Raw genomic sequence first — 56100 nt, 5'->3', positions numbered from 1 at the left:
CCCGGTTCCGTCGACGCGTTGGCGCTTGCCATTCATGAAACCGCTGCACTGGCCACCCGATATCGCAGCAAGGATTTCTCGCACTCGACCGCTTTAACGAGCGCCCTGCAAAACCTGTCCATGCCCCTCCTGATGCTTTGGGGTGAGCACGATGTAACCGCGCATCCTGTGGAGGCAGCGCAACGGCTGTCTGATGAGCGCCCTGAGCGTGGGTGGTGCATCATGCCGGGGGCGGGCCATTGGGTCCAATATGAGCGCCATCAGGACGTCAACCAGTTGTTGGGGCGATGGTTGTCACCGGCTTGATCGGCTTACGTTAATTTGCGTGGCGCTCCGTACTGGTGCGCCGCAGCATGGCGCGCATCGGCTTCCACCTGGTTTGATGCGAACCGGCCGCACGCATATCGTATTCAAAAGATATTTTTCCGCTATAAAACAAGCATCTATAGCGCTGCATGCTGCGTTTTCGTCGCTATCGAGAGACTTGGCACGGCCCTTGCGTCAAGCAATAGGGTCCATTTTGTCAGTCACGTTTCACGATCAAGGAAGAAGTCGCTATGAAAGCAATATATGCCTACGCAAAATCGGTCGCCCTGGCCGGAGGCCTGGCCATGGCATTCACCGCAAATGCCGCCTATCCCGAAAAACCGATAGAAGTCATTATTTCGTTCCCGCCGGCGGGTGCGACCGATGCCTTGGCGCGCGCTGTAGGACAGCGCCTATCAGACAATCTGGGACAAACGGTGGTGGTCCAGAATCGTCCGGGCGCTGGCGGCGCCATCGGCTTGGCGGCTGCCGCGCGCGCACAAACCGATGGCTATAACCTATATCTGGCCGCCACCACCAATCAGGCGATCGCCGCCGCGATTTATCCCAAACAGGAAGTGAGCCTGCTCAAGGATTTTGTACCTATAGGGCAGGTAGGTTTCGCGCCGCATGCGCTTGTCGTGCCTGCGTCTTTGCCGATCAAGAGTGTGGGCGAGTTGCTCGCTTATCTGAAGGAAAAGCCCGGCACCTACAACTTTGCGTCCCAGGGGACGGGCACGTTATCGCACCTGGAGTCCGAACTGTTCGTCGCCGGCAACCAGCTCGATATGATGCACATCCCGTATAAGGGTAGCGCGCAGGCCTTGCCTGATGTGGCCAACGGCTCGTCGGCGATGATGTTCGATAGCGTGACGGGTTCCATGCCCATGGTGCAGGCGGGCAAGATCAGGTACCTGGCGGTGGCATCGACGTCGCGCGTCAGCTTGTTGCCCGATGTGCCGACGCTGGCAGAGGCGGGCGTAAAGAATGTCGTCGCCGACAATGTCTTCGGTCTCTTCGCTCCAAAGGGCGTCCCCACCGAAGTGGTCGCCACGCTGTCGACGGCGCTTGAAGCGGTACTGGCGGACCCCGGATTGAAGGCCAGCCTGGCCAAGCAGGGGTCCGAAGTCAGCTATGCCGCGCCTCAGGCCCTGGGTGCAACCATCGCCGAAGAACACCGTTACTGGGCCGGTGTGGTGAAAACGGCAGACATCAAGCCGCAATAGAATCTTGGGCATATTGCGGAATAGGCGGCGGTGCGGAAGGTATCAGCGAACACTTCCTATTTCGCAAATGCGGCCATGATGTACAGCTTGCGCCTCAGTCTTGCATCGGCATAGGCGTAGGCATTGACTCTCCATCGTTCAGGCACACCACCAGGATCTCGACCGCCGTGGGCGAAGCGCACAGATAGTGATGGCCCAATGCGCTGTTGAAGTAAATACTATCGTGTCTGTCGAGCGTTTGCGACGTACCGTTTTCAAACTCCATCGTCAGGCTGCCTTCCAGTACAAATATGAACTCTTCCCCCGCATGCTTGCTGAAGTCGGAAGCATCGATGGGTGCACCGGGCTCTACCCGGCCGTACATGGGCGTCATTTTCTTTTGCGGCCATTTGGTTGCCAACATTCCGTAGAGATACCGGTTGGCCCTGTAAATGACGGCGTCGTTGGCGCGATCAACGACTACGCCGCCTTTTTCCTGTGCCGCGGTCTTCCTGAAGAGGTCAGACAAGTCCATGCCCAGCGCCTGGCTCACCGCCAGGAATTTTTCATAGCTGAGCGCAATCAATCCCCGCTCTGCCTTGGACAGTGAGGCCAGCGAGACTTTGGACCGTCGCGACAGGTCCATCAGCGTGAGCCCTTGGTCCTTACGGGCAACGCGGATCTTGTTGCCCATCTCATGCTTGGTAAGAACACGGTCTTCTTCGCGATGCGAGGTCTCCCTTGCTTTGACAGTTACCATAGTTAATTGCTATTAAATACTGAATAGAAATTTAAATTATATATTTTCATAAGTGAAAATTTACGCCTATTGTTATGCCTTCTATTCGCTTACCCCATGAGCTTCCGATGAGTATTATGCCGCAACCCAATGAGTCATCCACCACATTTCCCAGCACGTCAGTCGATTGGACCCGGAAGCTGATCTCATACGATACGACGAGCCGCGATTCGAATCTGGACCTCATTGCCTACATCAAGGATTACCTTTCCGGCCAAGGCATTGAATCCACGCTGACGTTCGACAAGACGGGCAAAAAGGCCAACTTGTTTGCCACCATCCCGAGCGCCACAGGCGAAACCACGGGAGGCATCGTGTTATCCGGTCACACAGACGTGGTGCCGGTGGATGGCCAGCACTGGACCAGTGATCCTTTCAAGCCGGAGTTGCGCGATGGCAACTTGTACGGCCGGGGCGCATGCGATATGAAGGGGTTCATTGGCGTGACGCTTCAGCTCGTCCCCCGCATGCTGCAAACCAGGCTGGCACATCCTGTACACCTGGCCTATTCGTACGATGAGGAGATCGGCTGCGTTGGGGCGCCTTCCATGATTCAGGATTTGATTGATCGAGGGGTCAACCCGAGTGGCTGCGTTGTTGGCGAACCCACCAGCATGCGCGCCATTGTTGCGCATAAGGGCATCAATGTGTACCGCTGCCGTGTGCATGGCCATGCCGCTCACTCTTCGCTGACGCCCAAGGGCTTGAATGCCATCGAGTATGCAGCGCGTATCATTTGCACTATTCGCGATATCGCTGACGGAATCAAGGCCAACGGCCCTTACGATGATGCGTTCGACGTTCCCTACACGACCGTGCAAACCAGCATGATACGAGGCGGTATTGCATTGAATACTGTGCCTGACCTGTGCGAATTCGAGTTCGAATACAGGAATTTACCCGGGTCGTCGCCGGAAACCATTTTGCAGCAGGTGCGCGACTATATCGACAGCACCATCATGCCCAGCATGACGCGGGAAAACGCCGCCGCCAAAATCGATATCGAGAAATTGGCCCGATCCCCCGGATTGGACGCCGCCGAGGACGCGGCCATCACGCAATTGGTGCGCGCCCTGACCCGCGACACTGAGATCCGTAAAGTGGCCTATGGAACGGAAGCTGGCCTTTTTCAGGCGGCCGGCGTGCCCTCGATAATTTGCGGACCGGGCAATATCGAACAGGCCCACCGTCCTGACGAATACGTGAGCCTTGAGCAGTTGGATCAATGCGAGAAATTTCTTATCGCGCTTATCAATAGCCAGGCCGCCTAGCCACGGTTGACGCCTTGGCGCCACAGACAAGCATTACTCAATTATTACCGGAGCAATTTCATGACCGTTGGACAAACGCCGCCACTGACAATAGACGCCATCGCGCAAGCGCACAGCAAACTTGCGCCGTATGTGCGTGAAACTCCCGCGCTGGATTACGTATTGCCGGGGTTCGCCGAGGGTACCGTGATCAATTTTAAGTTTGAGCTGTTCCAGGTGGCCGGCACATTCAAGGCACGGGGCGCGTTCACGAATGTCTTGGGTTTGTCGGATGAACAGAAGGCCAAGGGAGTGACCTGCGTTTCCGCGGGGAATCACGCCGTTGCGGTGGCGTATGTCGCGCACAAATTGGGGCTTAAGGCGAAGACCGTCATGATCAAGACCGCCAGCCCGGCGCGCGTCAGTTTGTGCAAGCGATACGGCGCCGAAATCATCTTTGCCGATGACGGCCAAAAGGCTTTCGATATCGTGCGTGAGATCGAAGCCACCGAGAATATGACGTTCATCCATCCTTTCAGCACACACCCGACCGTGCTCGGTACCGCCACGCTGGGCTATGAGTGGATGCAACAATCGCCGGGCCTTGACGCGGTGCTGGTCCCGATAGGCGGGGGCGGTCTGGCGGCCGGCGTGGCTAGCGCCATTAAGCTTATGGCACCGGGATGCAAGGTTTATGGCGTGGAGCCGGAGGGCGCCAACGTCATGGCACTCAGCTTTAACGCCAACGCGCCCCAGAAGATTGGCGCCATGAGCAGTATTGCGGACAGTCTGATGGCGCCGCACACCGATGCGTACAGCTACCAAATCTGCCGAGATAACATCGATACGCTTACAACCGTATCGGAAGACCAGATCCGCGAAGCGATGCTTGTACTGTTTTCGGAGCTGAAATTGGCTATCGAACCCGCATGCGCGGTGGCGACAGCGGCGTTGCTGCACCCCTTGCGTGACGAGCTGCGGGGCAAACGCGTAGGTGTCCTGCTGTGCGGTACGAACACCGATTCGGCCACCTACATGAAACACCTGGGCGCAGCCGCGGCCAACGGGGGCGTGTGATGTCGGCAGATGTACTGGTGGCATCGGCCGCGGACGTCTATGCGGCGATATCCATGCAGGACGGCATCGGCCTGATGAGAAAGGGCTTTGTTGCGCTCGCCAACGGGCGAATTGACCAACCTTTGCGCACCATTATCAAGTCACCGTTAAGTAGCGGATTCCTGGGCCTGATGCCTGCCTGCGTGGATGATCCCGACATTTATTCCATCCCGGTCTATGGTGCGAAGATAGGTACGCTGTTTCCCGAGAACACACGAATAGGCAAGGATCCCCACCAGGGAAGTGTCATGCTCATGAGCGGCCTTACGGGCGAGACACTGGCCATCTTCGATGCATGCAGTGTAACGGCGCTGCGGACCGCCGCTGTGACGGGACTGGCCACGTCTTTGCTCGCCAATCCCGAGGCCTCCACGCTTACGTTGTTCGGTACGGGACATCAAGCCTTCTGGCAACTGCAGGCCATTGCCGCGGTTCGCACGCTGACCAAGGTGTTTGTCGTATCGCGCGACATCGGCAACGCGCAGAAGTTTGCGCGTGACGCAGGAAACAGAAGCACCTTCGCCGTCGAGGCGACCGACAATGTGCAATCCGCCCTAGCCGCGTCAGACATTGTGGTGACTGCAACGAATTCCGCTGTGCCGGTATTACGCAATGAATGGATAAAGCCGGGCACTCACATTACGGCCATGGGGGCAAGCACTCCCTCGTATTGCGAAATCGACGGCGCGACCATGGCCGCCGCCACGCTGTTTGTCGATCTTGCGGCATCTACCAAGCGTGAATCGGGTGAATACCTGAACGCAATGCGGGATGGATATTTGAATAAGGACAGCCCGCTTACCGAACTTAGCGAAGTCATCGTCCACCCGGAAAAAGGGCGCACATCAAAAGATCAGGTCACCTTGTTCAAGTCACTGGGGCTCGCCTTCGAGGATGTCATCGTAGCGGCCGAGCTGCATCGTCGCCATGTGTCCGCAAAGGCCGGCATACGCGTCAAACCATAAAAAATTCGTTAATCAGAGGGGAATAACCATGAAAGCAACAAATGTTCTGTTTAGCTTGGCGTGCGCCAGTGTCGTGGCATTGAGTTCAGTTCAAGGCGCGCTTGCAATAACACTGCCGGATCCCATAAAGCTGGTGGTCGGCTATCCGGCGGGCGGGACCGCTGACGCCGTGGCACGGATATATGCCGAGAAACTTCGCGCTGAATTAGGTGTTTCGGTCGTCGTCGATAATCGGGCCGGCGCGGGGGGGCAGGTTGCGGCACAGGGTTTCCTGCAGTCGCCCAAAGATGGGTCGGTTCTGCTCGTCGCCAACAACCACATGATGTCGACGCTTCCACTTACCATAAAGTCAGTGGCATACGACCCGGTAAAAGACTTTGCACCGGTAGCGGTTATTGCAAAATTCGAGCATATCCTTTCAGTGGGCAAAGGCACGCCGGCAAAGACATTGGATGAATACGTTGAATTGGTTCGCGAGAATCCCAGCAAGTATGGAATGTTCGGCATTCCGGCCGCGGGCAGTGCGCCGCATTTTATCGGCTATACGGTAGGCAAGGAGAAGGGGATAACGATGACGCCAGTGCCTTATCGCGGCGGCGCCCCGTTGCTCAACGATTTGCTGGGGCAACACATTCCAGCGGCGGTCGATGCCATTGGCATCATCACGGAATACGTCGCTACGGGCGACGTAAAAGTGCTGGCCGTCACCGGAACCAAGCGACTGGACATCCTCAAAGACGTGCCGACCTTCAGTGAGCTGGGTTACGGGAATTTGGAAGCATCGGGATGGATGGGGATCTTCGCGCCCCTCGGCGCTGACCCCGCATTGATTGAGCGCCTGGAAACGGCGTTCAACAATGTGGGTAGAACTGCTGAGGTCGCTAAGGCCATTGTTCCAATTGGCTTTATTCCACAAAGCGGGTCGCATCAGCAGTTAGCCGACATCCTGCAAAACGACCTGGACACGTGGAAACCAATTATCAAAGAGTCGGGCTACGTCGCAGAGTAGGATGGAGCTACTGCGTTCGCTTCACGCACAACGTCCGCTTCGATCAAGGCGTCGATTTCATCGGCGCTATAACCGAATTCGCCCAGTATCTGCACCGTGTCTTCGCCCAGGCGCGGCGCGGCGCGGTGATACTGTGCCGGTGTGGCCGAAAATTTCACGGGCATGCCTATGGTGTGCGTCGGTCCGGCTTGCGGATGTTCCTGTTCGACGATCATGCCGCGCGCCAGGGTCTGCGGATGCGAAAGAGCCTCTCCGATAGAATGCACCGGGCCGGCAGGCACGCCCGCTTCGTCGAATGCCGCCAGCCATTCTTCGGCGGAGCGCGTCTTTAGAATTTCACTCATTTCCTGCACCAGTGCAGGGCGATTCTGCATGCGGTCGGTATTGCGCGTGAAGCGCGGATCTTCGCACCATTCTGGATGACCCAGCACCTCGGCAATCCGGACCCAGTTCTTTTCGTTGGCCCCGCCAATAATGATCCATTCTGTGCCAGTCGGGAATGCCTGGTAGGGAGCCGTGAGAACATGGGACGAACCGGTGGCGCCCGGGGATTGTCCGGTACCGAAATAGATGGCGGCGTGCCAATACAGCTGTTGCAGGCTGGCCTCCAGGAGCGAAGTTTCAACGACCTGGCCTTCTCCTGTTTTTTGCTTGTGCTGGTAGGCCGCCAGTATGCCGAACGCCGCCAGCAGGCCGGCGTTAATATCGGCGACGGAGTTACCGGTGCGTAGCGGCGGGCCGCCAGGTTCGCCGGTGATGCTCATCAGGCCTGAAAAGCCCTGGGCAATCAAGTCGAACCCCCCCTTGTCGGCATATGGGCCGGTAAGGCCGTAACCCGACACTGCGCAATAAATCAGCCCAGGGTTTTCTTTCCGTAGCGTCTCGTAGCCCAGGCCCAACTTCTCCATGGTGCCCTTGCGGAAGTTTTCTGTAATCACATCCGCATCCCGCACCATGCGCAGCAGCACTTCCTTGCCTTGGGGGCTCTTCAGGTTGAGCGCAATCGCCCGCTTGTTGCGGTTGAGCATCAGGAAGGGCGCCGAAACGCCGTTGATCAGCGGGTCGCGGTACTGGCGTGCGTCATCGCCGCCTTCCAGCTTTTCCACCTTGATGACATCGGCGCCCAGGTCGGCAAGCATCATGCCGCAAGTGGGGCCGGCCATTATCTGCGACAGCTCGATCACGCGCATGCCGGCCAGCGCACCGCGGTTGGAGCCAGTTTCATTCTTGTTCATGCAATCTTACCTCTCATCGGCCTGTGAAATTGGGTGTTTCCTTTTGCAGGAAGGCGCGGTAGCCGGTTCGGAAATCTTCCGTATCGAAGCAATCGAAAGCCTCGTCCCGCTCGGCGTCGGTGAGTTCGCCCCCGGCCAGCAGCCGGCGTATGAACTTTTTATGCCAGCGGGCCACCAAAGGGGCGCCAGCGGCAATGCGCTCCGCCGTCTTTCGGGCTTCGGCGGCAACGTCCGCGTCGGACACGACGCGAGTTACCACACCTAGCTCCAGCGCCTTGTCGGCACCGAAAATAGTGCCTTCCAGCAAGACCGCCAAGGCAGTGGACGGACCCACCAATTTCACCAGCGGGGCGAGCTCGGAATACGACATGACCAGGCCCAGGTTCTTGATGGGCACACCGAAGCGGGAGCTGCTGCCGCAGATGCGAACGTCGGCCAGGCTGGCGATTTCCATGCCGCCGCCTACGCAGATGCCATGGATTTGCGCCACGACCGGGTGCCGGCAGTTACCTATTGCCTCGATCGTGCGGCGCATCACTTGCCCATATTGCACCGCCTGCTCTTTGTTCGAACGGGAGGTCTCGAACTCGGAGATGTCGTTGCCCGGCGAGAAGGCCTTTTCCCCCGCGCCCCGCAAGATAATGCAGCGCACCGAGTCGTCTTCGGACAGGGCCAGGAAGTTGGTTCCGAGATCACGCCAGACATCGATGGTGAAGGCATTCAGTTTCTCGGGACGGTTGATCGTAATGGTCACGATCCCGTCATCCCGGTCAACCAGGAGATATGGGTTTTGTGCTAATGCTGTAGTCATGTCGCTATTCCGTCTTGTTACGTTACGAGGGTTTCTTCTTCAATCCCAGGTCTGCCGTGATGCGGCCATACTTGTCATATTCGCTTTTGATAAAAGTCTGGAAATCGGCGGGCGTATCCGGGCCTCCGCCAACCACCATGCCCTGTTCAGCCAGTTTCGATGACACGCCCGGGTCTTTCAAGGTTTCGTTGAGCGCCTGGTCTAGCTTGGCCAGAACTGCGGGCGGGACATTGGCGGGAGCTAGCACCGCATACCACTGCTCTACATCCATGCCCTTGACGCCGGCTTCGGCCAACGTCGGCACGTCGGGCAATGAGGCGGCGCGCTTGGCGCTGGTCACCGCCAGCGGACGCAGCTTGCCTGCCCGGACCTGGCCAATCGCACCCGGCAAGGTATCGAAGTTCATGTCAACCTGGCCGCCCAGTAGGTCGGTCATGGCTTGTCCGCTTCCCTTGTAAGGAATGTGCTCCATCTCTGCGCCGGTAATCTGTGAAAAGCGCGCGGCACTTAAATGCTGGGGGCTGCCCATGCCTGATGAGGCATAGGTATATTTGCCTGGACTGGCCTTGACCAGATCGCTGAGCTCCTTCAGTGATTTCACATCATTTTTGGTCGGGTTCACCACCAGAATGTTGGGCACCGAGCCGATGTAGCGCACGGCGGTGTATCCATTGACCGGGTCGTACGAGACGGGCAGCATGTGAGGCGCCGAGACAGTGGACTGCATATTGGCCAGCAGTAGCGTATAACCGTCCGGAGCCGCCTTGGCCACCATTTCGCCAGCGATCAGGCCGGAGGCGCCAGGCTTGTTCTCGACTACCAGTTGCTCGCCGATTACTTCCGACAAGCGTTGGGCAATAATGCGTGCGGACACATCGGTCCCGCCGCCCGGCACGAAACCGACTACCAAGCGTATGGGCCTGTTGGGAAAAGCCTCATCGGCAGCATGCACGGCGCCCGCCTGCGCCAATGCGATTGTGCCTATCAGTGCGCACAGGGTTTTCTTGATCATTGTTCGGTCTCCATCTTTCGGGTTGATGTATTGCCACACGGACCAGTGTCTTACGATGATTCGCGAGGAACGTCATTGCTCTATGATGAGCATTCGACAAATATTGGGTACACTTGGTATTTGGTATACCAGATACCAAGTTATCCTTTTTCTGATTACTGTGCACCTATGGTTTACCCTGATTCCACCGCTAACAACGACGCCGATTCGAGCCCAGATCCCTTGGCGATTCACCATCCAACGCTCGCGGCGGTCGTCGCCGATAAGTTGCGACAGTTCATTACGGATGGCACGTTGAAGCCGGGCACCGGGTTGAACGAACGCGACCTCTGTGACCGGCTCAAGGTGTCACGCACGCCGCTACGCGAGGCTTATCGCATCCTTTCCGCTGATGGTCTGGTCAGCATCCAGCCGAAGCGGGGAGCCGTGGTCATCGAGCATTCGCCTGCCGATATCGAGAATATTTTTGATGTCCTGGCCGTATTGGAAGGCTTGGCCATACGCCAGGCGGTGCAGCGCGCGACCGACCAGGAACTGCAGGAAATTGCGTCCCTGCATGAGCGGATGCTGGAAGGATTTCGAAACCAGGACATCAAGGCCTACTTCGTGGCCAGTATGGGAACGCATGTGGCCATCAGCCGTGCTGCGCATAATCCGGCGCTTACGGCCACCTACGAGCGGCTGAATCTGCAAGTCCAGGCTTTGCGCTATAAGTCCAACCTGGATCGCGACGAATGGACCGCGGGCGTCGCCGACCATGAGCGCTTCGTCAAGGCTTTGCTTGAGCGCGATGCCGACGCGGCAGAAAAATATATCCGCGAGCACTTGACCAACAAGAAGTCCTATCACTTGAAGCCCGCTGTAACGGCTGTGTGAAGAGAGTGCCAGCCAGCCAGCCGGCTGGCATTAAGCGTGGTGTTGATTCAACAGTTCAATCAACTGCAGCGTGGCCGGCGTTAGGGATCCGTGCGGATATGTAATTCCCAACTGGCGCGCCATGGTCGTTTCTTCAAGCTCGACTTCCTGCAACAGCCCGCGGGTCTTGGGGTGATCCAGCGTTAATCGGGACAAAAAGCACAATAAGTCCGTACCGCCGATCAAATCATGGATAGAAGGCAGAGAGTTGGTTTCAATGTGCGCGATCGGCCTGGAGAGCTTGTGCGATGCAAAGAGATTGTCCAGCCATTTGCGGCTTTCTATCGGTGGCATGGGCAAGATCCAGTGGTAATGCAAAAGATGTTCCAGGTCCAAAGACGCTATATCGAAGACAGGATGTCCTTTGCGCGCGGCGACCACGACGATATCGTCGATAAACGCCTGGGTGACGAACTCGTTGTCGTTCGACACCACACCTACAATCAAATCCAGTCTTTCCTGCCGGATCTGCTCTTTCAGGAAATAGTTGGTGCCGATAGTGATCTCCAGCGCGACATTGGGGGCGTGCTTTAAAGCCAGATTACAAATGATGGGTAGCAGGTAATCGGCAGTGATTGGTCCGCAACCCACGCGTACTTTTCCTGCTGATCCGTCAATAAAGTCTTTCATGTCGCTGAGATAGCGATCATGGGTTTCGCGGATCTTCGCGGCGCGCAAATAGAACTCTTTGCCTACCGCAGTCAATTCCAGGCCACGGCCCTTGCGCTCGAACAAGGCAGCGCCCAGCTCCGCTTCAAGGCGCTGTACGCATTTGGTGAGGGCCGGCTGGCTGCGATGCAGTACGTCGGCGGCCTGGCCCAAATGTTTCAGTGCAGCGATTGTTTCGAAATAGCGTAGATCGCGTATGTCGATGCGTAATTCATTGCTCACGGTAATTGATGGATCACTATTGTTGAATAGACAGTTATATCAGGGATTGCGTTTAATGACACATATCGCTTCCTGACTATTGTTTCCCATGCCTTATACCGTTTTAGTTACCGCTCGTACGCTAAGTCCTGAAGGCATTGCTTTGCTGGAGCGGGAAGGGTGCAGGGTACTTTTCCTGCAAGGCGACGCCGATGCCGCGGAGGTTGAAGAAATACTCCGGCACGAGAGTGTCGATGCGGTTATTTCCAGGACGGTGACACTGTCTGCGCAGGCGATAGCAGGATGCAGAACGTTGAAAGTCGTCTCCAAGCACGGCGTGGGGGTCAGCAATATCGACGTTCAGGCTTGTACCGAACGCGGCATTCCGGTGTTTATGACGCCCGGAGCCAATGCGCAGTCTGTTGCCGAAATGACGTTGGGCTTGATGCTGGCCGCCGCCCGGCGCATCGCGTATATGGATAGTGAAATAAGGGCCGGGCGCTGGCCGCGTTTGCAAGATGGCCTGGAGCTCAAGGGCAGCACCATCGGGCTGGTGGGTTATGGGCAGATAGGCCGGTTGGTGGCTTCGTTCTGCAATGCCCTCGGCATGCGCGTGCTGGCGTACGACCCTTATGCACAGGCCGGACAGGCGCAAAAGGATGTCGAGCTAATGACTGACCTGGACGCCATGTTGCGACGGTCGAACGTGCTTAGTCTGCATCTTCCCCTCACCTCCGGTACACGCATGCTGATAGGCGCCAGGCAACTGGCGCTATTGCCTGACGGGGCAATCGTGATCAATACGGCGCGGGGTGAAGTGATTGACGAGACGGCGCTGATCCAGGCGCTAGCCAGCAAGAAGCTGGCAGCAGCGGGGCTGGATACTACTGCTAATGAGCCGATGGCAGCGTCCAACCCACTGTTGACCATGAAGAACGTTGTCCTGACCCCGCATGTGGGCGGTTCGACGCCGGCCGCGTTAAGCGCAATGGCTGTGGGGGCGGTAAATAACGTTCTGGGTTATTTGAAACATGGAACCTTGTCTGCCGACAAGGTCGTCAATATTAAAAGTTTCGATCACTGAATCTACCAGGAGAAGACATGTCGACCAGCGGAGAATGGCCACAAGGCTATCGCATCAATGAGATGCCCAGGACTGTTCCAGACAGCGTGCTTCGCTCGTTCGTGGACGTGCCCGTCGCGGTCGCTGGCGATTGCATGGGTCGTTCGCTGGGCGCCATGGGCTTGAAGGCCTACCACAACAACTTGCAGCAGGGCTTGTGCGGGCCCGCGCTTACCGTGCAGGTTCGGCCTGGCGACAATTTAATGATACACAAGGCTCTCATGATGGCTCAGCCCGGCGACATTATTGTAATCGACGGCGGTGGAGACCTTACCCAGGCCCTGATCGGCGGCTTGATGCGCACGACCGCCATGACCAAGAAAATAGGCGGCTTTGTCATTGACGGAGCGATTCGCGATCTGGTTGAGTGGGCGGATGGCAGGGTGCCGGTTTTCGCAAAAGGCCATACCCACAGGGGGCCGAGCAAGGAAGGGCCGGGGCAGATCAATGTGCCCATAGCGTGCGCGGGTATGGTGGTAGGGCCGGGCGACCTGATTTTGGGCGACGCCGATGGTGTGATCTGCATTCCTGCAGACGAGGTAGAAGCCTTGTTGCCGCGTGTGCAGGCGCACTTGAAGAAGGAGCAGTCGATTCGTTTGGCGAATGAGCAGGGTACCTCGGATCCCGAACGGTTCAACGCGGTATTGCGGGCAAAAGGTTTACCAGTTTAGTGGTTGCCCGAAAGGGACTTTTTATTTTCGAAGAACAAACATAACGACCAGGAGATATCATGATTACGTTGCGAAAGCTTGTTGCCATTACCGCTGTAATGGTGGGTGTCATAGGCATTGCGCCAGTAGCCCAGGGCACCGGCACCTATCCCAGCCAACCCATAAAGCTGCTGGTGCCGTTCCCGCCCGGTGGAGGCACCGACACCATGGCCCGTTTCGTTGCTAACGCCCTGACGGAAAAATTCAAATGGAACGTGATCGTCGAAAATCGTCCAGGCGCCGGCGGCACCGTTGGTATGGGAATACTCGCCCGGGCAACGCCGAATGGTTACAACATTGCTTTGGGGCAAACCTCGAACCTGTCAATCAATCCTTATCTTTACGACAATATTTCCTATGATGTGGCCAAGGACTTTGCCCCGGTGGTTTCAGTCGCATCCCAACCCATGGTCCTGGTGGTTCGTTCAGACAAGCCATACAAGACGGTGGCCGAACTGGTCGATTACGCCAAAGCCAATCCGGGCAAATTGACAGTGGGTAATGCCGGCACCGGCACGGTGGGCGATATCACCGGTCGCTTTTTCGCCAGCGAGGCAGGTATTGAACTGCTGAATGTTCCGTACAGGGGCGCTGCGCCTGCCATGAACGATCTACTGGGCGGTCAAGTCGATGCCTTCTTTACTTCGACGCCCGCGGCAATGTCTCAGGTTGATAATCCCGCGATCAGCATGCTGGCGATTACGACCCTGGAACCTATTCCCCAGTTGCCGAACGTACCTCCGCTGGCCAACACATTGCCCGGTTTCGAAGCGGCCTCCAAGACCGGCATTCTGACACCAGCAGGCACGCCGCAGGAAGTCATCGAGATATTGAACAGGCAGATCAATGAAGTCCTTAAGAGCCAGGCCCTGCGCGACCAGATCATGGGAGAAGGCAATGTGGTGCTTGGGGGGACGACCGAAGAGTTTAACGACTTGATCGCCAATGACTCGGCCAAATGGTCCAAGATCATCAAGGATGGCAATATAAGTATCAAGTAGAAGCCAGGGTTCTCTGCCATCAAACGCAGGAGTGCCGGTCAAAAAAAAGGGGGCAGTATGAGCGTGACCGAAATAGACGACGGTACGGCCAGCAAGAATTGGTGGCGCACTGAAATTATCGATATGAAGCCAGGCAGCATCCGGTATCGTGGCTATGCGATCGAAGCGTTGATCGGCAATCTCGGATTTGCCGAGATGATCTGGCTGATGCTGCGAGGAGATTTGCCGGGACCCGGGCAGGGCGACTTGCTCGAAGCCGCCCTGGTATCGGGCGTCGATCACGGTCCGCAGGCGCCAAGCATCGCGATCGCGCGCATGGCGATTACCTGCGGGGTCGGACTGAACAACGCCATGGGCTCCGCCGTAAATGTACTAGGCGATGTGCACGGCGGAGCGGGCGAACAGGCTGTTGCCCTTTACCAGAGCGTTGCGGGTTACCGGGAAGCAGGCATGGGTGAAATCGATGCCACACAACGGGCCTTGGATGAATTTATCCAGGAGCATGGCAAGTACATATCCGGTTTTGGGCATCGTTTTCATCCTGTTGACCCGCGTGCACCGCGCTTACTGGAATTGGTCGACAACGCGGCTGAAAAAGGGGTGGTATCGGGTAAGTTTGCTGGAATAGCGCGGGCGATAGAGAATGAACTGACGACCAGGAAGGGAAAATCCATCCCCATGAATATCGACGGAGCGACAGCAGTTATTTATGCTGAGCTAGGCTTCCCTGCGCCGCTCGCACGCGGATTGTTTTGTCTTTCACGATCCGTTGGCATCCTCGCCCACGCCTGGGAGCAATCAGAACAGGGTGGGCGCAACAAGGGACCACTACCGCGCCACTATTTGCCGACATACGAGGGCCATCCGGCGCGCGAGCTTCCGTCGCGTTAGGCAAGGCGTGTGTGTCTTTAACCCTTCAGCGTGAAGCGCGGACTGTCCTCGAGAAAGTCTTCGATGTGTATGAGGATTTGCTCTGCGCTTAACTGTACGATTGCATACTGCGGCGCCTCCTGACGTCCGGGGATCCCTTCATCGGCATCGGCGTGCAACTCCAGCGCCACCTGGTGGTTGGTGCCTTTCAGGGTAAAGAAGGGCATGCCCTGGTACGAGCCTGTAATTGGGCGATGAATATGCCCGAAGAAAACCTGCCGGATCCGGGGTTCAAACCCCGCGATTGCAACCCGGAACGCCGTCGTCTCGCGCAATGAGATGGCATCCATGCTGTGAATTCCGATCGGGAAAAACGGATGGTGCATAAATAGCATTACAGGCTTGGTCGAGGCTTCAAGCTGTTCACGCAGCCATGCGCCGCGCGTGCCGCAGAAGGTGCCCCACGATACTCCAGGCTCATTCGTATCCAGGAAGATGGCGAGGTAGTCGCCGAACTCCTTCGTATACTGAACAAAGCCGTTTCCATCGCACTCAATGGATGGAAAGTACTCTTTCAGCGTGTCCCGATGATCGTGGTTGCCCGGAATGAGATATATCGGCTTGTCCACCGAAGACAGCACCTCGCGCAATTGAGCATACGCATCTGCCTGGCCATAGTGCGTCAGGTCGCCCGTAATCACCAGTGCCTCGGCGTCAGGCTGATGCGCCATAAAATGCGTCACGGCTTGTTGCAGGCGTTTTTTCGGGTTGCTGCCGTACAGGTCGCCGCCGCCTGCTACCAGGTGCGTATCCGTTAGATGTATAAATTTCATGCTGTGTTTTCCTTAGCGATCCAGAAGCTTCTGCACTTCCTTGGACATATTCTGCAGCGCAGCTTGTGGCTGGGCTGATTTGTCGAACACCGTTTGCAGGTTGTCGAGAATCACATCGGTAATTTTCAAACCGTTTTCACCGGGGAAGGCATACCAGCCAGTCAACCAGGGCAGTTGTTTCACAGCGGTATATTGGTTGGGATTCTCGTCGTAGAAGCCCTTCAGACCATTTGGATCTTCAATCGGCAGCGTATTGGCCGGGAAGTAGCCCGTGTTTTTCGTCATGACGACCGCGCCTTCAGGCCCCGTCACGAACTTGATATATTCCCATGCGGCCTTCTGACGCGCAGGATCCTTGGTAAACATCATGGCCACGTTGCCGCCTGCCGGTACCCGGCCATTTTCGCCATAGACAGGGAAGAAACCAGTGACCATGTTGAAGCGGTCGCCAATCTGCTTCTCCATGCCGGACAGGCGCGACGTGGATGAAGAAAACACCGCCATCTTGCCGCTTACAAACAATTGCATCGCTTCGTTGTAGTTATAGTTTTGCATGGTGCCGTTCTTGACCATGCGGCCCATTTGAGCGATCGAATCCTGGCCGATGGCTTCGTCAAAAGCGACTTTCTTTTCTGTGTCGTCCAACATTTGGCCGCCCTTGGAAAACACCATGGATTGCCAGAGCCAGTTGCCGGTGATTTCCCAATCGTAATGCATACCGTAAGTCTCGGGATTGACTGAGCGGGATTTGTCGGCCAGTGCAATGATCTCGTCCCAAGTCTTGGGCAGATCCTCGGCGTTGGCGCCCGCTTTGCTGATTAAGTCCTTGTTGTAGTAGACAATCGGTGTCGAGAGCGAGAAGCCGATACCGGATTGAATGCCATTAACCTGGCCCAGCGACATCAGCGAATCGCTATAACCGCGTTTGTCCCAATCCTGTTCGGCCTTGATGAATGGCGTAAGGTCCACGGCGATAGCGCGGTCTACGAACACGCGCTGCCGATTCAAACCCTGGAAGGAGACATCCGCCAGTTGATTTGTCACTGCATGACGCAGCGCCTGCTGGGCCGCCGACTCATACTCAGGTGTGGGTGCACGGAACTTAACGGAGTAATCAGGAAATTTTATGGAGAAGCGCTTGGCTAGTTCCTCGTGTACGGAATTAAATACGTCCGGATACGGATAGTCGACGATCAACTCGATTTTCGCTGCAGTGGCCATGCCGCTGGTCAGTGAAAGTCCAGCCAATAGGCCCGAAATAATAAATCGTTTCATGCTTGGTCCTTCAACCTTTAACACCCGTCAGGGTTACACCTTCAATAAAGCGCTTTTGCGCCGCCAGGAAAAACAGAAGCAGGGGCAGCGTGATGATGACCGTGCCCGCCATGAGGGGGCCATAGTTCGTGCCTGCTTCTTCGTTCATAAAAAACATCGTGCCAAGGGGTGGCGTCGCCAGTTCCATCGTGTTGATCACCAGTAGCGGCCAGAAATAATCATTCCAATGCCAGACGACCGAAAAGATGGAAAAGGCGATGAGTGCCGGCATGGCCGCCGGCATGAGGACGCGCCAGACAAGCTCGAACTCACTCATCCCGTCAAGGCGCGCGGCATGGATGAGATCGTTCGGCACGCCCCGGAAAAACTGGCGCATCAGAAAGATGCCGAACGCCGACGCAATGAACGGAATGATCAGCGCCGCTGTCGTGTCCAGCAAACCTGCGTGATAAAGCAGGATGTATAGCGGGATTGCCGTTGCCTGAAACGGAATCATGAGAGAAAGCATCACCAAGCCCCATGCCAGGTGCTTGCCGCGGAATTCGATCTTGGCAAACACATAAGCGGCAGGCAAGGCAACCAGCACCTGCAGGATGAGAATGCCTGCGCATACGACGATGCCATTGAACAGATAGCGCAGCAGCGGAACTTGGGTGAGAGCCGTCGTGTAGTTTTCCACCGCGGCCCATTTCTGCGGCAGCAGATGGAAACCGCTCATGAAGATTTCGTCCGCCGGCTTGAGAGAAGTCGACAGCATCCAGATAAAGGGAAACAGGTAAATGATGGTGCCTGTCATGAGAATGGCATGACGCGCGATGCGCCAGGTCAGGGAAGGTTGAGTTGGCGAGTTCATGCGTAATGCGTCCTTTTTTCCATGCCCGCCTGTTGGACGAGGGTCAACACGAAAATGCAGGCCACAAAGATCACGGTCATGGCAGAGGCATACCCCATTCGGAAGAATCCGAAGCCCTCGTTGTAAATGGAGTGCAGCAGTACCTCGGTTGCCTTGTTCGGTCCGCCACTGGTCAGGACATGCACGATGTCAAACACCTGAAGGGAACGGATGGCGCACACGGTGACTACAAAAAGGGTGGTAGGCCCAAGCAGCGGCAAAATAAGCCGGAACAAGCGGTCTACCGGATTGGTCATGCCGTCCAGCAGGCTGGCCTGGCGCAGCTCCGCCGGAATGTTCTTCAGCCCAGCCATGAACATGACCATGGCAAGACCTGACATCTGCCAAGTACCGATTACGGCAAGCGATCCCAGCGCCAGGTCGTAATCCTTCAGCCAGTTCTGGGGTGCGATGCCGAACCAGGCAATGACCTGGTTGATGAAGCCGGCGCTGGGGTGCATCAGGAATTGCCACACTACCGCCATGGCGATCAGGGTGGATGCAACCGGCATGAAGTAAACAGTGCGATAAAAGCCTCGCAGCGAAGTGTGCGACTCAATCAGAAGAGCGGCGCCGAGTCCGATGGTTATAGAGCCGATCGATACCAGTATCAGGTAATACACCGTATTCGAGAACGACTTCTGAAAAGTCTCGTCTTGCCAGAGCTCCACATAGTTCTCCAGGCCGATCCAATTCCACGCACTGGCACCAAATTGCCAGTCGGTGAGCGACATCACGGCTACGACGACCAAGGGCACCACCAGCAACAGTAGGGTCAGTACCAGACTGGGGCCAAGCAGCAGCGCGAGCTGGTTACGTTTGATATGCATCGCTTTCTCCTACGCGGCGCAAGAAAAGGCGGCGCATAGCGGTACCAGCCTGAGTCCGTCGGCGTCAAAGGCATGGCACTGTTCCATGGGCACAAAGACGCTCAAGTTTTCGCCCACCCGCAGTCCTGGCCCGTCGTCGACGACCAGCGTGATCTTGTCGTCCTCGGGCGTCACCATGGTGACGATGCGTTCAGCACCGGTGTACTCCATCAGAACGATGCGCCCGCTCACCTTGAGCGCATCCGGGAGCCGCTTCAGGCTGGCGGCGTGCGGTCGAAAGCCCACCTCCGCCACCGCTGCCGGAAGCAATTGCTCCAGTGGCTGTCCCTGAATGGCCGGCCTGTCATTGCCGTCGCGTGCAACTGGCAGGAAGTTGATGCGCGGCGCGCCGACAAACGCCGCTACATCGCGGTGCTGCGGTTCATCATAAATGTTGGTCGGAGTTCCAAGCTGGAGGATACGACCGTCTTTCATGACTGCAATACGATCAGACATCGACATCGCTTCGTGCTGATCATGCGTCACGTACACAAATGTGACGCCCAGCTCGTCGTGCAGTTGCCGGATTTCCGCGCGCAGCGACTGCCGCAGGTTGGCATCCAGATTGGACAGCGGCTCGTCGAACAGGAACAGCGAAGGGCGTCGCACCATGGCCCTGGCCAGCGCCACGCGCTGTCGTTGACCGCCCGACAGCGCGGCGGGCTTGCGTGACCACAAGTGGTCAATGCCTAGGATTTCGGCGACCCTGCGGCCAAGCTCTTGGGCGGTGCGAACGCGACTGCGTGCGCCAGGACTGAACCAGCGCGCGCCCGGTAGACGTTGCGTGAAGCTCATCGTGCCCATGTAAAGCGGCGTGCAGATATTGTCGCCTACGGTCATGTGTGGATAGAGCGCATACGATTGAAAGACCATGGCGCAGTCGCGTTCGGACGGTGTCTGCGCAAGCAGATTTACGTCGCCTTTCCGGATTTCGCCGGTATCGGGTAGTTCTAGTCCAGCCAGCAGCTTGAGCAGCGTCGACTTCCCGCAACCGGACGCGCCCAGCAGGGTCAGGAACTCGCCTTTCTTGATGGTCAACGTCAACTTGTCCAGCACGGTCGTCGCACCATAGGTTTTCGTCACATCAGTGAGTTTGATATCCATCATTCATGATTCCGTTAAGGCAGGACGATGCTGGCCGATCCAGTCGGCCAATTCCCAGAAGTGGGTGAAGGCCATTACACAGGGGTCAAGGTCGTTGCGGTGCGCGTGATAGCCACCTAGATGCGCGACAAACGACACGTTTGCATTCGCCGCGCACGATGCATCAATATGAGAATCGCCAACAAACAAGGCGTCGGCCGGGGTACATGCCAGCAGAGAGAGTGTCTTTAGCAAAGGATCCGCATGCGGCTTGGCGTTTTCGCAGTCGCCCAGGCACACTTTGGCGGCAAAGTATTCGTCCCACCCAAGATGCCCGAGCAGCTCAGCGGTGGTGGCAGGGTCACGGTTTGTACAAAGGCCAAGCCGAAAACCGGCGGTGCTGAGCTCATGCAGCATGGCCTGGCTGCCTTCAAAGGGCGTCGCGGTACATAGCCAGTCATGCTCATAGATTTCGGAAAGCAAGCGGTAATCGCGACGTGCCCCTAGTTCATCACGATTCAATTGGGCCAGCGCAAGGGACAGCATGGGGCCGATGCCGTCGCTAAGCCGGCGCCTCAGGGCCTCCGGATCCAGCCGGCTTCGCCCATCAGGGTCGAAGGAAAGAACGGCTGCATGCAGGCTAGGCCATGTATCCAGCAGTGTTCCGTCGAGATCGAAGATGATCGATTTTGGGGTAAATTGATTGTTCATGTCATGCATTTTAATGATCGAATATGACATTAAAATGAATGGTTTGCCGATTTCTAGTTCATAAAACAATCATATTCGATCATTCCGGCTGTGCTAACGTATGGCACTATCCTCATGCGGTTCTTTTCTACCGACATCTTTTAGAACTATGCTTAAAGCAGAACGACAACAGCGCATCCTGGTCCTGATGCAGCAAACCAGTGCGGTCACTGTGCGTGATCTGGCGGCCGAATTCTCCACCTCTCCCATTACTATCCGGCGCGATCTGCTTGAGCTTGGGGAACGCGGGCTGCTCGAGAGAACCCACGGTGGCGCCGTTGCCACTCAGGAGGTTCTGGCAGAGGGCAACGCGCGTTATGAAATGTACAGCTACCCCGAGCGCCACCATCAGCAGGCGGAAGAAAAAGCCGCGATCGCAGAGTGCGCCGCTCAGTACATTTCGGATGGCGATAGCATTTTAGTAAATGCCGGCACAACCACGCATGCGCTTGCGCAGGCGTTACGCGGTCACCTGGATCTGCACGTCATCACTAATGGTCTGACTGTAGCCACGGTAGCAGGGCAAAGCGTTCGGGCTCATGTGTACGTGCTGCCCGGAAGGCTCGATATACGCAAACAGGCCACTATCGAGCGACCTGAGCGTGACCGCTTCCCGGACATCCAGATACGCGAAGCGTTTCTCGGCGTGCACGCCGTGTCCGAGAGTGGCATCTATATGCGCGACAACGAAGACGCCGCCATGAACCGCGCTTTTATTGCCGCGGCAAGCCGCGTCACCGTCATGGCCGACCACACCAAACTGCACGCGTTTGCCAGTTTCCGGATATCGTCATGGAGCAACGTACAGCGACTGATTACCGATGCGGCGTCGGATGCCGAGACGCTCGCTGCGATCAGCGCCCAGGGCGTCGATATCGTTATCGCGCCATAAGCCGCGGCACCACGAAAGATAGCCAGATCCCCTCACAAGTCCTCGGCGCGCAATTGCTCCGGGCTTTTCGCCGAGAGCAGGCCAGGGGCGACATCGAATACCGTCTTGGCGCCATACTGACCCGCCTGTTGCATGCGATGTACGGCCCGGGCGTAGGCTACAAGTATGCTGGATGTGAATTCCGGGTTGCTGCTTAATTTAAGCGAGTATTCCACGACCTGCGCGTTTTCCGCCGTGGTGTTGCCGGAGCGAATGACGACCCCGCCGTGCGGCATGGCATTGTGCTCACGGCGCAATTCTTCCTCTGTGATGAAGGCTACCGTAGTGTCGTACTCATCAAAATAATGCGGCATGGTGACGATGGCGCGTTTAACCGCCTCGGGGTTGGCGTCGGCTTCAAGGACAACGAAACAATCGCGCGTATGCTTCTGGCGTGTTGTCAGTATCGGCCGGGAACCGTCACGCACTCTATCCAATGCCTCCTGGGCTGGAACGGTGTATTGGACGCCACCGGCTACCCCGGGTATGCGCCGAATGGCATCCGAGTGTCCCTGGCTGAGTCCTTTGCCCCAGAAGGTATAGGTCGCGCCGTCGGGCAGCAGCGCTTCGCCGTACACGCGATTGATGGAAAACATGCCGGGATCCCATCCTGCCGAAATCAGTGCGGTCTTGCGGTTGGCGCGTGCCGGCCCATCGACCGCTGCGAAATACTCAGGAATGCGTGCATGAGTATCAAAGCTGTCCACCGTATTGAACAGTGCAGCCAATTCGGGACCTTGCTTCGGCAAATCTTCCTTCGAACCGCCGCAGAGAATCAGGACATCGATCTTGTCCACGTCCCCGTTTAGCGCTTCCATCGAATACACGGGGCTCGCCTCCTGCCTGGGTTTCAACTGCGAAGGCGGGCGACGGGTGTAGATGCCGGTGAGCAACATGTCGGAATTCTTGGCTATCGCGGCTTCAACGCCGCGCCCCAGGTTGCCGTAACCGGCAATTGCGATGCGAATGGACTGACTCATGGTGGTTTTCCTTGATTTCTACTCAGCGTACAAAGTTTCCAAATAAGAATGCCAGGCAGAGTCTGTTCAACTCTTGCCCGGCAGCTTCTTGCACTCTGCAGTGTAGAGGTAAACGCCTATTAAGTCCCGCCGATCAATGCGCGCCGCGCTTTGCCTGCTGAATAGTGCTGTCGGGTCAATGCCGACTGACAAACAAGCGGTTCTCTGATCGAACGCTGCCATGCTGCGGGCCAGATGCGACCCACGCCGCTGATGCTTCAGTACCGTAGGGACGATTACAATTGCCTGCATCAGGATATGTATGGCGATCAAGTATTTCCGATGCGGGTTGCCATCTTGCTATCGTGCCCCGGTGAAGATTTCACTGGTGGCGAGTTCGTGATGACCGAGATAATCTCGGCCACCAACGCGCCTACGTGGATGCGCGTTAATACGGTGGATAGACGGGAACCGTATGAACCTTGAGCTATTTTCACCCAGTGCGGGCGAACGCGATTTCCTGGGGCCGGATGCGTTTGTTCTACGCGGCTTCGCCTTGCCCTTTGTGGGCGAGCTGCTACCCGCTATCGAGCTTCTGGAGCAGGTCTCGCCCTTCAGGCACATGGTCACACCCGGCGGATTCACTATGTCGGTGGCCCTGACCAATTGCGGGACGCTTGGCTGGACAACGGACAGGCGCGGCTATCGATACACGACCATTGATCCGGATAGCGACCAGCCCTGGCCGGCCATGCCGGCGGTGTTTGCGAGAACGGCGCGCCAGGCGGCTGCCGCGGCCGGCTTTGATAATTTTGAACCCGACGCCTGCCTGGTCAATCGCTATTTGCCTGGCGCGCGCCTGTCGTTGCATCAGGATAAAAACGAACGCGACTACGACGCTCCCATTGTCTCCGTGTCGCTGGGCATGAGCGCTGTTTTTCTGTTTGGCGGCCACCAACGCAGCGATAAGACGATGAAAGTGCCTCTTCATCATGGTGACGTCGCGGTATGGGGCGGAGAGGACAGATTACGCTATCACGGCGTGATGCCCCTCAAAGACCAACCGCATCCATTGCTGGGGAGCCAGCGTATCAATTTTACTTTCCGCAAGGCGGGGGGGTGAACGATGACGGCGAGGCCAGGCTTGCTCTCTACGACTCAACATGCCGGCCGGTCGCCGCAGGCATACCAGCAGGCCGCCGATTTTTTCGCCGATCTTGACCAGCTCGGCATGTATGCGGTGCCGGACATAACCCAATCGCTATTCGGCAAATAAATCCGGGCCGAAGACTTCGTAGTGTATCTTTTCCTCCGGAACACCCAGATTCATCAAGGCGTCGTGCTGCATGCGCATGAAGGGCACCGGTCCGCAAATGTAGTAGTCGGCATCGTCGGCCAAGATGGCATCGGCAATTTGCTTGACGTCGACCAGCCCGGCATAGTCGTAATCGCGACCTTGCTCGTCGCTGGCCAGAGGTTCATTGTAAAAAACGGTGAGATGAAAGTTATCGTGCTGGGCCGCCGCTTCCTTCAATCTATTGCGCATGGCCTGTACGGAACTGTTGCGCGCGCCATGAACGAAGTGCACCCGGCGCTGCGGATTTTCCAATGTTTTCTTCAGCATGCTGATCATGGGGGTCAGGCCGACACCGCCACTTATCAGCACTAAAGGGGTCGTTGCGGTGGTGTCGATAAAGAAGGTGCCGTAAGGCGCGGATAATTTGACGACATCGCCTTCATTGACCTCGTTATGAAGCAAGTTGGAGACATAGCCCGCAGGATGCGCCTCATTGCCCGCCTCACGCTTGACGGAAATTCGATAGCCTTTTCCGTTAGGCGAGTCAGACAGGCTGTACTGGCGTATCTGCTGCAAACCGATATCGGGAACATTCACCGCAATACCGATGTACTGGCCCGGCTGGAAATCGACCACGGGATTTCCATCTACAGGCTCCAAATAAAACGAAGTAATGATATCGCTTTCGGCTTGCTTTCTACGCACGGCGAACTCACGCCACCCTTTCCATCCCCCGGGTGCCGAGTTGCGATCATCCGTAAGCTCCCTCTCCATGCCCATCAGCGTGTCCGCAAGTTGCCCATAGGCCGCCGCCCAGGCCGAGATAATGTCGTCCGTTGCGGCATCGCCAAGAACGTCTTTCATGGCCCCAAGCAGATGTTCGCCGACAATGGGATAGTGCTCCGGCTGTACGCCGAGACTGGCATGTTTGTGCGCGATGCCTTTAAGCAACGTGTCCAGTGCTTGCGGATTCTCTATATTGGCGCCATAGGCATACACTGCGCGGGCAAGGGCCTCTTGCTGCTGCCCGCGCTCCTGGTGCGCCATGTTGAATACGTTCTTCAATTCGGGATGAGCTTCGAATAACCGCCTATAGAAACGCTGGATGATGTCGTACCCCTGCTCGGCAAGTACGGGTACAGTTACCTTGATAGTGTCTTTGGTCTGTTGATTCAACATGCCGTCTCTCCCTGAGAGTAGTCACTTGGGATTGCGAGCAAGTCTCATACCGCCCTGATGTGCGCCCAAGCAGCCTGGTGGCGTTGCCGCCGGTTCATGGTTTTAGTAGCGTGCGAGCCAATGGGCGTACGGCGCCGGCAGGGTCCACGATGCGCGCTCCACCTCGAGCTGCTTGGCGGCGAAGTGGGCCCAATGAGGATTTGCCAAATGGCTTCTTCCCACCATGACAACATCAAGCTGCTCCTCCTTGACGACGCGCTCGGCGACTTCCGGTGTGCCAAATCCCCATGCGGAACTGACCGGGACGTCTGCTTCGCGACGGACACGTTCGGCGATCGGTCCCAAAAAAGCCGGCCCCCACGGAATGGACGTTTCGGGTACCGTAAAGCCGATGCTGACATTGATCATGTCCATACCTGCCGCTTTAAAATCGCGTACGAGGCCTATTGACTCGACCAGAGTTTGCTCATCGCGCCCGTCGTACTCGAGGACGCCAAAGCGTACAGTCAGGGGAAGGTTTTCTGGCCAAACTTCGCGTACCGCCCGTAAGGTTTCCAGAAGGAAACGTGCCCGATTCTCCGCGCTCCCGCCGTAGATGTCGTTGCGATGATTCGAATGCGCAGAGAAAAAGCTTTGCGCGAGGTAACCATGGGCGAAATGCAATTCAAGCCATTCAAAACCGGCATCACGCGCCCGTTTGGCGGCATCGACAAAGTCTTGACGTACGCGTTCGATATCATCCAGGGTCATCGCCTGAGGCTGCTTCGGCAACTCATTGCCATACGCGATGGCGGATGGCGCAATCGTTTGCCAGCCGCGCGCATCGTTTTCAGCGATGTGGTTGTCTCCCTCCCAGGGACGATTGGCGCTGGCCTTTCTTCCAGCATGGGCGATTTGAATTCCTGGCACAGCACCCGCCGATTTGATGGCTTGCACAACGGGAATAAACGCTTGAGCTAAATCATCGCTCCAGATGCCTGTGCACCCGGGAGTAATGCGTCCTTCGGGAGATACGGCAGTCGCTTCAACGATAACCAGTCCCGCACCTCCACGCGCCATGCTGGTGTAATGAGTCAAATGCCAATCGTTGACTAATCCATCGACGGCCATGTATTGGCACATCGGCGGGACCGCAATACGATTGCGCAGAGTGACGTCTTTGAGCTTGAAGGGTTGGAACAGAGCAGACATGATGGCCTTTGTGGCTATTTTAAAATAAATTCGTTAGTTCGAAGATATACGAACATTAGAATAATTATAGGTCAAAGTGTATGATGCTGCTCATGCGTCCATTCAAACATCCCGCTGCCAGTGAGTTTTCTCTCGAACGTGTGCTGTATGCGTTGAGCGATTCCATACGCCTCGACATCGTTCGGCATCTTGCTCGCGTTGAAACTGCAAGCTGTGGCGAACTGGACGGCGGACGCCCCAAGTCCACCGTATCTCATCATTTCAAGGTGCTGCGCGAAGCCGGGCTGGTGTTTACCCAGAATAGCGGAACGATACATATGAATAGCCTGCGACGCGCAGACATTGAAAGCCGATTTCCGGGATTATTGGCCGCGATCCTGGCACAACACGCTGATTGACCTGATCCCCGGACATCCTAGAACGGGAAAGCCTCAATGGTCAGATACGTTCCCAATACCACCAGGCTCACAAAGAAACAGGTCCGAAATGCAGCGGGTGAAAGTGATTTACGTAACCGTTGGCCCATATACATGCCCGCCAAGGCGGGAACAAGCATCACCATCGACGTGCCTGCCGCCCCGATCGAATAGCTGTCGTTGATCAACAGCCCTGCAGCCAACGCCACGGTAGAGACGGTAAAGGAAACGCCCATGGCTTGAACCAGGTCGTCTCGTTCAAGCGCCAACGCCTGTAGATAGGGCACCGCCGGCACAACGAATACGCCGGTACCGGCCGTGATTATTCCCGTCAATAGCCCTGCCAAAGGCCCGAGCCACCTTTCCATGCAAGCGGGTACGGCCAACGGTGTGCCAAAAAGGCCCCATGCGGCATAGGCCACGAGCGCGACCCCGAGCGCTATGGAAGCCCACTGCCCGGTTGGTGCCCCGAAAACCATGGCGCCCAGCAAGGTACCGCTGGCTACCCCCAGCTGCATGCCGCCGATTCTTCGGAGCAAAGGCAGCAGCCTGTGCAAAGGTCCGGCTTGCCACAGGTTGGTAACTAAAGAGGGAATAATAAGCAGTGCGGCGGCTTGTGCCGGACTCATCAGGAGCACCAGCAATGCCATCGAAACCGTAGGCAGGCCCATGCCCACGACCCCTTTGATTACACCGGCGAGCACAAAGACCATGGCAACGAGGACAAGCAACTCCGGCGATAACCTGGCAATCATTTCAGGAAACATTATTTTCAGAGGCTCCAGCTATACACATAAGTATCCATTCTGAAGCGAGTTCTTCTTTTCAGTAATCAGGATCTGTCGAAGCCTGCCTCAGGCGCTGCCTAAGTATCACCGTGCTATGATTTTTTATGCGTTTTGACCTGACCGATCTACGCTTGTTCTTGAATGTTCAAGAGGCCGGCACCATCACGGGCGGCGCCCACCGTTCACACATGACCTTGGCGTCGGCGAGCGAGCGCATCAAAGGCATGGAAGACGCCCTGGGCGTAGCCCTGTTGATGCGCGACCGGCGTGGGGTTCAAATAACCCCGGCAGGACGAACCCTATTGCACCATGCGCGTATCGTCCTGCAGCAGATGGATCGCATGCGGGGTGACCTCGACCAATACGGCAAGGGACTAAAAGGGCATGTGCGCCTGCTCTGCAATACCTCCGCCCTTAGCGAATATCTGCCCGAAATCCTGAGCGACTTCTTAGCACGGCATCCACAGGTGTCGGTTGACCTTGAAGAAATGCTTAGTTATGAAATCGCCGACACAGTACGAGCCGGCATGGCCGACATCGGTGTCGTGGCTGACTCCGCCGACCTGCAAGGCTTGGAAACCTATGCCTTTCGTCCTGATCCTTTGGCGTTGATCGTCGCCAGGGACCATGAATTGGCACAACGCACTTCCATTAGTCTTTCAGAAGTTGCCGGCTATGACTTCGTGGGGTTGGTCGAGGGCAGTGCGCTACAGGAACACGTTACCTTTCATGCGCGCAGGGCGGGTAAACATCTTAGTTATCGGGTACGCCTGCGCAGTATTGAAGCTGTCTGCCGGATGGTCGGCCAAGGCATAGGCATCGGGGTGGTGCCAAAAACCGCCGCCATACGCTGCGCGAGGTCCGCGCGCATCAAGCGTCTTGAGCTGACCGATGCGTGGGCGTCCAGAGACTTGATGCTCTGCGTACGAACCGCAGAGGAGCTGCCCGCCTATGTTAAGCAAATGATGCGGCACATATTGGATTCTGCTGTTGGTCTTTCTCGTAAATAGAGTTAAGCCGCGCCTAAAGATCAGGACTGATAGGTGATCTGATGATGAGGTTCATGTCGGATGTCCGTATTTGCATCTTCACCATGAAAAACCGACCGCCCTGAGGCGGTCGGCGTTATCCATTAGCTAAAGCCCAATCAGCCGATCAGGCCGCGACAGGCTGCACGAAATTGCTGTCGTTCAATTCTCCCGAATAGCCGACCAGTTGGATCAAACCGTCACCTGTTTCCAGTTCATCCGTGCCATTCTGAACGAAGATGAAGGTGTCGTCTTCGTGCTGGAATGCGGTCCAGCCGTCCACGTCGACATTGGCAGCGGCGGTTTGCAGCTTGGCTAACAGATCGGCATTCGCGTCCACGGTGACATCCATTCGTTCGCCTTCGATCACCGGACCTGTAAGTTCGCGCGGGCCCGCCGCATCGGCATGCTGGCCAAACGCCAACTCGTCGCCAGTGCTGAAGTCCCTGACATTGATCACGCTGGCGCGGATGCCTTCTTCGCTGCCAACATCCACCAGGTTGGACACCTGCTCTGTGAACTGGATCCAGTTGTCGCCCTTTCCGGCCTCGATCGTTACACCCAGGCCGCCGGTCAGGTAGAGCGTATTGTCGCCGGCGCCCAGGTCGATCTGCCGATTGGTGCTGGCGCCCGAATCGATGACGCCGTCATCGGACTCGACACGCAAACTGATGCTGTCATCGCCACCACCGAGCATGACCGCCCAGCCGGGTAAGTCGGAGTCGCCGGCGTCGATAACGATGTCGGCATCAACGTCTGCGGTCAGTGTGGACACGTCGAATGTGGAAGAGCCTTCCGCATCGATGGATATGGGTCCCAGGTCCAGCGTGCCACCGCCCTCGATGATTACCTCCTGCAGGAACTGGCCTATCGGAAAATCGGTACCCAGGTTTATTGCGCCCTCTGTCGTGACGAGGTCAATGACCAGGTTTTTCATGACCTGGGCCACGACCGTCAGATCAATGGTGGCATTGGTGGTGAAGGCCTCGGTCAGGGACATGTTGGGCGGGAGTGCCGCTGCGTCGGATATGTCAAAGGAAAAGCTCAGTGTTTCGCCATCCAGGCTGGCGCCCGTGGCGTCTATGCCGCGTGCTGCCAGGAACTGGATCAACGGTGCGGCGGCATCCTTGATGTCATCCAATGTCAACTCACCGGTGTCGCCCAGACCGTCGCGCAAGCGCAGCAGGTCGGACGGTGTAATGGAAAATTCCTGCCCGCCGGGAGCCGTCAGCAATAATTCTCCAGTCAGGGCCAGCGTAAGCTTGTCGCCCTGGCGGCGCGCGACGGCCTCGCCTTCTCCAGACCATTGCACGGGAATACTGCCGAATTCCGTGACGAAGGTCGCCGTACCGCTGGCGTCGTTCAATTCGGCGGTGAAACGGTTGGGATTGCCATGCCCATGACCGTTGCCATGTCCATGTCCATGATTGCCTCCGTGTCCATGGCTATGCCCGTGACCATGGCCATTACCGTGGCCGTTGCCATGCCCATGACCATGCCCGTGATTGCCTCCGTGGCCATGCCAGTGATCATTTCCGTGACCGCGGCCGTGCCCATCGTGGTTGCTGAACTGATGAAAGGCATCCATTGCCTTGTTCAGTCCTTTCTTTGCAACGCCGATTACATCATCAATATCAGGGAGCTGGTCCCTATTCCATAAACCGTTGAATGCGGATGCCATGATTAACTCCCAGGAGGTGTGGACGGATGAGTGCCGCGCGATTGCCTTGCGGACGAGTACCACGCGTGATCCTAGCAACCAATAAGAGCGACACAATGACAATCCGTATCATTGCGAGAATGTTCTGGTGCAAATGTAAATTGGGATCGTGGGCCGGCCATGTCGCGATCAGGGCATACCGCTTCAACGGTGACTGGCAGCACAGTGCGCAGCTTGCCTGATTGGCGCCGATGCGTGGGAAACCGCTGGTTGCAACTAAGATGTATGGATTACAGCGTTTGGCCGGGAGAGAAACCTCTTTGCTATGCCTCATCACGTTTCAGCGCCTGTCGGGGTGAAGGGTTTAGAATTGCCAGCGTTAAGCCATCGCGGAGTATCCATGAACAGTCCCATACGCCTTACCCAATACAGCCACGGAGCGGGCTGCGGATGCAAGATTTCGCCCAAGGTGCTGGAGGTAATACTGGCCGGCAGCGGCGCGCAGAACCTCGATCCCAAGCTGTGGGTAGGCAACGCCTCGCGGGATGATGCGGCGGTCTATGCACTGGATGAGCAACGTGGCGTGGTATCGACCACCGATTTCTTCATGCCTATCGTGGATGATCCCTTCGATTTCGGTCGTATCGCGGCGACCAACGCCATCAGCGATATCTATGCAATGGGTGGCGATCCGTTGTTGGCCATTGCCATCCTGGGGTGGCCGGTCAACCTGTTGCCGCCGGAGGTGGCACGCGAAGTGATACGCGGCGGGCGTTCGGCCTGCGACGCCGCCGGCATCCCCTTGGCCGGCGGTCACTCCATCGACGCACCGGAGCCGATCTTTGGCCTGGCCGTTACCGGCGTGGTGGACAAGACACGCCTCAAGCGCAATGACACCGGCACCGTCGGTTGCAAGCTATATCTGACCAAACCGCTAGGCATCGGTATTCTGACGACCGCCGAGAAACAGTCCAAGTTGCGCGCCGAGGATATCGGACTGGCGCGGGACTGGATGTGCACGTTGAACACGCCGGGCAGTCGCTTCGGCAAGCTGGATGGCGTCATGGCCATGACAGACGTCACCGGTTTTGGTTTGCTGGGCCATCTGGTGGAAATGGCTGACGGCAGCGGCGTAAGCGCCCGCATCGAGTTTGCCAAGGTGCCGCGTCTGCCGGGCGTCGATCATTACCTGGCGGAAGGCTGCGTGCCCGGCGGGACGGGGCGCAACTTTGACAGTTATGGTGAGCGCATCGCGCCCATCAGCCAAGATCAATTGAACCTGCTTTGCGATCCCCAGACCAGCGGAGGTCTGCTGGTGGCGGTGACGCCCGAAGGCGAAGCCGAATTCCTGGCCGCGGCGGCTGAATTCGGCCTGCAGTTGGCCCCGATCGGTGAACTGATCGCGAGACAGCCTCATGCGATAGAAGTGGTGTGATGCGCGAGGACACCAGCAATTATCAGGCGCTGTTTCTTGACAATGTGCCCATGATGGACGCCCGCGCGCCCGTCGAGTTCAGCAAGGGCGCTTTCCCTGGTGTCATCAATCTGCCGCTCATGGATGATGGCGAGCGACAGAAAGTCGGGCTCTGCTACAAACAGCGCGGCCAGGATGCGGCCATCGCGCTGGGTCATGAACTCGTGTCAGGCCAGATCAAGGCGCAACGCATCGCAGCATGGGCGGCGTTCGCACGGGCCAACCCCGACGGCTACCTCTATTGCTTTCGCGGAGGCTTGCGCTCGCAGATTACTCAGCAATGGTTGAAGGAAGAGGCCGGCATCGAGTACCCACGGGTGATCGGCGGCTACAAGGCCATGCGCACTTTTCTGCTGGAGACGACCGAGCAGGCAGTCAACGACTGTAGTTTTGTTGTGCTGGGCGGCATGACGGGCACCGGCAAGACCGATGTACTGCTGCAGTTGAGCAACGGCCTGGATCTGGAGAGGCATGCGCGGCATCGCGGCTCCAGCTTTGGAAAGCATGCCGTCGGGCAACCTGCACAGATCGACTTCGAGAATGGCCTGGCCGTCGACATTCTCAAGAAGTGCGCCGCGGGACACAGTTTATTCGTTCTGGAAGATGAGAGCCGCGCCATAGGCAGCTGCAGCTTGCCATTGCTGCTGTACCAAGGCATGCAAACGTATCCGGTCGTCTGGCTGGAAGATAGCCTTGAGAATCGGATGCAGCGCATACTGCGCGACTATGTGGTCGGTTTGCGCAACGAATTCGATACGCTGCATGGCGAAGAAAAAGGTTTCGGGCTGTACGCCGAGCGTCTGCGCCAGAGCCTGGACAACATCGTCAAGCGCCTGGGGCATGATCGCCACCAGCGGCTGGCGGCAATCATGGACGCCGCCCTGATTGAACAGGCGCGCAGCGGCGCGATTGAAATGCACCTGGGTTGGATCGAGGGTCTGCTGACCGAATACTACGACCCCATGTACGTCTACCAGCGGCAGCTCAGGTCCAAGCGCATCGAGTTCGCCGGCGGGCAGCAGGCGGTGCTGGGCTATCTGTGTCAGCGCGGAGCGCAGCGGTGACGTTATAGTAGCCATGCGGGCTTGGCGAGTGTTGCCCGCCAATTCGTAGCGGAGGGGGCATGCCAAGTTCATCAAGCAGCTCAAAAAACGCAAAACTATCCGGCGTAGAGACAATCTGGACGATAGGCCACTCGACCCGGCCCATCGAAGAGTTTCTTGCTCTGCTGGCCGAATACGGGATTGAAACAGTCGTGGACGTACGAAGTTTCCCCGGGTCCCGCAAATATCCGCAGTATGGCAAAGACGCAGTGGGAGCCACGCTGCGCGACCATGGCGTTGCGTATCAATGGTTCCAGATATTGGGTGGACGTCGGCGCACCAGCCCGGATTCACCCAATACCGCCTGGCGCAACACCTCATTTCGCGGTTACGCTGACTATATGTCCACGCCCGAATTCACGGAAGGACTTGAAGCGCTTCTCGAAGTCGCCAGCGGGTCACATGTTGCCCTGATGTGCGCCGAAGCGGTCTGGTGGCGCTGCCATCGTTCCATGATCTCAGACGCGCTATGCGTACGCGGCGTCAAGGTGCTGCATATCATGGGCGACAAGCACGCCGTGGTGCACCCAATGACCTCGCCCGCACGGGTTGAGGGTGGGAAGCTGACGTATGGGGCGGCGCAGCCTTCGGCAAAAGATTGACGATTGGCCTGGCAACGCGTTGCCAGGCGGCGCCGGGCAGCTTGGGTCGTGGCGCTTCGCCGACGATTTCTGCACTTGTGTTGGCCGTCCGCGAAAATCATGTTTTTGGTCGTGCTTTCGCCTGACCCACGGCTACCAAGGTGATGCCTAGCGCAATCAGCGCGGCACTCGGCATCAAGGCTTGTGGCGGCGCTTCGTTCTGCAGGAAGATGGCGACCGGCACGCCAACAATAGCGCCGACCGATCCAAGAAGACTTAATAAGACGGGGCCGCCGGCTTTCTGTAGAAGGAATAACAGCTGGAATTGCCCGGCAAAAATCAAGGTCTGGGCAAGGATCAGGACGAACGGCAGGCTACGATCCGTCGGCACGGCCAGGGAGTAGCCGGGCAAAAAGCCCGCCAGCAGCAGCATGATTGCGGCGCCAGTCACCATGCCGGGGGCCAGCGCCTCGGCCGAAACACCCTCGGGCCAATGCAAGGTCCGGTAAAGATTGCCCACGGCCAACAGCATGGGTCCAACGAGCGCAACAAGAATCCAGAATACGTCGGCTTGCGGCATCCTCAACTGACTGGCAGCGAGCACGCCGGCGCCGGCCAGCGCTGCCGCAACCCCCAGGGCCCGAGTCATCTGGAAGCGTTCCATCTTCAAGGCCAGCGCTCCAACGTAGGTCAGCAGGGGCGGCAGCGTGATGATGAGCGCCACGAAGCTGGCACCCACGTGCGGGATAGCGGAAAAAAAGATGAAGTTGGATGCGGCGACGCTGACCAGCGCCGATATTGCGTAGTACCTTAAGGTGCGTGGGTTGATGGGTGGGAGGCTGCGGCGTAGCGCCGCCACGGTCAGCAGAATTACCGCCGCACCGGTCATCGACCAGCCGAGAAGAGCCAGTGGCGCCAGGCCGATCTCACCTGCCAGTTTGGCCAAATTGGTAGACAGCCCCAGCAGCAGCCCACCCGATAGAAGGAGAAGCAGGGGGAACAGCCATGTTCTTCTACGGGAGCGTGTGGATTGCTGATGCGTCATGGCTTGCCATATCGTCCAGGTTGGGTATCTTGAAATAATTGAACTGATTCAGTAGTCAAATCGGCCAAGATAGAATCTACCTTACAAATAGATCCTGCGCGGGAAGGTGATCAGGCAAATGAATGGTGAAACGGCCGCGCATGCCAACATGGCATGGATAAAGGAGGAAAAAATCCACGTACTGGATCTACCTCGTCCATGCCACTCGAATTTCACAAGGTGAAGAATGTCCATCAAGCTTAAAACCGAGACCGAAGACCAGCTGGCCGATTCTCTGCGGCGGTATTGGAAGCAGGAAGAAAATGAAGACCTGGGAGAGCTTCGCGCGCGTATGTTTGTAAAGTTCCTCGTGCAAGAGTTCGGGCCCAGTATCTACAACCAGGCGGTCCAGGACGCACAGGAATACATGCAGGAAAAAGCCGCGGAGATGGAAATTTCCTGCTATGCGCCGGAATTCACCTATTGGGCGAATCGGAAAAAGACCGTACGCAAATAATCACGGCTGTTGCATACCCTGACAACTATGTGGCGGGAAGGTGGGTATATTGAAAAAGGTGCGTCGCGTTGGTGTGACGCGTTGCGCCTTTCGCTATTACACCGATCTTCCAGGAGTTGATATGGGACTTTTCAGCAAGATTCTTGATAAATTGGGCATAGGTGGGGCTTCGGCAGCGCCAGCAGCAGGCGCCACACCCGTCGAAGCACCGGCCACGGGCGACACTAGTCCCGCGGCGGTCAATATAGCGCCAGCCGACTCGAGTACCACCTCGGTGGCCCAGCCGCGTGCAGTACCCGTCGTAGATGTCGTGGCGCAACTCGAGCAAAAAGCCGCAGCACATCCCGAAAAACTGAATTGGCGTACGTCTATTGTCGACCTCCTGAAATTACTGGACATCGATAGCAGCCTGACTGCGCGCAAGGAACTGGCGACCGAGCTGGGTTGTCCCGCCAACCTGATGGCCGATTCGGCACAGATGAATATGTGGCTGCATAAGGCCGTGCTGGCCCGTGTTGCGGCCAATGGCGGCAACGTCCCGGCGGATCTGCTGGATTAATTCACCCACTATGCATAGCCCCGCCACGCGGGAATACCTCTTGCTGCGCAGGGCATAGACGGCGCTCCCTGACGGGGTGCCGTCTACCGATGTCACGATAAGGCGGGCTTCACGCCACCGGGGGCGACATGCGTATTCATCACCTGAACTGTATTTCAACCTGCCCCATGGGCGGCAAGCTCATGGACGGCGTGACCGATTCTGTCGTCCGGCGTGGGCACCTCACCTGCCATTGTCTTTTGATTGAAACGGGCACCGAACTGATATTGGTCGATACAGGCCTTGGACGGCGCGATGTTGCCGATCCGAAGCGCAGGCTCAGTCGCTTCTTCCTCTCCATGCTGAAGCCGGACTTCCGGGACGAGATGACTGCGTTTCGACAAATACAGGCTTTAGGTTTCGACCCGCGCGATGTCCGGCATATTATTCTCACCCATCTCGATTTTGACCATGCCGGAGGCCTGGACGACTTTCCGCAAGCGACGGTTCATATGCTCGCCGCCGAGAGAGACTACGCTTTCCTGCAGAAAACTTGGCTGGACCGGCAACGGTTCCGTCCGCAGCAGTGGTCGACCAAAGAGCAGTGGAAGGTCTATCCCGCCGGCGAAGGCGAAGACTGGTTCGGCCTGGAGCGGGTTCGTGCCCTTGACGGATTGCCCCCGGACATTGCGCTTGTACCGTTGGTGGGCCACACCTTCGGCCATTCGGGCGTGGCCGTGCAGCGTGGCGATAAATGGTTGCTGCAGGCCGGCGACGCCTACTTTTACCATCGGGAAATGGATGCCGTTCATCCGAGATGCACGCCCGGACTGGTGTTCTACCAATGGATGATGGAAAAAGATAGCGCCGCCAGGCACAACAACCAGGCACGTCTGCGCGCGCTGAAACGCAGCTTCCCCGATGAGGTCGAGCTGTTTTGTGGCCACGATCTTGTTGAGTTCGAGCGCCTCGCGGGACGCAGCGCTCGGGTACCGGCCGACATGCTTGCCGTTTGAGCATGTGAGTGGTATCAGGCCCCGCCTACGCCCTTTATCACCTTGCCTGTACCGCCACAGTTTTTACATGACACACCGTTCAAGTCACCTGTTCCATTGCAATCGGGGCAGGGCACTTCGCCCGTCCCGGCGGTGCCCGGCGCCGCATCGTCGCCGGGATTTACATCGTCTTTCTGGTTCGTCATTTCAGTAGTCCTTCAAGGTTCACGCGCTTAACGGCCGACCACCGACGTGGCGGCAGCTATCGTGGGCAGCAAGGTCCATTCCTAACCGCAAAAATAAAAAATCATTGATGAACAGTAGTGTCCCAACGTTTTTCAGAGTAGGGCGAGCTGTTTAGGCTCGAACTCTGGGTCGTCGTCGGGTTCGTGTTTTTCAAGTAGTTGATTTATGGGCATTGTTTCAAACATGGTTAGGCTTAGAATTTGTAGGATTTCATGAAGACTATGGGGCAGATGCAGGCGCTTCTTGGCAATGGCGATCAGCACGTAAGTGCAGACCGCGATCCAGATTTGCGTCTTGACCGCATTCTCGCTGGTACCCAGAAAGGTTTTGATTCGCAGGTGTTGCTTGATCCATTTGAAGAACAACTCGACCTGCCAGCGTTGTCGGTACAGGTCTGCAATCAAGCTGGGTTCCAGCGCGAAGTTGTTGGTCAAGAACGTGATGCGCTTTCCACTCTCGTCTTTGACCACGACGCGACGCAGCGGCGCGGGATAGTCCTTGCTGGAGTAGAAGACGGTCAGCACGCCGATTTGATCGCACACGACATTGGTATTGATTCGGTCGACAGGGCGGGAGTACCGGCGCTTGAATTGGGTGTTGGACTTGGCCCGGGTCACGAAGAAGGCGCTGGCCTGATGGATCAGGAACAGCCGCCCAAAATCGAGATAACCTCGGTCCAGCAGATAGTAGGCATCAGGCTCGATCTGCAAGTAATCCAAGGTGTTGACCTCGTGGGTCTTGCCGTCGCTGATGTGGATGAACGTCGGAATCGAACCGCGCAAATCCAGCAAGGTGTGCAGCTTGATGGCAGCCTTGTGTTGACGAAACGGTGCCCACGGATACACCGACAGGCACAGGTCGATGGTGGTTGCATCGAAAGCATAGACCGTCGCCGCCAGATCGACAGCCAGCGGCTCTTGCGCATACAGAGTACGCGCCATCGCAATCAAATGCTGCGCAAAGTCGGCATAAATTTGCCAAGGACGCGTGGCATTGGCGTTGGCCAAGGTGTTGCGCGAGACAGTCTTGCAGCGCAGGCCCATGTGATACAGCCGCTTGGTCTGCGCACGCAGGTTCAGTTCGATATCGCGCAGCGACTCCCGATACGTCAACTGGGCAAAGGCCATCGTCAAGAACTGATCCATGCAGGAAAAATCCTTGACCTTGTGATTGCCCCGATAGCGAGCAACGCAACGACGAAATGTGCTCAGCGGCAGAAACGCCATCAGCTGAGAAAAGACAAGCTTGCCCTGGTTCATGGCGGTCCTTTGCGTACAGATATGCAAGACCATAAGTCATCGCCTCGATGTTCAAATCGAGACCAGACTTAAATGCCAGAAAACCAAGGTAAATCATTAACTTATTAAGTCCTAATGTGAAAACGTTGGGACACTACTGATTGATGAAATTTTCTTGAGGTTAGGCCTAATAAATATACGTTGGAGACTCTCGAACTCCGCTTGTACACTGGCCTTCGCCGGTTGTCGCATCAGTCGCGCAACCAAATTTTGAATCGACATAATATATACATATAGTTGACCTGCCCGACCAAGGAGACGAACCAGTGAATAGACGAAATTTCTTGACGATGGCGGCATCGCTCGCCTTTGCCCCTCAGATCCTGGCCCAAGCCTTACCGAACAAACCTATCTCTATGGTGGTGGGTTTTTCGGCCGGCGGCGGCACCGACGCCGTGGCCCGACTGCTGGCCCAGAAGATGGGGCCTTTGCTTGACCGCAATGTCGTGGTCCAGAACAAGCCTGGGGCGGCGGGTGTAATTGCAGCTGAACATACCGCGCGTCAAATCAACGATGGTTCGAACCTGCTGATGGCGAATTTCAGCAGCCATTCGATCGCTCCATCGTTGACGCCAAGTCCACGTTATGACGTGCAGAAAGACTTCACACCTATCGTTTTGGTCGGCATTACACCCTTGCTGTTGGTTGGAAACAAGGATCAGCCGGTGAAAACGGTGGCCGAGCTGGTGCAGTTGTGCAAGCAGGATCCCGGCAAGATCACATTCGGTTCGGCTGGCAATGGTTCTGCGCAGCACATGGCGCTGGAGCTGTTCAAGCTTATGGCCGGCGTCGACGTATTGCACGTGCCATACAAAGGCTCCGGACCGATGATGACTGATTTATTAGGCGGTCAGATCAACTTCAGCTTTGACACCATGCCGTCTGCCGGCCCGCATGTGGCTAGCGGCAACCTTGTCGCACTGGCTCAATCGCATATCAAGCGGGTGGAGTCCTTTGCTGATGTGCCGACCATGGATGAGCAGGGGTTCACAGGATTTGACGCCAGCACCTGGTATGGCCTTGTCGGCCCGGCAGGCCTTTCGCCTCAGATCGTCGACGAGGTCAATGCGACGGTCAACAAGGTTATTGCCATGCCCGATGTGGCGGCACAGTTGTTGCGACAAGGTGCCGTCGAGGGCGGCGGTACGCCAACGCGTTTTGCCGATTTCATTATGGCGGAGGGCGAGAAATGGGCCAAGGTCATCAAGCAGGCCAACGTCCAGACTTAGCCTTTGTGGGCGCCGCTGACCCGGTGCCCGCGTACGCGGCCTGTACCAATCGGGTGTCCGCCCATCGAGCATCAACGAGAAACATCACTCTTTATGAAACTTCCTCTTTCCGGACTGAAAGTCCTTGACGTCAGCCAAGTGATGGCGGGTCCTTACTGCTGCATGTTGCTTGGCGACATGGGCGCCGATGTGATCAAGGTGGAGCCTCCCGGCGTCGGCGACCAGACCCGTCGAGCCATGGGCTTCAGATTGAAGGGCGCCGATAGTGGCGGGTTTCTTGCGCTCAATCGCAATAAGCGCAGTATTGAGATCAACCTAAAGAATGAAGCGGGTCGTGCCGCCTTCTACAAGTTGGTGGAAAGCGCGGATATCGTGGTCGAGAACAATCGGCCCGGGGTCGCTAAGCGTTTGGGCATCGACTACGACACCTTGAAAGAAATCAATCCCCGACTGGTGTACGCCAGCATTTCGGGATTTGGACAGACAGGCCCGTGGGCGCACCGCCCCGGATTCGACCTGATTGCACAAGCCATGTCCGGCGTAATGAGCGTGATGGGTCACCCTAATGCTTCGCCGGTGAAGTCGAGTATTCCGGTCGCCGACCTGGGATCGGGCCTGTTTGCGGCTTATGGGGTGTTGAGTGCCATCATAGGGCGGCAGGAGTCGGGCCGGGGACAGTATGTCGATGCCTCGCTTTTCGAAAGCGCTTTGGGATTATCGATATGGGAAACCGCTGAATATTGGGGCACCGGTCGTTTACCTGTGCCTATCGGCAGCGCCAATCGCATGAGTGCTCCTTATCAGACGGTGCGTGCTTCGGACCGCTATTTCGTCATGGGTGCGGCGAACCAGAAATTGTGGCTCGGCCTCTGTGAAGTTATTGGACGCCTCGATCTCGTCGAGAATCCTCTCTATCTGGATAATGTGGAACGCCTGAAGAATCGTGAGCAGCTGATCGGCGAACTGGAAGCAAGCTTTGCAACCGCTACCGCCGAAGAGTGGGTGGAGCGTCTGCTCGACAAGGGCGTGCCGGCAGCCCCCATCTATAATTATGATGAAGCCCTTGCCAGCGAACAATCTCAAGCCAGGAGCATGGTGCTCAATATCGAGCACCCGGTCGAAGGTATGGTTAAATCGCTCGGGTTTCCTGTGAAATTGAGCGAAACGCCGCAACAGGTCAGGTATCCCGCTCCGCTGCTTGGCCAACATACACAAGATGTGCTCAATGAACTTGGATTGTCGGCCGACGAGATCCACGCCCTTTCCCAAAAAGGCGCATTCTCTGTCTCTGCGGGTTAGCGTCCATGGACATCGTTACCAACGTCGAGGACCTCAGGAAACTGTCTCGCAAAAAGCTGCCGAAATCGCTGTTCGATTATATGGATGGTGGCTCCTACAATGAAAAGACGCTGACTGAGAACTCCAGCGACTTTGGCGAGTTGTATTTCAAGCAACGTGTCATGGTCAACGTGTCGCAGAAGAACCTCGGCAGATCGTTGATGGGCCGTGATTATGCGCTGCCATTTGGTATCGCGCCCACCGGACTTGCGGGCCTCTACTATCCGGACGGGGAAATTGTCGCCCTGAAGGCGGCGGCGGACTGGAATATCCCGTATACCCTCAGTACCGTCTCGATCTGTTCGATGGAACAACTTGCCGAAAGCAATCCGTACCCCTATTGGTTTCAGTTGTACATAATGAAAGATCGGGGGTTTACCGAAATGTTGGTGCAACGCGCCCAGGCGGCCAAATGTTCAGCGCTGGTTCTGACCGTCGACCTGCCCACTTCGGGGCAAAGGCACAAGGACCTGAAGAATGGCCTTAGCGTGCCCCTGCGCATGACGGCCGCCAATGTGCTGAACACACTGGGCAAGCCAGGGTGGCTTTTTCAGATGTCCAGGACCCGTAATCGCAGCTTCGGTAACCTGAAGGAAATTCTGTCCCAACCTAACGGAAATATGACCGGTCTCGCTGAGTGGTGCGCATCGCAATACGATGATTCAATTGACTGGCGCGATGTCGAATGGATACGGCGGCTATGGAAAGGCAAGTTGATCATCAAGGGTGTCCTTACGCCTGAAGATGCTCGGAAGGCGATCGACAGCGGCTGCGATGCCATCGTGGTATCCAATCATGGCGGTCGGCAGCTGGATGGGGTAAGGTCTACCATTTCCAGCCTCAACCGTATCGCGCGGGCTGTGGACAAACAGGTCGAAGTGATCCTGGATGGCGGCATACGTTCCGGCCAGGATGTGATCAAGTCTTTGGCTATGGGTGCGGATTTCTGCCTGGTCGGACGCCCTTATCTTTACGGCCTGGCCTGCGGAGGGCGTGCTGGTTTGGACAAGTTGTTCACGATACTGAAGAACGAAATGGAAACATCCATGACATTGATGGGACTCAAGGACGTCAATGACATCGACATGCAGTGCCTTGATAATCCTTTGAGATTTGCCGAGAACCCATGATGACATCGTCGGATATTGAACAATTTTTGCCTCAAGACCTTTCTCGTGCGACATTGCTCGGACGTATTGCCGATCCACAACACGACGGCGCTCCTTGCGTCGTAGTCGTGCGCGACGGCAAAGTCATCGATATCACACATGTGGCGTCCACGGTTAGCGGTTTGCTTGAGCACGATGACCTGGTGGGGTTTCTGCGTTTGCAAACCGGGCGGCGGGAATGGCAACTGGAGCAGGTGGTGGAAGACACACTGGCTCAGCGAAAAGATGCTGTTCGCTTCATCGCCCCCTGCGACCTCCAGGTCATCAAGGCCTGCGGGGTTACTTTCGTAGGCAGCATGCTGGAGCGGGTGATCGAGGAAAAGGCATCGGGGGATCCGCTCAAGGCAGACCAGATTCGTTCCAGTATCAGCGATATTGTTGGAACGGCTATTCAGAAAGTCCGGCCAGGCTCGCCGGAAGCGGCCAGGGTCAAGGAATTCCTCCAGTCCAATGGCTTATGGTCGCAATATCTGGAAGTTGGCATAGGCCCTGACGCCGAAGTATTTACCAAAGCACCTGTGCTTTCATCCGCAGGATCGGGCGAAGAAATAGGTATCCTGCGCAAGTCGGAATGGAACAATCCTGAACCCGAACTGGTGCTTGCCGTCGATTCGCAAGGCCGGGTCAAAGGCGTCACGCTGGGCAATGACGTGAATTTGCGGGATATCGAAGGCCGCAGCGCGTTATTGCTTGGGAAAGCAAAGGACAATAACGGATCTTGCGCCATGGGACCTTTTATCCGTGTACTGGATGATGACTTCACAATCGACGATGCCCGTACCGTGGAGATTTCCTTGTCCATACGTGGTGAAGACGGTTATGTGCTCGAGGGCTACAGTTCACTGAGCGAGATAAGCCGCGACCTCCTAGACCTGGTACGCCAGACCATAGGACTCCATCACCAATATCCGGATGGCGTAATGCTGTTCACCGGAACATTGTTTGCCCCTACAGACGATCGTGGCGCCAAGGGACAGGGTTTTACGCACAAGCTGGGAGACCGCGTTTCAATCTCCACACCGGCGCTGGGTGCCCTGGTAAACACAGTACGTCATTCCGAGGCGCTGCCTCCCTGGACTTTCGGCATCCGCCAGTTAATGCACAGCCTGCAGCAGCGAGGCCTTCTTTAAAATAGGCTGCTAATCAGCCGCGCCGCCCTGGGACTGTACCCACTCCACGAATGTCGTGATGAGTGGGTCTTCCGCTCTCGAGTCGGGATAGACAATGTAGTACGAATATTCCACAGGCAACGAGAGGTCGGACAGCCGGACTAGCCGTCCTGATGCCAGGTCCTTATCCACCCATGGCTTTTTGGCCAAGGCGACGCCCAGGCCGTCCAGGGCGGCATCAATGACCAAATGGCTGGGCCAGAATGATGGTCCGCGCGTGGCGTCGACCTCGGAGCACCCAACGAAGTCGAACCACGTGCTCCAGCCGGGGTTGCTGCCGTCGCTATAGACGCTGTCGTCATGGAGCAATGTGTAATGCTTCAAGTCCGCCGGCCTCGTGACGGGTGGGCCGGCTTTGAGCAGGTGTGGGCTGCAGACGGGAAAGACTTCCACAGGCAGGCACCGCTTCGATTGCATGCCGGGATAGCTGCCGCGCCCATAGCACATCACCAGATCGAAGTTTTCGCGTGAAAAATCCACCATATGGTTCGAGGTCGACACCTTGACGTCGATATCGGGATGCAGCTTGAAGAACTGGTCAAGCCTTGGGATGAGCCACTTCACGGCGAAGGTGGGCGGCACATTCATTCTTAGAATGGGGCGTTGGTCACGCTTGTGCAGGCGGTAGGTCGCCTCGGCCACTTGCTTGAAAGCTTGCTGGATCGCCGGCAAATAGTTCGTGCCCGTTTCCGTAAGCGTGAGGCTGTTGCCTTGTCGCGTGAACAGGCGTACCCCCAGACTGTCTTCCAGGGTCTTGATTTGATGGCTCACTGCCGCCGCGGTAACGAATAGTTCGTCGGCAGCCCGCGAAAAACTGAGGTGGCGCGCAGCAACTTCGAAGGTTCTTAATGGATTCAGTGGGGGCATGCGAGTTGACATTGGCGCTCCGTAGCCACGCGCAACGCACGGCAAATTACATGAATAAATCTTGGCTTCAGCGTAAAAAATACTAGTTTGAATTATGGATGCGAGCTCATTAGCATTGTACCAACCACTTGCCCGATTACGGCGGGCTGACTTATAGGAATATATCTGTGAATGACTCCATACTCGTTGAACGGTCTGACAATGTAGCGACCGTTATCCTGAGCAATCCGGCGAAACTCAACGCCTTGACGCTGAACATGTGGCAGTCGTTGGGGGATGCTTTCATCAGTTTGTCCGACGAACCGGATGTTCGTTGCGTCGTGTTGCGCGGCCAGGGCGACCAGGCTTTTGCCGCTGGTGCGGACGTGGAAGAATTCACTCGTGTTCGCGCCGGCACAGAACAAGCCCGTCACTATGCAGACACCGCACATCGCGCGATGAGGTCCATCGCCGAGTGCCGCCATCCTACCATTGCGGCAATCAAAGGCGCATGCGTGGGAGGTGGGCTTGAAATCGCGTCGAACTGCGACTTGCGACTCAGCGCGCGATCAAGCCGTTTCGGTGTGCCCGTCAAGCGCTTGGGGCTGGTCATGTCCTATTCCGATCTGCATGGCCTGTTGACGCTGGCAGGCCGCGCCGGCGCGCTTGAAATTCTGTTGGAAGGAAGGATTTTCGACGCCGAGGAAGCCCTGCAAAAAGGGCTCCTGACACGGGTAATCGACGATGTGGAGTTCGAGACCGACGTCGCTCGTGCCGTTGAGCGGGTTGTCAGTGGCGCGCCGCTCGTGGCGCGTTGGCACAAGAAATTCATCAACCGGCTGACTCCGAAGCCGGAACTCACAGAGCAGGAGCTCGCCGAATGCTATGCCTGCTTTGATACTGAAGACTACAAGATCGGCTACCAGGCCTTCCTGGACAAGACCCGGGCCGAATTTATCGGGCAGTAGCGCAGGCGGCGACTGCTGTCTGATTATTGCCCGCTCATGCCTTCAGCTTTGAGTCCAGTTCGGCCTTCAGGCCTGGTTCCAGATTAAGGTTGCGGGCAAGCTCGTCAAGGTAGGCACGTTCCATGAAGCTCTCTTCGTCGATCATGAGCGCACTGGCGAGATACAGCTCGGCGCCCAGTTCGGGAGTGGTAGCAAGGCGTGCTATTTCTGCGGGATTGGCCGGCTTTGCCAGCTCAGCATCGATCCACACCACGTCCGTCGCGTCGGACGTGAGCTTGCCCACTTCGGCGTCGATAAGCTGTTTTTCGTCGGCGCCAATGTGCCCGTCGGCCTTGGCCGCGGCAATCATGGCCGAAAGGAGGGCCCTGTTGTGCTGTTCATTTGCCGGGCTGGGCAGGGCCGGTACGGCTTGATGGGTGCTGGCGATAAATGGACGCTGCTGTTCGTTGCCCGGGACCGGGGTAGCTGCCTTTTTTTCCTGCCAGTCCTGGTAGGCTTTCAGGGCTACGGCTCCCAATGCAGCGGCTCCGCCGTAAGCGCCTATCTTTCCGCCCATCTTGCGGAACTTCTTGTTTCCCAGCAATAAACCCAAGGCGCCTCCGGCCAAGGCGCCGCCGCCAAATCCGCCCATGGTCGAACCAAGGCCCTGGCCGGAAGTGTTCAGCTTGGAACCCGCGTCTTGAGCCAGGCTTTGGCCGGATTGAAGTAGTTGTTGTAAGAGCCGTTGCATTGACATCGCGCTGTCTTCCTTTGATCCAGTAAAAGTCATAAGACAAGAGCCGGCCATTTAAGTTGCATGCGGGACGCTTGTACCTTAAGCGGTGGTATGGATCCCCCAGCCTTCCATCAAGGCTTTCAAACGTGATTGCTGATCCGAGCTCAGTGGCCATGCCGCGGGAGGGCGTGTAGGGCCGCAGTCATTGCCAATCAGTTGCAGGGCCGTTTTCACCCCGGTAACATTGGTGCCGTTCAGTTCTTCCGCCCGTATCGTTTCGAACTCTTCGATTTGACGGATCAGCTGCATGGCTTTGGCGTAGTCGCTTGCGCGCAGCGCCTGCAGAATGGCGACGGATTGTTCCGGCCAGATATTGATCAATCCCGACGTAAATCCCTGTGCGCCGACCGCGCACAGGGCAGGAGCCCAGGTCTCGGCCAAGCCGCCGACCCATACCACGTCCGGATCGGCTCCCTGTATGGCTTGAGCCAGTTTCATCGGACTGGGCGCCGCCCATTTCACGCCGGCAACAGCGGGAATGCGGGTGAGGCGCAGGATGGCATCGGTGCCGATTGCATCGTTGCGCAAGTAGAGCATGACGGGCAGGCCATCGGCAGCGTCGGCGACGCGCTGGACATAGTCGATGAGGCCGCGAGGAGAGACAAACGGGTCGGGTGGCTGGTGCACCATAATGCCATCGGCGCCGGCCATTTTCGACGCGCGAGCCAGGGCGCAGGCTTCGTGCACGCTGCGTCCGACACCATTGATGACCGGCGCACGGCCATTGGCCATCTCGACGGTGGCGCGCATCATCGATTCCGCTTCGGCGGCTTGCAGCGCATAGAACTCGCTGGTGTTGCCATTGATGACGAGGATGTCGACCCCTGCCGTTATCGCCCGATCCATGATGGGTTGGAGTTTCGCCGGCGCGATCTGGTCATCGGCGTCGAACGGAGTAACCAGGATCCCCGATATGCCGGTAAGTGCCCGGCGCAGCGTTGGTGAAATGTTGCTCATGTCAGTCTCCCAGGCGCATGGCCGGCGTGATTTGGCGTGGATCGGTGCGAAGTTCCAATAATGCCAGGCCGCCGGCATCCTGGGCTCGCTGGAAGGCGGCGGCGAAGTCTTCCGTGCGGCAGACTTGCTCTGCATAGGCGCCGAATGACCTGGCAAGCGCGGCATAGTCCGGACCTTGAAGGCGGGTGCCGCTGACGCGGCCCGGGTGATGGCGTTCCTGATGCATGCGTATCGTGCCGTACATGCCGTTATTGACGACCAGTACGATCAGCGAGGCGCCGTACTCCGCCGCCGTCGCCAACTCTTGAGGATACATCAGGAAGCAGCCATCGCCGGCGACGCATACGACGCTTTGTCCCTTGTTGCGCAAAGCGGCTGCCACGGCAGCGGGCAGGCCGTAGCCCATGGCGCCGCAGGTGGGCGCCAGTTCCGTGCGTCCGCCGCGATACTCATAGTAGCGGTGCAGCCAGACTGAATAGTTGCCGGCACCATTGGTCAGCACGGCATCGTCCGGCAAAGTCCGGGACAGATGCTTGATGACCGCGGTCAGGTCCACGCCATTATGTTCGGCGGACGGGACGGGGACAGCGCTGAACGCTTCTTGGTCGGCCCGTGCAGACCGCGTCCAGGAGGACCGGGTCTCGATAGACCGGGTCTCGCCAGACCGGGTCTCGCCAGACCGGGTCTCGCCAGACCGGGTCTCGCCAGACCGGGTCGCTTTGACCTCCGCAAGGGACGCAAGCGCGGCGACGGCAGTATCAGCAGTGGCCTGCACGGCGATATCGGCCTGATAGACGCGGCCCAGTTCGAGCGCGTCGGCGTGAATGTGAATGAGTTTCTGCGGTAGTTGTGGCGGCACCAGCAGGCTGTAGCCATCGGTCATGATGTCGCCAAGGCGGGTGCCAATGGCCAGGATCAGGTCGGCGTTCTTGATCCGCCGTGCGAGTTTTGGGTTCATGCCCAGGCTGAGGTGTCCGCAATAGTGGGGGTCGCGGTTATCCAGCAAGTCTTGGCGCCGGAATGCGCAGGCGACGGGCAAGTCCCATCGTTCGGCGAATTGGGCCAGATCGTGGCGCGCCTGTGCGCTCCAGTTGGGGCCGCCGACGAACACCAGCGGCCGCTCCGACTGCGCAAGCGCGGCAGTAATCAGATGCACCGTGTCCGTCGGGAGGGCGGGCGTCTGCAAGGGCGTTGCGACGCAGTCAGGCGTACAGCAAGCCTCGACCAGCATGTCTTCCGGCAGCGAGATAACGACGGGACCGGGACGGCCGGACACGGCCGTATGAAACGCGCGCGCAAGAATCTCGGGTATGCGGTCCGCGTCATTGATTTCCACGACCCATTTGGCCAAAGAGCCGAACATGGCCTGGTAGTTCACCTCCTGGAATGCTTCGCGACCCACGTGGTCCCGAGCGATCTGGCCCACAAAAAGAATCATGGGCGTCGAATCCTGCTGTGCAATATGCACACCGATACTGGCATGTGTGGCGCCGGGCCCGCGGGTAACCATGCATATGCCCGGACGCCCCGTCAGCTTGCCGTCGGCTTCGGCCATGTTGGCGGCCGCACCCTCGTGCTTGGCAACGATGAGTTCGATTTCAGGCGTATCGTAAAGCGCATCCAGCACCTCCAGATAGCTTTCGCCCGGAACGCAGAACACCCGATCCGTGCCGTGTGCCCGCAGGGCGTCCACGATGGCCCGGCCACCTGTGCGCACGCCGGGCTTGACGCCGGTAGCGCGTTGCGTCGATGCGATTGCATCCTTCATTGCATTCTCCTTGAAAACCTCGATCAGCCGAGGTGTCTGGCGATGCAGTGTATAGAGGGTTCGCTATCTCAGGGTATTGCAGGAAGTTCATTTCTGAAATGACAAAAACACACGACAGGAAGCTTGCGCCAACCGGTAGAATGCTTTCACTACACCCGTCAGATGCCATGAAGCTGCGCTGCGATGGGATCAAATCAATAACCGGAGACCCAACTACATGACAATGTCCAGGAAATCACTATTGCGCACATTAACGGCCGGCTTTGCGCTGAGTATGGCAAGCCTGGCGCCGGCTTTCGCCGCCGACGAATGGCCCAGCAAACCCATCACTTATGTCGTGCCGTTTGCACCCGGTGGAGCAACCGACATCCTGGGACGAACGTACAGCCAGGCAATGAGTGAGGCCTTGGGCGTACCAGTGGTGGTCGAGAACAAGCCGGGCACCGGCGGCAGCCTGGGATCGGCCTATGCCTCCCGCGCGAAACCGGACGGGTATACCGTGGTCGGCGGAACGATCAGCTCGCACTCCATCAACGTCAGCATCTATCCTTCCATCGGCTATGACCCCATCAAGTCGTTCGAGCCCATCATCCTGACAGGCACGCTTCCCAACGTACTCGTCGTGCGGGCCGATAGCGACATCAAGTCGGTCGACGACCTGATCGCGAAGGCCAAGCAAAAAGCGGATGGGGTCACGTATGGATCTTCGGGCGTGGGATCGTCCCAGCATTTGGCCGGCGCGCTCTTTGCCGGCACGATAGGCGCGCAAATGCTGCATGTGCCCTACAAGGGCAGCAGCCCGTCATTGCAAGCGCTGGTCGCCGGCGACATTGACCTGCTGTTCGACAACATAACGTCTGCCGTTCCATTGATCGAAGGCGGCCAATTGCGGGCGCTAGCGGTTACATCGTCCACGGCTGCCGAGGCGTTGCCAGGCGTCAAGCCCTTGAAAGAGCTGGGACTCAAGGACTACGAGGTCGTGTCGTGGCAGGCTGTTTTCGCACCAGCTGGAACGCCCAAGCCTATCGTCGACAAACTGCATAAGACCATGCATGCTGCCCTGCAAAAGCCTGACGTCCAGGAACGCTTGAAGAATCTGGGCCTGACCATATCCGGTGCGGGCCCCGAGGAACTCGGTGCGTTCCAGAAGGCCGAGGTCGCCAAATGGGAAAAGGTTATCCGCAAGGCAAATATCAAGGTCAACTAGACGGCGCCGATGCCGCATGCGGAATCACGCCGGGCCAGTTGCCCTGCGTGACCTGCTCGATCAGTACTTGGCGTATGGACTGCAAGATGTCCCATTGGCCGATAACCGGCGGCCTATTGCGAGCCGTAGCGATAGCAATTTCACGGGTAACGATCGGGTCCACCAAACGCGCGGTTTGCAGGCGTCCTTGTTCCACTTCGTCCGAGACTGTTGCCAGCGGAAGCAGCGTGCAACCTATCCCGGCCTGTACCAGGTTCTTGGTGATGGCATTGGAACCGTCGCACTCGACTTCGATCTGAAGCTGCGTATTACTGCCTGCGGCAAGGCTTTCGGCCAGTTCGCGCAAGCCGTGCGGCGTGCTCGGCAGGATAAGCGGCCTGCGAAGGGCGTCGGCGACCGATATTGTCGGGTCCAATGGGCCATGGTTGGGCGGCGCTACGAAATACAGCGGCTCTTGCAGCAGCACATCCATTTCAATCACCCCGGTCTGGTTCGGCACGTACAACAAGGCAACGTCGATTTTTCCTTCGATCAACCAGTTGATCAGTTGGTGGCCCAAGGCTTCTACCATGTGCAATCGCGTGTCGGGAAAGCGGGCCCGCATTGTGCGCGCAACGGCCGCGAAGCTGCGTTGCGCCACAGTGGGCTGCGCGGCGATGACCAGTCGCGAAGGACCCTCGTCGGAAAGCGTCACCGCGAGCTTGCGCGCTTGGTCCAGTGCAACGGCCACCGCCTGTGCCCTCGTCAATAACAAAGCGCCCGCGTCGGTAAGCACGACACCGCGGCCACTGCGGTGAAACAGCCGCACCTTCAGGTCGGCTTCCAGCTTGGCGATATGTCGCGTCATGCTGGACGGGTCGATGCCCAATTCGATGGCCGTGCGTGAAATACTGCCTGATTCGGCTATTTTCACAAAGTATTCAAGTGCTATGGGATTCACGGTGCTAATTTTCCTTATGGGGCTTGCTGGTCAGGAAACTGACCGGCAGTCCGAAATCGACGACCTCTTCAAGCAGGGACTGGATACTGCGCATTATCGGGCGCGTATCGTCGCGGCGCATTTGCAATGAGTAATGCAGGGGTTTGAGCGTTGGCCACTTGGTCAGCGGTTTCAGCAGCCTGCGCTCCAATAGCGGATCAGCCCAGGCCTGGGGCAGGAAGCCGACGCCCACTGCCTCGATAAGCAAGGCCGAGACGGCGCTCCAGGTATTACAGCTCAGGCTGCGTCCCGGTACGACCCCGGTGCGCGACAGCCATTCTTCAACCATGCGGTGGGTGCCGGCGCCGGACGGCATGGTGATTAGCGGAATGTCCTGCAGCAGCTTCGTGGGGCGCGCTTCCTGGGCTTGTGCCAGTCCTGGCGCGGCCACCCAGACAAAGTTTGCTTTGCCGAGAGGTCGCGATGTGATGCTGCGCCGGGAAGAGATGCCGGCCGCGAGAGTGAAGTCCAGTTCGCCATTTTCCAGTGCCTGTTCCATGATCCTGCCGATCTCGACATTAGGTTCAAGTTGCAGGCCGGGGTAGCGTTCGACCGCCAAGCGGATGAAACGGGGCAGCCAGGTTTGCGACGCGAGCTCGCCCACGCCAAAGCGTACATGGCCTTGCAGCCCGGCATCGTCCAGGACGCTCAGGCGCAGGGCTTCGGACTGGTCCAGCAAAGCGCTGACGCGTGGCAGGATTGCATGGCCTGTCGCCGTCAATGTGGCACGATAGGTGTCTCGATCGAACAGCGGCTCGCCCAGCGAAGCTTCGAGTTCGGAAATGCGCTTGGAAAGGGTGGACACCGACAAGTGCAGCCGTTCCGCCGCGACAGCGAAGCTGGCGCACGTCGCGGCCCAGAAAAATGCTTCCAGTTGCTTGAGGGTCATGGCCTGCCGTCAGAATTTATATTGAATTTATTCGAATAAACTAATAGGATTATTATCGCTATATATCCACAAGATTATTCCATACCATACAGGCTTGTCCATCAGTCGAATGAAACCGTATGCTCAAGCGCATCTATTCCCTCAATGATTTCGAACGTCCAGCCCGCAGGAAACTGCCACGCCAGTTGTTCAGTTATATCTTCAACGGCGCTGACGACGAAGTTTCGATGGCACAGAATCGTGCGGCGTTCAACGAGTATGTGCTGATGCCCCGAATGTTGGCGGGGGTTTCGCAGCGCGCCCAGAAAATAGAACTGTTCGGGCAAACGTTTGACTCGCCTTTCGGTATTTCTCCCGTAGGCCTCAGCGCGATGTGGGCGTATCGCGGCGACGTGCTGTTGGCCGATGCGGCGGCGCGGGCCAACATACCGGCAATCATGAGCGGCGCCTCGCTGATCCCGATGGAAGAAGTCGCCCGCGCAGCGCCCCAGACATGGTTCCAGGCCTATATGCCGGGCGACGCGGCACGGGTCGATGCCCTATTGGCTCGAATCAGTACGGCCGGCTTCAAGACGTTGGTGCTTACCGTCGATCTTCCCGTCATGGTGAACCCTGAAAATTATCAACGCAATGGCTTCAGTTCGCCGCTACGCCCCGGCATGCGCCTGGCGTGGGATGGAATCAGCCATCCGCGCTGGCTGCTGGGCACGTTTGGGCGAACCCTGTTGCGTCACGGCATGCCGCACTTCGAGAATTGGCGCGCCGAACGGGGAGCCCCCATCTTATCGTCCAAGGTGGAGCGTGACTTCCAGGCCCGCGATCATTTCGACTGGAGCCACCTGCGCCAGATACGCGAGACATGGAAGGGGAACCTGGTTGTCAAGGGCCTCGTGCGATGGCAAGATGCCTTGTTGGCCCGTGATGCTGGCGTTGACGGAATCATTGTTTCCAACCATGGCGGACGCCAGGTCGACGGTTCTGTTTCGCCGCTCCTGGTTTTGCCCGAGATCGTCAAGGCGGTGCCTGATGTCGTCGTCATGATGGATAGCGGAATCCGGCGCGGCAGCGATGTGCTCAAGGCGTTGTCGCTGGGCGCCAAATGTGTGTTTGCCGGTCGCCCGTTCAATTACGCGGCCACCGTCGGCGGCCCTGCCGGCGTTGACCATGCCATACAGATACTGCGAACGGAGATTCATCGCAACATGGCGTTGCTGGGAATAAACCGGCTTGATGAACTGGACCGTACGCTGGTGCGCCACGTGTCCAGCTTGCGCCCTGAATACCAGTCGGACGTACCGGCTGCCAACTTTATTTGAATTGATCCAGGAAAAAATGATGCCACTAGAAACGCCACATAGTATCCGGATGCACGATAGCGACAACGTCGCAATTGTCGCCAATAACGGCGGTCTGCCAGCGGGCACGGCACTGGCAGACGGAACCGTGCTGCTTGAGGGCGTGCCGCAAGGGCACAAGGTGGCGCTGGCCGATATACCTGCGGGTGGCCCGGTGTATCGCTATAACGTGATCATTGGCCACGCCAGCCAGGACTTGGCTCGTGGCAGTTGGGTCAACGAGCACCGCCTGGACATGCCGCAGGCACCTGGGCTCGATAATCTGCCGGTTGCCACGCAAGGGCTGACCCAGCCGGCGCTCGAGGGGTACAGCTTCGAAGGCTTTCGCAATGCCGATGGCAGCGTCGGAACTCGCAATATCCTGGCGATCAGCACTTCGGTGCAATGCGTTTCGGGCGTCGTGGATCATGCCGTACGCAAGATACGTGAAGAGCTGTTGCCCAAGTACCCCAATGTCGATAATGTCATTGCGCTTGAGCATGTCTATGGCTGCGGCGTTGCGATCAACGCTCCCGACGCCGTGATTCCCATTCGCACCTTGCGCAACATTGCGCGCAATCCGAATTTTGGCGGCCAGGCCATGGTCGTGAGCCTGGGTTGCGAGAAGCTGCAACCCGATCTGCTGTTCCCGAAAAATACGATTCCCATCCGCGACAGCAGGCAGCACGTCGACCTTCAGGATGTGGATGTGGTTTGCCTGCAAGATGACGAGCACGTGGGCTTCCAGAGCATGATCGATTCCATCGTCAGCGTTGCGGACAAGAAACTGCAGATACTGAACAGGCGGCAGCGCGAGACCTGTCCCGCATCGGCGCTGACGGTCGGCGTCCAGTGCGGTGGAAGTGACGCTTTCTCCGGCGTGTCGGCCAACCCGCTGGTGGGGTTCGCCACCGACCTTCTGGTACGCGCCGGCGCCAAGGTGATGTTCTCGGAGGTGACCGAAGTTCGCGACGGGATAGCCCAGCTTACCGCAAGGGCGGCCAATCAGGAGGTCGCCAACGCCCTGGTACGCGAAATGGACTGGTACGACCGCTATCTGGGGCGCGGAAGCGCCGATCGCAGCGCCAATACCTCGCCGGGCAACAAGAAAGGCGGCTTATCGAATATTGTCGAAAAGGCCATGGGTTCGATCATCAAGTCCGGGTCGTCGCCCATCGTCGGGGTCGTGTCGCCTGGCAATCTTTGCGAGCAGCCTGGCCTCAACTTTGCCGCCACGCCGGCCAGTGATTTCGTATGCGGCACCTTGCAATTGGCCGCGGGAATGAATCTGCATTTGTTCACGACGGGGCGCGGAACGCCTTATGGCCTGAAGGAAGTGCCGGTCATCAAGCTTGCAACGCGCAGTGATTTGGCGCGACGCTGGCACGATCTGATGGACGTCAATGCCGGACGCATCGTGGACGGCGAAGCCACCATCGAAGAAATGGGGTGGGAACTGTTCCACCTGATGCTTGATATAGCAAGCGGACGCAAGCAAAGCAAGGCCGAGGCCCTGGGCCTGCACAATTCCCTGGCACTGTTCAATCCGGCTCCGGTGACCTGAACGGCCGCCGCACGTTGTTCGAGTTATAGCCCGATCGCGAAGCCGATGCCAATTATCACCAGAACGAGTGCGGATATTGCCGTGTAGGCATAGTCGCGCTCGTGCAGGAAGATCGCCAGCATCAGCACGACGCGTGCGATCGGCAGCAGTATGAAGAGCGCTATACCCGCCGCGGCCACTTGCGATCCCGCCAGGTTGGGAAACAGCGCGACGTCGATACGATGGAGAAAATCCAGGATCAGCCCCGCGGCGATGATGGACGAGGCCAGCCAGGTCCCGTTCCATAATAGGCGTGCAATAAGCCGCTCGCGGCGTTCGAGGGTTTCCGTAGGCTGAGTCATGCTTGTCCTGCCGGGCTATGGAGACCGAAAGCGCTCATCAGCATCTGTACCGCGAGGAGTGCAAGCACGATCACGAAAAAGATGCGCAGCTTTTCGCTGGAGAATCCGAACAGGAGACGGGTGCCTGCCAGCGCTCCTACTACGGAGCCGAGGGCAACGGGGCCGGCCACCGTTATGTCGATATCGCCGTGCACGAAGTAAGCGCCGGCACTTGCCGCGGCCGTTACCCCAATCATGAAGTTGGACGTGGCGGAGGCGACTTTGATGGGAAGCCGCATAGCGGTGTCCATCGCAGGGATCTTAAGTACGCCGCTGCCTATTCCGAGCAGGGCGGAGATCAGGCCCGCCCCATACATCAGCGATAAGCCCAGCGGCACATGACCTACCTGATACGCCACGTTCCTACGCTGTGCGTGGTCCCGATAGCTTGAATGCAGGCGCAACATGCTGGCCCAGCTTCGAGCGTCGGGCGAGGTCGCTTTGACCACTTCACCGCGCCGGGCAAGCATCTGCTGTGCGGAAAGCGCGAGAATAGCGGCAAACAGGCCATAGAGGTATTCGACGGGGATGGCCCCGATCAGGAGCACACCGGTAAGCGCGCCCAGCGTGGTCGCCGTCTCCAGGACGATGGCGAGCCGTATGTTGGTCAAGCCGCCTTTCAGGAACGGACCTGCGCTTCCACAGGAGCAGGCGATCACCGAAATCAGGCTTGCGCCGATGGCGATACGGATGTCCAAACCGAAAAGCAGGGTGAGGATCGGAACGATGAAGATCCCGCTGGCCATGCCCAGGACCCCGCCCAAGGCACTGGCACCAAATGCGGCGACGAATAGCCAGAGATTGCTGTTTACTTCCATTTATTATCACAATGATGCAGGCGCGTTGTCGCTCGCAATCCTCATAGTAACCTTGGTGTCACCTTCAAGGCACCTTAAATTGGCGCTCGATAGCGCGGTTCATGTTGCGCTTCCCTTCAGCTGCTCAGCGCCAGACCTTCACGATTTCGCCGGGCGGCATAGAAGCGCCAGAACAATAGCGCGGCCGTGGCGCGATGAGGCGCCCACTTGGCGGCAATCGCCATCAGGGCGCGCCGATCAGGGTGGGGGTTTATGCCGAAAGCGTCGCCCACGGCCTTCTGTAGCGCCAGGTCACCGGCTGGAAATATATCTGGATGGCCTGCGCAGAACATCAAGTAAATCTCCGCTGTCCACGGTCCAATACCCTTATGGCTGGTCAGTTGCGCGATGGCTGCTTCGGCGCCCAATGCCTCGACGGCGGAAAAGTCGAGGCCGCCCGCAACGATGACCTCGGCCAAGCCCCTGAGCGTGCGGTACTTGCTGCGGGACAGGCCGACGCCGCATATTGATTCTTCATCCAGGGCCAGGAAGCCTTCTGGCGTGGTTGCGCCCGGCTGGGCTTGCAAGCGGTTCCAGATGGCACTGG

At 57.6% G+C, this 56100-nt stretch carries 58 protein-coding genes and 1 pseudogene (2 of these 59 running past the window's edge); 31 read left to right on the top strand and 28 right to left on the bottom strand.

Translation table 11 applies throughout. From position 1 onward, the window contains the following. Both CR159_RS11140 and CR159_RS11135 read left to right on the top strand, forming a co-directional pair. On the top strand, positions 1-306 hold the end of the coding sequence (locus tag CR159_RS11140) for an alpha/beta fold hydrolase (protein WP_233208270.1). Its footprint begins 561 nt before the window's first position; only the last 306 of its 867 coding nucleotides appear in the window; the start codon falls outside the window, past its left edge; its stop codon occupies positions 304-306. Between the two features lie 251 nt (positions 307-557). Further along, positions 558-1532 carry a Bug family tripartite tricarboxylate transporter substrate binding protein gene (locus CR159_RS11135; protein ID WP_102074025.1) on the top strand — a complete coding sequence of 325 codons (975 nt, stop codon included), beginning with the start codon at positions 558-560 and terminating at the stop codon, positions 1530-1532. A 94-nt stretch (positions 1533-1626) separates the two neighbouring features. Here CR159_RS11135 and CR159_RS11130 read toward each other — a convergent pair whose 3' ends face one another. Beyond that, the gene (locus CR159_RS11130; RefSeq protein WP_233208269.1) at positions 1627-2271 is read right to left on the bottom strand and encodes a helix-turn-helix domain-containing protein; all 645 of its coding nucleotides are present in this window, start codon (positions 2269-2271) and stop codon (positions 1627-1629) included. A 107-nt stretch (positions 2272-2378) separates the two neighbouring features. Between CR159_RS11130 and argE the strand changes: the two genes are divergently transcribed. Genes argE through CR159_RS11110 form a run of 4 tightly spaced genes read left to right on the top strand, consistent with a single transcriptional unit; the run spans position 2379 to position 6650 of the window. Then, complete coding sequence (gene argE / locus CR159_RS11125; protein ID WP_233208268.1) at positions 2379-3581, top strand: acetylornithine deacetylase; 1203 nt, start codon at positions 2379-2381, stop codon at positions 3579-3581. 60 nt (positions 3582-3641) lie between these two features. Beyond that, a complete protein-coding gene (locus tag CR159_RS11120; protein ID WP_102074024.1) occupies positions 3642-4637 on the top strand; it encodes a threonine/serine dehydratase family protein in 996 nt (331 codons plus the stop codon). Further along, a complete protein-coding gene (locus CR159_RS11115; RefSeq protein ID WP_102074023.1) occupies positions 4637-5641 on the top strand; it encodes an ornithine cyclodeaminase family protein in 1005 nt (334 codons plus the stop codon). The genes CR159_RS11120 and CR159_RS11115 overlap by 1 nt, the downstream gene beginning before the upstream one ends. 28 nt (positions 5642-5669) lie before the next feature. Continuing rightward, positions 5670-6650 carry a tripartite tricarboxylate transporter substrate-binding protein gene (locus CR159_RS11110; RefSeq protein ID WP_102074022.1) on the top strand — a complete coding sequence of 327 codons (981 nt, stop codon included), beginning with the start codon at positions 5670-5672 and terminating at the stop codon, positions 6648-6650. Here the strand turns inward: CR159_RS11110 and CR159_RS11105 are convergent. The 3 genes from CR159_RS11105 to CR159_RS11095 are packed head-to-tail and all read right to left on the bottom strand — an operon-like array spanning position 6635 to position 9708. Further along, the gene (locus CR159_RS11105; RefSeq protein WP_233208267.1) at positions 6635-7885 is read right to left on the bottom strand and encodes a CaiB/BaiF CoA transferase family protein; all 1251 of its coding nucleotides are present in this window, start codon (positions 7883-7885) and stop codon (positions 6635-6637) included. The two genes, CR159_RS11110 and CR159_RS11105, sit on opposite strands and share 16 nt — an antisense overlap. 13 nt (positions 7886-7898) lie before the next feature. Then, positions 7899-8696: an enoyl-CoA hydratase/isomerase family protein gene (locus tag CR159_RS11100; protein WP_102074021.1), complete on the bottom strand. Its 798-nt coding sequence runs from the start codon at positions 8694-8696 to the stop codon at positions 7899-7901. A gap of 22 nt (positions 8697-8718) precedes the next feature. Continuing rightward, entirely contained in the window at positions 8719-9708 is a 990-nt protein-coding gene (locus CR159_RS11095) for a Bug family tripartite tricarboxylate transporter substrate binding protein (protein WP_102074020.1), read from the bottom strand. Positions 9709-9876: 168 nt separating this feature from the next. On the opposite strand from CR159_RS11095, the gene CR159_RS11090 reads away from it, so the two are divergent. Beyond that, positions 9877-10584, top strand: a complete 708-nt coding sequence (locus CR159_RS11090; RefSeq protein ID WP_102074019.1) for a GntR family transcriptional regulator — start codon at positions 9877-9879, stop codon at positions 10582-10584. Positions 10585-10614: 30 nt separating this feature from the next. Here CR159_RS11090 and CR159_RS11085 read toward each other — a convergent pair whose 3' ends face one another. After that, the gene (locus CR159_RS11085; RefSeq protein WP_102074018.1) at positions 10615-11514 is read right to left on the bottom strand and encodes a LysR family transcriptional regulator; all 900 of its coding nucleotides are present in this window, start codon (positions 11512-11514) and stop codon (positions 10615-10617) included. A gap of 88 nt (positions 11515-11602) precedes the next feature. On the opposite strand from CR159_RS11085, the gene CR159_RS11080 reads away from it, so the two are divergent. From CR159_RS11080 to CR159_RS11065, 4 genes are read left to right on the top strand one after another with little or no spacing between them, the layout of a single operon-like run. Further along, positions 11603-12577: a hydroxyacid dehydrogenase gene (locus CR159_RS11080; RefSeq protein ID WP_102074017.1), complete on the top strand. Its 975-nt coding sequence runs from the start codon at positions 11603-11605 to the stop codon at positions 12575-12577. Positions 12578-12594: 17 nt separating this feature from the next. Next, positions 12595-13287, top strand: a complete 693-nt coding sequence (locus tag CR159_RS11075; RefSeq protein WP_102074016.1) for an RraA family protein — start codon at positions 12595-12597, stop codon at positions 13285-13287. 59 nt (positions 13288-13346) lie between these two features. Further along, positions 13347-14327, top strand: a complete 981-nt coding sequence (locus CR159_RS11070; protein WP_102074015.1) for a Bug family tripartite tricarboxylate transporter substrate binding protein — start codon at positions 13347-13349, stop codon at positions 14325-14327. Positions 14328-14384: 57 nt separating this feature from the next. Next, positions 14385-15218: a citryl-CoA lyase gene (locus CR159_RS11065; RefSeq protein ID WP_102074014.1), complete on the top strand. Its 834-nt coding sequence runs from the start codon at positions 14385-14387 to the stop codon at positions 15216-15218. Positions 15219-15235: 17 nt separating this feature from the next. Here the strand turns inward: CR159_RS11065 and CR159_RS11060 are convergent, their stop codons facing one another. The 6 genes from CR159_RS11060 to CR159_RS11035 all read right to left on the bottom strand — a co-directional run bounded on the left by CR159_RS11060 (position 15236) and on the right by CR159_RS11035 (position 20860). Beyond that, positions 15236-16030 (bottom strand): phosphodiesterase, encoded by a 795-nt coding sequence (locus CR159_RS11060; RefSeq protein ID WP_102074013.1) that lies wholly within the window; start codon positions 16028-16030, stop codon positions 15236-15238. Between the two features lie 12 nt (positions 16031-16042). Then, complete coding sequence (locus CR159_RS11055) at positions 16043-17251, bottom strand: ABC transporter substrate-binding protein (RefSeq protein ID WP_233208266.1); 1209 nt, start codon at positions 17249-17251, stop codon at positions 16043-16045. 64 nt (positions 17252-17315) lie between these two features. Continuing rightward, positions 17316-18158, bottom strand: a complete 843-nt coding sequence (locus CR159_RS11050; RefSeq protein ID WP_102074011.1) for a carbohydrate ABC transporter permease — start codon at positions 18156-18158, stop codon at positions 17316-17318. Further along, positions 18155-19027, bottom strand: a complete 873-nt coding sequence (locus CR159_RS11045; protein WP_102074010.1) for a carbohydrate ABC transporter permease — start codon at positions 19025-19027, stop codon at positions 18155-18157. The genes CR159_RS11050 and CR159_RS11045 overlap by 4 nt, the downstream gene beginning before the upstream one ends. Before the next feature lie 9 nt (positions 19028-19036). Then, on the bottom strand, positions 19037-20173 hold the full coding sequence (locus tag CR159_RS11040; RefSeq protein WP_102074009.1) for an ABC transporter ATP-binding protein: 1137 nt from the start codon (positions 20171-20173) through the stop codon (positions 19037-19039). Further along, positions 20174-20860, bottom strand: coding sequence for an HAD family hydrolase (locus CR159_RS11035; RefSeq protein WP_158238531.1), 687 nt, complete (start codon positions 20858-20860; stop codon positions 20174-20176). Positions 20861-21008: 148 nt separating this feature from the next. Between CR159_RS11035 and CR159_RS11030 the strand changes: the two genes are divergently transcribed. Further along, positions 21009-21791 carry a DeoR/GlpR family DNA-binding transcription regulator gene (locus CR159_RS11030; protein ID WP_102074007.1) on the top strand — a complete coding sequence of 261 codons (783 nt, stop codon included), beginning with the start codon at positions 21009-21011 and terminating at the stop codon, positions 21789-21791. 32 nt (positions 21792-21823) lie between these two features. Here the strand turns inward: CR159_RS11030 and CR159_RS11025 are convergent, their stop codons facing one another. Further along, positions 21824-22810: a diaminopimelate dehydrogenase gene (locus CR159_RS11025; RefSeq protein ID WP_102074006.1), complete on the bottom strand. Its 987-nt coding sequence runs from the start codon at positions 22808-22810 to the stop codon at positions 21824-21826. A gap of 201 nt (positions 22811-23011) precedes the next feature. On the opposite strand from CR159_RS11025, the pseudogene CR159_RS11020 reads away from it, so the two are divergent. Both CR159_RS11020 and alkB read left to right on the top strand, forming a co-directional pair. Next, a pseudogene (locus CR159_RS11020) lies at positions 23012-23200 on the top strand (2OG-Fe(II) oxygenase); the annotation flags it as partial. Between the two features lie 64 nt (positions 23201-23264). Then, positions 23265-23912, top strand: coding sequence for a DNA oxidative demethylase AlkB (gene alkB, locus CR159_RS11015; protein ID WP_102074005.1), 648 nt, complete (start codon positions 23265-23267; stop codon positions 23910-23912). A 138-nt stretch (positions 23913-24050) separates the two neighbouring features. Here alkB and hmpA read toward each other — a convergent pair whose 3' ends face one another. Both hmpA and CR159_RS11005 read right to left on the bottom strand, forming a co-directional pair. After that, positions 24051-25265 (bottom strand): NO-inducible flavohemoprotein, encoded by a 1215-nt coding sequence (hmpA, locus tag CR159_RS11010; protein WP_102074004.1) that lies wholly within the window; start codon positions 25263-25265, stop codon positions 24051-24053. 102 nt (positions 25266-25367) lie between these two features. Next, positions 25368-26456 carry an NADH:flavin oxidoreductase/NADH oxidase gene (locus CR159_RS11005; RefSeq protein WP_102074003.1) on the bottom strand — a complete coding sequence of 363 codons (1089 nt, stop codon included), beginning with the start codon at positions 26454-26456 and terminating at the stop codon, positions 25368-25370. A 92-nt stretch (positions 26457-26548) separates the two neighbouring features. On the opposite strand from CR159_RS11005, the gene CR159_RS11000 reads away from it, so the two are divergent. Next, positions 26549-26854, top strand: coding sequence for an ArsR/SmtB family transcription factor (locus CR159_RS11000; RefSeq protein ID WP_102074097.1), 306 nt, complete (start codon positions 26549-26551; stop codon positions 26852-26854). Between the two features lie 17 nt (positions 26855-26871). Here CR159_RS11000 and CR159_RS10995 read toward each other — a convergent pair whose 3' ends face one another. After that, entirely contained in the window at positions 26872-27639 is a 768-nt protein-coding gene (locus CR159_RS10995) for a sulfite exporter TauE/SafE family protein (RefSeq protein ID WP_102074002.1), read from the bottom strand. 125 nt (positions 27640-27764) lie between these two features. Here CR159_RS10995 and CR159_RS10990 point away from each other — a divergent pair, with 125 nt between their 5' ends. Beyond that, complete coding sequence (locus tag CR159_RS10990) at positions 27765-28670, top strand: LysR family transcriptional regulator (RefSeq protein ID WP_102074001.1); 906 nt, start codon at positions 27765-27767, stop codon at positions 28668-28670. A gap of 145 nt (positions 28671-28815) precedes the next feature. Here the strand turns inward: CR159_RS10990 and CR159_RS21580 are convergent, their stop codons facing one another. Continuing rightward, complete coding sequence (locus CR159_RS21580) at positions 28816-30054, bottom strand: hypothetical protein (RefSeq protein WP_158238530.1); 1239 nt, start codon at positions 30052-30054, stop codon at positions 28816-28818. A 27-nt stretch (positions 30055-30081) separates the two neighbouring features. Between CR159_RS21580 and CR159_RS21575 the strand changes: the two genes are divergently transcribed. The 4 genes from CR159_RS21575 (at position 30082) to CR159_RS10970 (ending at position 33527) form a co-directional block, all read left to right on the top strand. Further along, positions 30082-30348 carry a hypothetical protein gene (locus tag CR159_RS21575; protein WP_158238529.1) on the top strand — a complete coding sequence of 89 codons (267 nt, stop codon included), beginning with the start codon at positions 30082-30084 and terminating at the stop codon, positions 30346-30348. Positions 30349-30748: 400 nt separating this feature from the next. Then, positions 30749-31783 (top strand): selenide, water dikinase SelD, encoded by a 1035-nt coding sequence (gene selD / locus CR159_RS10980; protein WP_102074000.1) that lies wholly within the window; start codon positions 30749-30751, stop codon positions 31781-31783. Further along, complete coding sequence (gene mnmH, locus CR159_RS10975) at positions 31783-32886, top strand: tRNA 2-selenouridine(34) synthase MnmH (RefSeq protein ID WP_102073999.1); 1104 nt, start codon at positions 31783-31785, stop codon at positions 32884-32886. The genes selD and mnmH overlap by 1 nt, the downstream gene beginning before the upstream one ends. Positions 32887-32945: 59 nt before the next feature. Next, positions 32946-33527: a DUF488 domain-containing protein gene (locus CR159_RS10970; protein ID WP_102073998.1), complete on the top strand. Its 582-nt coding sequence runs from the start codon at positions 32946-32948 to the stop codon at positions 33525-33527. A 97-nt stretch (positions 33528-33624) separates the two neighbouring features. Here CR159_RS10970 and CR159_RS10965 read toward each other — a convergent pair whose 3' ends face one another. Next, entirely contained in the window at positions 33625-34551 is a 927-nt protein-coding gene (locus tag CR159_RS10965; protein WP_102073997.1) for an EamA family transporter, read from the bottom strand. 226 nt (positions 34552-34777) lie between these two features. Here CR159_RS10965 and CR159_RS10960 point away from each other — a divergent pair, with 226 nt between their 5' ends. The 3 genes from CR159_RS10960 to CR159_RS10950 all read left to right on the top strand — a co-directional run bounded on the left by CR159_RS10960 (position 34778) and on the right by CR159_RS10950 (position 36601). After that, on the top strand, positions 34778-35047 hold the full coding sequence (locus CR159_RS10960) for a DUF2164 domain-containing protein (protein ID WP_102073996.1): 270 nt from the start codon (positions 34778-34780) through the stop codon (positions 35045-35047). 121 nt (positions 35048-35168) lie between these two features. After that, positions 35169-35606, top strand: coding sequence for a DUF3597 domain-containing protein (locus tag CR159_RS10955; protein WP_102073995.1), 438 nt, complete (start codon positions 35169-35171; stop codon positions 35604-35606). 128 nt (positions 35607-35734) lie between these two features. After that, entirely contained in the window at positions 35735-36601 is an 867-nt protein-coding gene (locus CR159_RS10950) for an MBL fold metallo-hydrolase (RefSeq protein ID WP_102073994.1), read from the top strand. Positions 36602-36615: 14 nt separating this feature from the next. Here the strand turns inward: CR159_RS10950 and CR159_RS21675 are convergent, their stop codons facing one another. Continuing rightward, complete coding sequence (locus CR159_RS21675) at positions 36616-36786, bottom strand: hypothetical protein (protein WP_199173291.1); 171 nt, start codon at positions 36784-36786, stop codon at positions 36616-36618. Between the two features lie 132 nt (positions 36787-36918). Further along, positions 36919-38085: an IS4 family transposase gene (locus CR159_RS10945; protein WP_102074096.1), complete on the bottom strand. Its 1167-nt coding sequence runs from the start codon at positions 38083-38085 to the stop codon at positions 36919-36921. Between the two features lie 305 nt (positions 38086-38390). Between CR159_RS10945 and CR159_RS10940 the strand changes: the two genes are divergently transcribed. From CR159_RS10940 to CR159_RS10925, 4 genes are all read left to right on the top strand, one after another. Then, positions 38391-39353: a Bug family tripartite tricarboxylate transporter substrate binding protein gene (locus tag CR159_RS10940; protein WP_233208265.1), complete on the top strand. Its 963-nt coding sequence runs from the start codon at positions 38391-38393 to the stop codon at positions 39351-39353. A 93-nt stretch (positions 39354-39446) separates the two neighbouring features. Then, positions 39447-40652 carry a CaiB/BaiF CoA transferase family protein gene (locus tag CR159_RS10935; protein WP_102073992.1) on the top strand — a complete coding sequence of 402 codons (1206 nt, stop codon included), beginning with the start codon at positions 39447-39449 and terminating at the stop codon, positions 40650-40652. A 5-nt stretch (positions 40653-40657) separates the two neighbouring features. Further along, positions 40658-41821 (top strand): alpha-hydroxy acid oxidase, encoded by a 1164-nt coding sequence (locus CR159_RS10930; protein WP_102073991.1) that lies wholly within the window; start codon positions 40658-40660, stop codon positions 41819-41821. Then, positions 41821-42990: a fumarylacetoacetate hydrolase family protein gene (locus CR159_RS10925; RefSeq protein ID WP_199173299.1), complete on the top strand. Its 1170-nt coding sequence runs from the start codon at positions 41821-41823 to the stop codon at positions 42988-42990. Before CR159_RS10930 ends, CR159_RS10925 begins: the two co-directional genes overlap by 1 nt. A 9-nt stretch (positions 42991-42999) precedes the next feature. On the opposite strand, the gene CR159_RS10920 is transcribed toward CR159_RS10925, so the two are convergent. Beyond that, positions 43000-43908 (bottom strand): transcriptional regulator GcvA, encoded by a 909-nt coding sequence (locus CR159_RS10920; RefSeq protein ID WP_102073989.1) that lies wholly within the window; start codon positions 43906-43908, stop codon positions 43000-43002. Positions 43909-44063: 155 nt separating this feature from the next. Here CR159_RS10920 and CR159_RS10915 point away from each other — a divergent pair, with 155 nt between their 5' ends. Beyond that, on the top strand, positions 44064-44843 hold the full coding sequence (locus CR159_RS10915) for an enoyl-CoA hydratase-related protein (RefSeq protein ID WP_102073988.1): 780 nt from the start codon (positions 44064-44066) through the stop codon (positions 44841-44843). Between the two features lie 34 nt (positions 44844-44877). Here the strand turns inward: CR159_RS10915 and CR159_RS10910 are convergent, their stop codons facing one another. The 3 genes from CR159_RS10910 to CR159_RS10900 all read right to left on the bottom strand — a co-directional run bounded on the left by CR159_RS10910 (position 44878) and on the right by CR159_RS10900 (position 48343). Continuing rightward, positions 44878-45579 carry a tellurite resistance TerB family protein gene (locus CR159_RS10910; RefSeq protein WP_102073987.1) on the bottom strand — a complete coding sequence of 234 codons (702 nt, stop codon included), beginning with the start codon at positions 45577-45579 and terminating at the stop codon, positions 44878-44880. Between the two features lie 78 nt (positions 45580-45657). Then, positions 45658-46575 carry a dihydrodipicolinate synthase family protein gene (locus CR159_RS10905; RefSeq protein WP_102073986.1) on the bottom strand — a complete coding sequence of 306 codons (918 nt, stop codon included), beginning with the start codon at positions 46573-46575 and terminating at the stop codon, positions 45658-45660. Position 46576: 1 nt separating this feature from the next. Then, entirely contained in the window at positions 46577-48343 is a 1767-nt protein-coding gene (locus CR159_RS10900; RefSeq protein WP_102073985.1) for a thiamine pyrophosphate-binding protein, read from the bottom strand. 223 nt (positions 48344-48566) lie between these two features. On the opposite strand from CR159_RS10900, the gene CR159_RS10895 reads away from it, so the two are divergent. Beyond that, positions 48567-49550, top strand: a complete 984-nt coding sequence (locus CR159_RS10895; protein ID WP_199173298.1) for a Bug family tripartite tricarboxylate transporter substrate binding protein — start codon at positions 48567-48569, stop codon at positions 49548-49550. Here CR159_RS10895 and CR159_RS10890 read toward each other — a convergent pair. Both CR159_RS10890 and CR159_RS10885 read right to left on the bottom strand, forming a co-directional pair. Further along, positions 49543-50490: a LysR family transcriptional regulator gene (locus tag CR159_RS10890; protein WP_102073983.1), complete on the bottom strand. Its 948-nt coding sequence runs from the start codon at positions 50488-50490 to the stop codon at positions 49543-49545. The genes CR159_RS10895 and CR159_RS10890 overlap by 8 nt on opposite strands. A gap of 4 nt (positions 50491-50494) precedes the next feature. After that, positions 50495-51418 (bottom strand): LysR family transcriptional regulator, encoded by a 924-nt coding sequence (locus tag CR159_RS10885; RefSeq protein WP_102073982.1) that lies wholly within the window; start codon positions 51416-51418, stop codon positions 50495-50497. Positions 51419-51537: 119 nt separating this feature from the next. On the opposite strand from CR159_RS10885, the gene CR159_RS10880 reads away from it, so the two are divergent. Both CR159_RS10880 and garD read left to right on the top strand, forming a co-directional pair. After that, positions 51538-52734 (top strand): alpha-hydroxy acid oxidase, encoded by a 1197-nt coding sequence (locus CR159_RS10880; protein WP_102073981.1) that lies wholly within the window; start codon positions 51538-51540, stop codon positions 52732-52734. Positions 52735-52750: 16 nt separating this feature from the next. Beyond that, entirely contained in the window at positions 52751-54316 is a 1566-nt protein-coding gene (gene garD / locus CR159_RS10875; protein ID WP_439650527.1) for a galactarate dehydratase, read from the top strand. 23 nt (positions 54317-54339) lie between these two features. Here the strand turns inward: garD and CR159_RS10870 are convergent, their stop codons facing one another. The 3 genes from CR159_RS10870 to CR159_RS10860 form a co-directional block, all read right to left on the bottom strand. After that, positions 54340-54657 (bottom strand): DUF1634 domain-containing protein, encoded by a 318-nt coding sequence (locus CR159_RS10870; RefSeq protein ID WP_102073979.1) that lies wholly within the window; start codon positions 54655-54657, stop codon positions 54340-54342. Further along, positions 54654-55514 carry a sulfite exporter TauE/SafE family protein gene (locus tag CR159_RS10865; protein ID WP_102073978.1) on the bottom strand — a complete coding sequence of 287 codons (861 nt, stop codon included), beginning with the start codon at positions 55512-55514 and terminating at the stop codon, positions 54654-54656. Before CR159_RS10865 ends, CR159_RS10870 begins: the two co-directional genes overlap by 4 nt. A 116-nt stretch (positions 55515-55630) precedes the next feature. Further along, positions 55631-56100 carry the 3' portion of a DNA-3-methyladenine glycosylase family protein gene (locus CR159_RS10860; RefSeq protein WP_102074095.1) on the bottom strand. The gene runs 196 nt beyond the window's last position, so the window shows 470 of its 666 coding nt (coding positions 197-666); the start codon falls outside the window, past its right edge — the gene reads right to left on this strand; the stop codon is at positions 55631-55633.

The sequence above is a fragment of the Pollutimonas subterranea genome (genome assembly GCF_002849655.1).
Classification (GTDB): Bacteria; Pseudomonadota; Gammaproteobacteria; order Burkholderiales; family Burkholderiaceae_B; genus Pollutimonas; species Pollutimonas subterranea.
Note: the sequence above shows the minus strand (reverse complement) of the source record. Positions and strands in the feature narration are given on the sequence as shown.

Coding starts and splice junctions, on each gene's coding strand:
- CR159_RS11135 (WP_102074025.1), top strand. CDS start 558: ATGAAAGCAATATATGCCTACGCAAAATCGGTCGCCCTGGCCGGAGGC.
- CR159_RS11130 (WP_233208269.1), bottom strand. CDS start 2,271: ATGGTAACTGTCAAAGCAAGGGAGACCTCGCATCGCGAAGAAGACCGT.
- argE (WP_233208268.1), top strand. CDS start 2,379: ATGAGTATTATGCCGCAACCCAATGAGTCATCCACCACATTTCCCAGC.
- CR159_RS11120 (WP_102074024.1), top strand. CDS start 3,642: ATGACCGTTGGACAAACGCCGCCACTGACAATAGACGCCATCGCGCAA.
- CR159_RS11115 (WP_102074023.1), top strand. CDS start 4,637: ATGTCGGCAGATGTACTGGTGGCATCGGCCGCGGACGTCTATGCGGCG.
- CR159_RS11110 (WP_102074022.1), top strand. CDS start 5,670: ATGAAAGCAACAAATGTTCTGTTTAGCTTGGCGTGCGCCAGTGTCGTG.
- CR159_RS11105 (WP_233208267.1), bottom strand. CDS start 7,885: ATGAACAAGAATGAAACTGGCTCCAACCGCGGTGCGCTGGCCGGCATG.
- CR159_RS11100 (WP_102074021.1), bottom strand. CDS start 8,696: ATGACTACAGCATTAGCACAAAACCCATATCTCCTGGTTGACCGGGAT.
- CR159_RS11095 (WP_102074020.1), bottom strand. CDS start 9,708: ATGATCAAGAAAACCCTGTGCGCACTGATAGGCACAATCGCATTGGCG.
- CR159_RS11090 (WP_102074019.1), top strand. CDS start 9,877: ATGGTTTACCCTGATTCCACCGCTAACAACGACGCCGATTCGAGCCCA.
- CR159_RS11080 (WP_102074017.1), top strand. CDS start 11,603: ATGCCTTATACCGTTTTAGTTACCGCTCGTACGCTAAGTCCTGAAGGC.
- CR159_RS11075 (WP_102074016.1), top strand. CDS start 12,595: ATGTCGACCAGCGGAGAATGGCCACAAGGCTATCGCATCAATGAGATG.
- CR159_RS11070 (WP_102074015.1), top strand. CDS start 13,347: ATGATTACGTTGCGAAAGCTTGTTGCCATTACCGCTGTAATGGTGGGT.
- CR159_RS11065 (WP_102074014.1), top strand. CDS start 14,385: ATGAGCGTGACCGAAATAGACGACGGTACGGCCAGCAAGAATTGGTGG.
- CR159_RS11060 (WP_102074013.1), bottom strand. CDS start 16,030: ATGAAATTTATACATCTAACGGATACGCACCTGGTAGCAGGCGGCGGC.
- CR159_RS11055 (WP_233208266.1), bottom strand. CDS start 17,251: ATGGCCACTGCAGCGAAAATCGAGTTGATCGTCGACTATCCGTATCCG.
- CR159_RS11050 (WP_102074011.1), bottom strand. CDS start 18,158: ATGAACTCGCCAACTCAACCTTCCCTGACCTGGCGCATCGCGCGTCAT.
- CR159_RS11045 (WP_102074010.1), bottom strand. CDS start 19,027: ATGCATATCAAACGTAACCAGCTCGCGCTGCTGCTTGGCCCCAGTCTG.
- CR159_RS11040 (WP_102074009.1), bottom strand. CDS start 20,173: ATGATGGATATCAAACTCACTGATGTGACGAAAACCTATGGTGCGACG.
- CR159_RS11035 (WP_158238531.1), bottom strand. CDS start 20,860: ATGAACAATCAATTTACCCCAAAATCGATCATCTTCGATCTCGACGGA.
- CR159_RS11030 (WP_102074007.1), top strand. CDS start 21,009: ATGCTTAAAGCAGAACGACAACAGCGCATCCTGGTCCTGATGCAGCAA.
- CR159_RS11025 (WP_102074006.1), bottom strand. CDS start 22,810: ATGAGTCAGTCCATTCGCATCGCAATTGCCGGTTACGGCAACCTGGGG.
- alkB (WP_102074005.1), top strand. CDS start 23,265: ATGAACCTTGAGCTATTTTCACCCAGTGCGGGCGAACGCGATTTCCTG.
- hmpA (WP_102074004.1), bottom strand. CDS start 25,265: ATGTTGAATCAACAGACCAAAGACACTATCAAGGTAACTGTACCCGTA.
- CR159_RS11005 (WP_102074003.1), bottom strand. CDS start 26,456: ATGTCTGCTCTGTTCCAACCCTTCAAGCTCAAAGACGTCACTCTGCGC.
- CR159_RS11000 (WP_102074097.1), top strand. CDS start 26,549: ATGCGTCCATTCAAACATCCCGCTGCCAGTGAGTTTTCTCTCGAACGT.
- CR159_RS10995 (WP_102074002.1), bottom strand. CDS start 27,639: ATGTTTCCTGAAATGATTGCCAGGTTATCGCCGGAGTTGCTTGTCCTC.
- CR159_RS10990 (WP_102074001.1), top strand. CDS start 27,765: ATGCGTTTTGACCTGACCGATCTACGCTTGTTCTTGAATGTTCAAGAG.
- CR159_RS21575 (WP_158238529.1), top strand. CDS start 30,082: ATGCCCATGACCGTTGCCATGTCCATGTCCATGATTGCCTCCGTGTCC.
- selD (WP_102074000.1), top strand. CDS start 30,749: ATGAACAGTCCCATACGCCTTACCCAATACAGCCACGGAGCGGGCTGC.
- mnmH (WP_102073999.1), top strand. CDS start 31,783: ATGCGCGAGGACACCAGCAATTATCAGGCGCTGTTTCTTGACAATGTG.
- CR159_RS10970 (WP_102073998.1), top strand. CDS start 32,946: ATGCCAAGTTCATCAAGCAGCTCAAAAAACGCAAAACTATCCGGCGTA.
- CR159_RS10965 (WP_102073997.1), bottom strand. CDS start 34,551: ATGACGCATCAGCAATCCACACGCTCCCGTAGAAGAACATGGCTGTTC.
- CR159_RS10960 (WP_102073996.1), top strand. CDS start 34,778: ATGTCCATCAAGCTTAAAACCGAGACCGAAGACCAGCTGGCCGATTCT.
- CR159_RS10955 (WP_102073995.1), top strand. CDS start 35,169: ATGGGACTTTTCAGCAAGATTCTTGATAAATTGGGCATAGGTGGGGCT.
- CR159_RS10950 (WP_102073994.1), top strand. CDS start 35,735: ATGCGTATTCATCACCTGAACTGTATTTCAACCTGCCCCATGGGCGGC.
- CR159_RS21675 (WP_199173291.1), bottom strand. CDS start 36,786: ATGACGAACCAGAAAGACGATGTAAATCCCGGCGACGATGCGGCGCCG.
- CR159_RS10945 (WP_102074096.1), bottom strand. CDS start 38,085: ATGAACCAGGGCAAGCTTGTCTTTTCTCAGCTGATGGCGTTTCTGCCG.
- CR159_RS10935 (WP_102073992.1), top strand. CDS start 39,447: ATGAAACTTCCTCTTTCCGGACTGAAAGTCCTTGACGTCAGCCAAGTG.
- CR159_RS10930 (WP_102073991.1), top strand. CDS start 40,658: ATGGACATCGTTACCAACGTCGAGGACCTCAGGAAACTGTCTCGCAAA.
- CR159_RS10925 (WP_199173299.1), top strand. CDS start 41,821: ATGACATCGTCGGATATTGAACAATTTTTGCCTCAAGACCTTTCTCGT.
- CR159_RS10920 (WP_102073989.1), bottom strand. CDS start 43,908: ATGTCAACTCGCATGCCCCCACTGAATCCATTAAGAACCTTCGAAGTT.
- CR159_RS10910 (WP_102073987.1), bottom strand. CDS start 45,579: ATGTCAATGCAACGGCTCTTACAACAACTACTTCAATCCGGCCAAAGC.
- CR159_RS10905 (WP_102073986.1), bottom strand. CDS start 46,575: ATGAGCAACATTTCACCAACGCTGCGCCGGGCACTTACCGGCATATCG.
- CR159_RS10900 (WP_102073985.1), bottom strand. CDS start 48,343: ATGAAGGATGCAATCGCATCGACGCAACGCGCTACCGGCGTCAAGCCC.
- CR159_RS10895 (WP_199173298.1), top strand. CDS start 48,567: ATGTCCAGGAAATCACTATTGCGCACATTAACGGCCGGCTTTGCGCTG.
- CR159_RS10885 (WP_102073982.1), bottom strand. CDS start 51,418: ATGACCCTCAAGCAACTGGAAGCATTTTTCTGGGCCGCGACGTGCGCC.
- CR159_RS10880 (WP_102073981.1), top strand. CDS start 51,538: ATGCTCAAGCGCATCTATTCCCTCAATGATTTCGAACGTCCAGCCCGC.
- garD (WP_439650527.1), top strand. CDS start 52,751: ATGATGCCACTAGAAACGCCACATAGTATCCGGATGCACGATAGCGAC.
- CR159_RS10870 (WP_102073979.1), bottom strand. CDS start 54,657: ATGACTCAGCCTACGGAAACCCTCGAACGCCGCGAGCGGCTTATTGCA.
- CR159_RS10865 (WP_102073978.1), bottom strand. CDS start 55,514: ATGGAAGTAAACAGCAATCTCTGGCTATTCGTCGCCGCATTTGGTGCC.